The organism is Streptomyces sp. BA2, assembly GCF_009769735.1.
Taxonomy (GTDB): Bacteria; Actinomycetota; Actinomycetes; order Streptomycetales; family Streptomycetaceae; genus Streptomyces.
This window is the reverse complement of the sequence record NZ_WSRO01000002.1, coordinates 8,916,013-8,970,911: the sequence shown is the minus strand read 5'-3', so window position 1 is coordinate 8,970,911 and position 54,899 is coordinate 8,916,013. Positions and strand designations below refer to the sequence as shown.

Sequence of the window (54,899 nt, the reverse complement as noted above, 5' to 3'; positions counted from 1 at the left end):
TACAGGTCGTCCAAGGCGAAGAGCTCGCAGCCGACCGCCATGCACGCGCGTTCCGCGGCCTCGTAGTCGTCACCCAGGTCCTCCCACCGTGACCGTGTCACCCGGTAGAGCACCTTGAGCTCCTCCGGCAGGGGAACACCAAGGCGTGCCTCCGCAGCAGCGATCTCCGCCTCGGTCGCGCCGATGGCGTCGGGCAACCGCTCACGGAGCGTCCGCTCCAGCAACGCCGGATCCGCCGAAGTCGCCGGCACCGCTCCGGGCGACTGATCGGGCACCGGATCGGGAAGACAGCGCCAGGGCTGGGGAACGGCCCCCTCGACCAGGAGGAGCGCCCCCGGGTGCGGCGTCCCGATGCCGGACTCCACAGCAGGGCTGGGCCCGAGCAGACGGAGCGTGGCCTTCCCGTCCTGCGATATCTTCCCCGTGAACGAGACGGTGTCGACACCGGCGTCCGCGAGCGCGCGTTGCACCCGCTCCACCGCCTCCGTCTCGTCCCGCATGTCCTCGCCTCGGACGGCCCGACCGGGCTCCTGCAGCCGTCGCCGCAGGGGCAGACTCCAGCTCTGCCGGCTGATCCGTCCCGACACGCGGATGGACGGCGCAGCCTGCTCCCGCGCCCCGCTGTCCCGCAGAAGCCGCAACACGGGCTCCCAGGTCGCGAAGTCGCACACCGTGGGCACAGAGGGCGCAGAGGGCACAGAGGGCACGGAAGAATTCTGATCAACCATGTGAAGACCGTAAGGGCCGCCACTGACAACGCGGACGGACGTTGCGCTTCAGAGCCCTCTGGTGGGTTCAGCGCTGGCGGACAGGCCGTACGACGATTTCGTTGACGTCGACGTCGGACGGCTGCGCGAGGGCGTACGAAACAGCGCTCGCGATGGCGTCCGGCCCGATCGCGTGAGCCCGGTAGGCCCGCATGGCCTCGGCGGCGCCGGCGTCGGTGATGGTGTCGGCGAGCTCGGAACCGACCACGCCTGGCGAGATGGTCGTGACCCGGATCGAGGGGTCCAACTCCTGGCGCAAGCCTTCGGTGATCGCCCAGGCCGCGTACTTCGTGCCGCAGTAGACGGCGCCTGTGGGCACGACCTCATGGGCGCCGATGCTCGCGACCGTGACGAAGTGTCCCGAGCCCTGCGCGGCGAACACCGGCAGGGCGGCGGCGATCCCGTGCAGCAGGCCGCGGACGTTCACGTCGATCATCCGGTCCCACTCGTCCACGAGCAGGGAGTCCAGCCGGGAGAGGGGCATGACGCCGGCGTTGGCGACGAGGACGTCGACGCGGCCGTGGCGGTCGTGGGCTGCCTGGACGAAGGCGGCGACGTCCGCGCGGTCCGTCACGTCCAGCCGCACAGGCCGCAAGCTGCCGCCGGAGCGGGCGGCGGCCTCGGCCGTGCTCTCCGCCAGTGCGCGCAAGCGATCGGTGCGGCGCGCACCGGCCACCACCAGGTGCCCCTCGGCCACGAGTCGTGCGGCGACGGCCGCTCCGATACCGCTGCTGGCGCCGGTGACGAGGACGACCTTGCGGTCGGAGGGGTGGTCGGCGGGCGCGGCGCATTCCGGCTGTTGTGTGGTCATGTCATCGAGGCTGACCGGACCGGGGCGCCTGCGGGAGAGGCGGTGTCCTCCTGGGTGCAGCGCACCCAGGAAGCTCGGCGGGCCCGGACCTAGCATGTGCGCATGGCACGCTCAGAGCTCGGCGCCTACCTCACCACCCGGCGCGCCCTCGTCACCCCGGCCGAGGCGAACCTCCCCTCCACGGGGCACCGCCGCGTGCCGGGGCTGCGCCGCGAGGAGGTGGCCCTGCTCGCCGGGGTCAGCGCCGACTACTACGTACGCCTTGAGCAGGGCCGGGAGCGCACGCCCTCCGCGCAGGTACTCGACGCCCTGGCCGCTGCCCTGCGGCTCGAAGAGGACGGCCGGCTGCACCTGTTCCGGCTCGCCGGCATCGGGCCACGCGCCAGGGCCGCCGCCGTGGCAGGCCGGGTCGCGCCGAGCCTGCTGGCCCTCATGGACGCCTGGCCGCACAACCCGGCCATCGTCTACAACCGCGCGTACGACGTCCTCGCCTCCAACTCCATCGCCGACGCGCTCTTCCACGGATGGGCGCACTCGCGCAACCTCATGCACGTCGTGTTCACCGACTCCGCCGCGCGCGCCTTCTACCGCGACTGGTACGGCGTCGCGCGCAATTCCGTGGCCGGATTCCGGCTCGGCCACGGCGCGGCGCCCGATGACCCGCGGGTGCGGCAGGTGCTCGGTGAACTCCTGGAGCGGAGCCCGGAGTTCGCCGAGCTGTGGGCCCGTCATGACGCCCGGGGCAAGGCGCTGGAGCGTAAGCGCTTCGAGCATCGCGAGGTCGGTCCGTTGACGCTGACCATGCAGACCTTCGACGTGCGCTCGGACCCGGGCCAGGAACTCGTCGTCTACCACGCGGAGCCGGCCTCCCCCAGCAGCGAAGCGCTCGCACTCCTCGGCTCGCTGGCCGCCACCTCGCGCCGGGAGCCCTGAGCCGGCGTACGAACCAATTCGGAGGGAGTCCACCTCAACAACCCCCCTTCGGGCGGAGATGCGCGCTAGCGTCGCGGCATCGCACTGTCGGCGGGAGGGGCAGGGATGCGGCGCTCTGCTGGGCATTTCGCGCTGCTGCAACGGGTGGCCGACGTACAGCGCACCACCGATGGTTGGGCCACGGCAGGGCCGGGCCTCGATGAGCGCACCACGGGCCCTCTGGTGAAACTCGGGCTGGCTCGGGTGGCACCCCGCGAGGAACAGGCGGAGCTCTCCGCGAAGGCGGGCCGGCCGGTCCTGTGGGCGGTGCAGCTGACGGACGACGGGTGGGATGCGCTCCTCTACGCACAGACACGCGCTGCTCCGCCGACCGTCGAGGCCCCGGTGCCCGGACTTCAGCAAGTGGGCCTGCGCCGTGCCGAGTTGGTCGCCCTGCAACGGTTCATCGAGCTGCGCGGACGACTGCGCCACGGGCCCGCGCCCGGTCTTGAGTCGGCCGTGGAGGCGGCCCGCTTCAACCCCGCGTCCAACAGATGGGTCGTATATGTGAGCGGTGAGCAGATGGAGTCGATAGCGCGCGCGTTCTTCCTCGAGCGGCTGGGCGGATCAGCGGCGCCCGCCAACCGCTTCGCCCGTGTGTACGGGGTGAGTTACCGGGGCAGCGCCGGGCTCAGAGTGGATCGAGGATCATGAGGACCTCGTCGCGGTCGTCGCCCGGGGCGAGCCGGAGGGCTCCTGGCCACCGGCCGACTTCCTTCCAGCCAAGACGCCCGTAGAAGCCCTCCAGGCCGACGTCGCCACGGGCGGCAAGGCGAAGCTGCTCCAGACCCATCTCGTCCCGGGCGACCCTTCGTACTTCCTTCACCAGGGCGAGTCCGATACCGCGCCCGCGTACGGCGGTTCGGGTCTGGACGTGATGGAGGGTGCCCCAGTGCGCGATCAGCTCGAACTGGTCGCGGCGGACGTTGAGCCAGCCCACGAGTTCCCCGTCCGCCGTCGCCGTGAGGAGTCGGCTGGTGTCCGGGCAAAGCAGGTCGATGATGCGATCGAGAGCCGGAGTCACCGTGGCGACATCGACCGGCGGGAAGGGGAAGCCTGCCGCGCCGCCCGCGTTGGTGACCTCGACCCAGCACTCGGCGAGGGCGCGGCGGAGCTGGGGAGCGACGGCACCGGGCGTGGTGAGCTGCTGGACGGTCAAGGAGTCGGCTGAGTCGGGGATCATCCTGAGATCATCTCCCGGCCGGCGCGTAGGCTGGCGTCGGACTCGATGATCACGTGCCTGGGCGCACTCCTGCGATCCGTCGGCTCGGAATCCCGGTGTCGGTGGCCTGAGTTCGCCGGTGACGGCGGCCGGACGGACGACGGACGACGGAAGAAGGAGGCGGCGTCGGATGGGCGGAGATGTTCTGCGCTGGAGCGAATACCGCAGCATGCCGTGGAAGAACGGCGGCGGTACGACACGGGAGGTCGCGTCGGGCGCCGTGCGGGGACCCCTGGGCTCGGTGGAGCCGGCGGACGGCTACGACTGGCGGGTGAGTGTCGCGGACGTCGACGCGGGAGGGCCCTTCTCTTCCTTTCCCGGGATCGACCGCGTGATCACCCTGGTCGAGGGCGAAGGCATGGTGTTGACCGTGGACGGGACCTCGCAACTGGTGGAGCCGTTGCGCCCCTTCGCCTTCTCCGGCGACGCGGAGACGGACTGCCGGCTCGAGGCGGGCGCGGTGCGCGACATGAATGTGATGACCCGCAGAGGCCGGGCGACGGCAGAAGTACGGATCGTCACCGTCGCCGCCGCACAGGGTGTGGAGATGGAGTGCGCCGCGGGCGAGACCCTCCTGGTCATGGCCGCCACCGAGGGGATCGCCGTCGACGGACGACCGGACGGAAGCGGTCCGGACGGACGGGAAACCGCGCTCGGCCGTCTCGACTGCGTACGTCACGAAGGCCCGGGGACGCTGACTCTGCGGGGCGAGGGCACGGTGGCCGAAATCCGGATCACCGCGGCGCACGCAGTCGCCGTGTGACTATCCGTCGACGAGCCGCAGGGTTGTGATGCCGTCCCATCCGCGTGCGGTGAGTCTCTCCTGGATCGCCAGTTCGGGGGCGGCGCGTACGAGGAGGCGCTGGGGCGGCTGGAGATTGTTGGCGAGGGCTACGAGGATCTCCAAGGCACTGTTGGCCAGGTAGTGAACGCCGGTCAGGTCGATGGTGATCTCTTGTGCGGCGTGGCGCTGTGCGTTCAGGGCCATGGCCAGCGCGCCTTTGTGCGCGCCCAGGACCTCTCCGAACACGCACACACCGTCGGTGTCGGACGTCGGCAGGATGAGCAGCAGATCGTCGGCGAAGTAGCCGCGCATGGAAAGTCCCGGATGCCGTGCACCGTCGAGAGGGAGCGGAGCTCAGAAGGCGAAGCGTGGCCTCGGGGGGAGCGGTGGCGTCTCGCGGTGCCGAGTGACGGGCTCAGAGTCCCGCTGATGCAGCCGTTGGCGGTGGGGGCCTCACTCCGGGCCCGAGAGGTCGCCGGTACGCCGCTGCCGCGCTGACGGCGAGCAGTCATCCCACGGACTAGGCCAACAGACTACTCGCGCAGAGGCCTTGGCCGACAGAGTCGGGTCACGTGCCCGCCGACACCGGCGAGTCCGTACGGGAAGCCACCGAGTCCTGCGTCGCGGACTTCGGGATGGGCTGGTCGTGGCGCAGGGCGCTCCACACCTTGTGCGAAGCCTTCTCCAGCGGCAGGACCCGTCCCGAGTCCTGGGAGTCGTAGGTGACCGGCATCGTGACCATGTTGGTGCGGTCGGGGCTGATGCCCTTCAGTTCCTTGGCAAGACCGAGGAGTTTGTCCGCGGACGCCAGTTCGGAGTCCGCGCTGATGGTCTTGGTCGCGGTGTCCGCCAGGTCGTAGGACTTGGCCGGGCTGCCCAGCGGATCGACGGTGTCGGCCCGGTGGATCAGCGCCTTGATGAACGCCTGCTGGAGCTGGATACGGCCCAGGTCGCTCCCGTCACCCACGCCGTGCCGGGTGCGGACGAGCTCCAGTGCCTCCTTGCCCTTGAGCGTGTGCTTGCCCTCGCTCAGGGCGAGGCCGCTGTTGGGGTCGTGTATGGCCTTGTGGGTGGTGATGTCCACTCCGCCGAGCTCGTCGATGAGCTTCTGGAATCCCTTGAAGTCCACTTCGAGGTAGTGGTCCATGCGGACGTCCGACATCTTCTCGACCGTCTTCACGGTGCACGCCGGTCCGCCCACTTGGTAGGACGAGTTGAACATGGCCTGCTGCGCGCCGGCCGCCTTGCCGCCGTGCGGCTTCGCGCACTGGGGCCGCTCGACCATCGTGTCGCGCGGGATGCTGACGACCGATGCCTTCTTGTGGGTCTTGTCGACGTGCAGGACCATCGCCGTGTCGGCGCGGGCTCCGCTGATGCCGCTGCCGTAGTGGCCATGGGTTCCCGCCCGGGAGTCGGACCCGAGCAGGAGGATGTTCATCGAACCGTCCTTCTGCTCGCTCGGCCGGTCCTTCCCGAGGGCCGCGTTCATGTCCGTGCCCTGGATGTTGCCGTTGAGGTGCTGGTAGGCGTAGGCGGCACCGCCTCCGCCGATCAGGACTGCTCCCAGCGCGCCCCACGCGACGTACCGCAGGGTCTTCTTCTTCGGCTTGCGCCGGGAGCCCCGCACCCGCGGGGGCCCGTAGGCGGGCACTGCGGGGCCTTCGGCCATGTGCGCCTGCTGCTCGTTGCTGCTCTCGTGCGGCATGCGCTGCCCCTTCTCGTTGACCGGTAGAGCTCAGTGGGTTGGTCGACCGGTGGCTCAGTAGGCGGAGTCGACGTTGTCGATCGAGCCGTACTTGTCGGCGGCGTAGTTGGCGGCCGCGGTGATGTTGGCGACGGGGTCGGTCAGGTTATTGGGGGTGCCCGACACGTGGTAGGCGTCGAAGGTCGGCTGAATCACCTGGAGGAGCCCCTTGGAAGGGGTGCCGTTCTGCGCGTTCACGTCCCAGCCGTTCTGGGCGTTCGGGTCACCGGCGGACTCGCGCATGATGTTGCGGTGCAGACCCTCGTAGGAGCCGGGGATGCCCTTGGACTTCATGATGTCCAGGGACTCCTTGATCCAGCCGTCGAGGTTGTCAGCGTAGTTCTTGTCGGCCGCGGCGGCCTGGGAGACCTTCTTGCTCGCCGCGGTCGGCTCGGCGGCGTGGGCCTGCGAGGGCACCAGCGTGAGGGCGGCGGCAGCGGCACCAGCGGTGGCGATACCGGCGACGGAGATCTTGCGCAGTCGGGTGGTGCGGCCGGGCTTGGTCTGCGTCTGAGTAATGGCCATGCGGGGGTGACTCTCCAATGCGAAGTGTTTTGGGGGGCTCGGGCCAAGCGGGCGATTTCGCCCGATCGGTCCCGGCTCTCCGGAACTTCAGCAAGGGTTAGCGGTGGCCGGAGCTGGGCGCAATGATGTGACGTACTACCCCGGTACGCAGGACGCCCTGGTCAGACGCCCGCGCAGGAAGCTCACGCCCTTCCATGGGCGCCCCGACGGGTCTACTACCGTCGTTAGCATGTGACGTGGCTCCTATGGGTGGGCTCACAGCCAGAGCGGTGTTCGGCCGCAACGCGGAGCTTGGAAATGGCGTCCCAGGGGTAGACGACCGCGCTCGACACCGCTGCCAGCGCATTCTCGGCGAACGTGCACGTCAGATGGGCTTTGGGGCCCTCGCGGTGAAGCGGGACGGGGGCGTGCCGAAGGCGCGGGTGAATGCGGCGGTGAACGCTGCCGGAGAGGCGTAGCCGATGCGGCCGCTGACCTCGCTCGGGTAGCCCCGACCGCATCCATGCCTGGGCCTATGTCGGGCTGCTCGGCATGGTGACCGTGGCGATGCTGCTCATGGCCTGGCCCTGACCGGCTGCCCCGGGGCCAGGTCAGGTCTGGGCGCGAGTGGGGCGGGTGACAAGCTGTCCGCCGCAGTTGGGGCAGACATCTCGCATGGCCTCGGCGCACGGTTCGCAGAAGGTGCACTCGTAGGAACAGATCTTGGCAGGCCCGTCCCACGGCAGAGCCGCGCTTTCGCAGCGCTCGCAACGTTCACGCATTTCCAGTGCCATGACTTCTCCCCCGTACCTGACTGCCAGATGTCTGCGTGGAAGGGTACGCGGGAGGGCCCTGCGCCCTGCGCCGGGTCTGGGGTTCAGCGAGAAGCGCCGAGCCACTCCTCGTAGCGGGTGGAGGCCACGCGCGCGTCAGGTCGCGCGACAAGGACGTCGCCGTCGACGGCCCCGAACATGCCCGCCTTCTCGTCGGTGACGACGGTGCGGGCGTCCTTCCGGGCCGACAGCGTCAGTCGGCCGAGCTCGTCGAACGCGAAGACATCGGGTCCTGCGACGTCGAGCGTGCCGTTGAGCGGTGTGCCGGTGCCGACGTCGGCGAGGGCCTGGACCACCTCGGCTGCCGCGACGGGCTAGATGGGCGTGGCGGGCAGCCGGACGGTCCGGTCGTCGGCGGTCCAGGACATGGCCGCGTCCATGAACTCGAAGAACTGAGTGGCACGCACGATCGAGTACGCGGTGGGTCCGCGCCGCAGCAGGTCCTCCTGGAGGGCCTTCGCGCGGTAGTAGTCCAGCTGCGGCACCTGGTCGACTCCGACGATGGAGAGGACGACCTGATGGCGGACGCCCGCGCGCTCCCCCGCGTCGAGCAGGTGCCCCATGGTGGTGCGGAAGAAGTCCAGGGAGGCTTCGTCGAACGTGGGCGAGTTCGACACGTTGACGAGCGTGTCCGCGCCCTTGAGCGCCTCGTCGAGGCCCTCGCCGGTGAGCAGGTCGACTCCGGTCGACAGGGACGAGGCGACCACCTCGTGTCCTGCCTCGCGAAGCCGGGAGACGAGCTGGGAGCCGATCAGTCCGGTGCCGCCGATGACCGTGATGTTCATGATCCTGCCCTCCTGTGAGCCGAGCGCCCCTGCCAGACACCGCGGCAACCGAGCCGGTCCCGGCTGCCCGACTGGCGCAGCTGCACGACGCCTCGCCCAGCTATCTGGCCAAGCAGATGCAGGCCCTCTCCCGGGCGGACCTGGTGAAGTCCATCCAGGGCAAGACGGGCGGATACGTCCTGACCAGGGCGCGGTCGGTGGAACAGGACAGCGGACCCCAGGCTCTCCCGGCCATCGGCACGTGGCTCAACGCGGCGAACGGCTCCGGAGGCTGAGGCACGCACGGACCGCGCCGCGTCGAGGACTGCTCCTCGACGCGGCGCGGTCCGGCACGGGGCCTAGAAACGCGGGGCGGGCCTACGGTTGGCCGCGGCCCTGATGCCGGCGATCGTGAGCGCCACGACCAGCAGTGAGGCCAACGCAGCGGCCACCGCCGACAGAGTCGGCAGCGGTGCCGCCACCCCGTCGGGCCGCAACACGTAGGCGAGCGTCGTGGAGTTGACCCGATCGTCCACGAGGTGGCCGACAGTCAGCGCGCCGGCGACCAAGGTGCTCGCCACGGCCACGATCGGCGACCGGCTGAAGCACAGCGCCGCGCCCACCACAGCGCAGACGACGCAGACGCCGAGCGCGGCGAAGAGACCGAGGGTGGGCGCGTCCGACCAGTTCAGCGGGAAATGAGCCGCCGCGCAGAGCAGAAGAAGTACGCCTGCCACGCGACGCAGCCACACCAGGGGTGTCTTGGCCTGTGCCTCCGCGGCCTCTGCCGCCTTTGTGGCTTCAGTGGCCTCAGCAGCCGGCGCCGATGAAGGGTCGGCTGCCTCGGCCGGCGGCGCGAGCGGCATGGGCGGGGCCACGGCATCGGCGTTGTCGGCCTCCCTGTGTTCCCTGAGGCTGCCGATCAACTGCATCAGATCCTCGACGGATCGGGTCGTGCCTGCGGCGTGCACCGCCTCGGCGCCGCTGTGCGGATCGTGCGGAGGGCGGGACAGCAGATGGACGAGACGGCCGACCTCCGGAACGGGCCGTTCCTCGGCGGCGTGCCGAATGGCCTCGTCCATGTGCTCGGCGGGGTGCTCGGGCGGGCCCAACAGTTCCACCAGCCGGGTGACATCGTCGACGGAGCGGGCCACGGCAGCCAGGCGGAGCACTGAGGCGGCTGTTGTCACGCCGTCAGGTGACTGCTCCAGGAGGGTGACGAGGTCAACCACGTCATCCAGGGGCCTGGACACCACGGCGACGCGTATCAGCTCCTCCACCGCGTCCTCGTCCGGGCCTGGCGCCGCCTGCGCCGAGAGTTCTTCGTCGATGTCGGACGCCTCTCGCGGAGGTCCGTCGTCATCGTCGGCGTGCGCGTTCCATTCCGGGGACATGTCGTCGGTGTCGTGGTCGAATGCTTGCGGCCACGGGGCGGGCTGGTGGGCGGGTGGGGCGCCGAGCTGCGCGGTGCCCCAGTGAACCGACGTCGACACCAGAGGTTCGCCGGTCCCGGAAGTGTCCCCCGCGGCAGAGAATGACTCAGCGGCCATTTTCGCTTCTCCATTCCAGCGGGACCTTCGTCCCGCACGTGATCGTGTCTCCCGTTCTATGCACGCTTCTTTCGCCCCGCCACTGGAGGATCCCGGCCCCGTGGGTGCCGGACGTGCCCGAGCCCCTCGTCGGGCTCCCGGATGACCGGCCCAGGCTGCCGTGACCGCACGCAATATTCTCGGCGCCGTGGACGGGTCATCCGGGATAGTGGTCGCCATGGATGAGGTCAACGTCGTCGTCGCCCATTCCGAGCGCGCGACCTTGCGCGTCGGCGACGTGTTCCTGAAGGTGGACGCCGATCAGGCACGCATCGACGTCGAGGTCGAGGCGATGGCCCTGGCGCCGGTCCCGACTCCCGAAATCCTGTGGCGCAAACCGCCCGTGCTCGCGATCGCCGCGGTCCCGGGGACGACGCTCGGCCGCCTCGGCGGGTGCCGCCATCCGGAAGTTGCACGACGCGCCATTGCCGCCCCGGCCCGGCCGTGCGGGCCGGGACCTCGACGAGTTGGCGGCGGACCTCGACGGCGAGTGCGAGTGGCTCGTGACGAACGGCGTCCTGCCCGCCGACCTGGTCACCCGCAACCGCCAGGTCGCCGAGGCCGCGCTCCGGCCGTGGACTCCGATGTTCACGCACGGCGACCTGCAGATCGCCCACGTGTTCCTCGACGGCGACGAGGTCACCGGCATCATCGACTGGTCCGAGGCGGGCCAGGGTGACGCCCTGTTCGACCTCGCCACCTTGACGCTCGGACACGAGGAGCACCTCGACGACGTCGTCGCCGGCTACGGCACCGACGCCGACCTCGACGTGATCCGCGCGTGGTGGTCGTTGCGCAGCCTGCTGGGGGTTCGCTGGCTGGTCGAGCACGGCTTCGACCCGTTCACGCCGGGCTGCGAGGTCGACGTACTGAGATCCCGGATGTGAGGCCGCGCCGGCCCGGCTACCGCGAAGGTTCCCGGCGACGGCTGCGTGCGCCCCGCGCGGGCGAGCTCCCCTCTCCCCCAGCGGGACGCACTCCCTCGACAGGCACCCAGGGGTGCGCGTCCCCTGTTCGGGACGGTGCCCGGAGGGCCCTCGGCACCCTCTCGTGCGGCGTTCCCTGCTCTGGCGGGCTGAACCGCGCCCAGGGGCACTAGTTGTAGCCGCTCTCCAGTTGTAGCCGCTGTCCGTTCCGCCGCTTCGTGGTAACTTCCGTATACAAGGTGTATGCGATCTCTGGGGGTAGTGGTGGCGTCGGGTCGGGAGAAGGCGTACGCGTACCTCAAGGAGACGGTGCTGACGGACCCGGCGATGCAGGGTGAGTTCCTCTCGGAGCAGGACATCGCCGATCGCATCGGTGTCTCGCGCACCCCGATCCGCGAGGCGCTGCTCCTTCTGGCCGCCGAGGACCTGGTCGACTTGGTGCCCAAACGCGGTGCGCGGGTTGCGCCGCTGTCGGGGCGTGAGATCAGCGAGCTGATGCAGCTCCGCGGGATCGTCGAGCGGTACGCGGCGCAGCACGTCATCGGCACGGGCCGGGCTCCGGTGCGGGAGTTGGGCGCATGCCTGGAGAGGCAGCGCGCGCTGAGCGGCCCCGACCAGGCCAAGGAGTTCATCGATGTGGACCACCTCTTCCACGCGTCGCTCGTCTCGGCCGTGGGCAACTCACTGCTGGACCGGCATTACGAAGGGCTGCGCAGCCGCCAGGTGCGGGCGGGTGTCGTGGCCCTCTACAACCAGCAGGGCCGTCAGGAAGCGGTGCTCGACGAGCACCGGGCGATCGTGGACGCCCTCGCGGCCGGTGACGCCCAAGCGGCCTGCGCCGCGATCGACAGCCACCTGGAGTCGACGCTGAAGGTGCTGCTCGCCGGATGAGCGGGCGCAGTTGTGGGGTTCTGGGCGGCCGTAGGGCCGGAGCGCCCCTCCGGCCCTACGGGGAACGGGAGTTGCTGCCCCTGTCGCTCAGCGCGGCTCCCCCAGCCTGCGGTTGGCCAACACCGGGATGTTCTTGCGGACCGCCGCGACCTCCTCGGCGTCCACCTCGACCAGCGTGAGTTCCGGCTCGGCCCCCAGACGGTGGCGTACGGTTCCGTCGGGGCCGACGAGCATGCTGTGCCCCACTCCGGTGGGCGCCGCACCCCCGGCCGCGACTCCCCCGGCGGCCGGGTCCGCCTGGTCGACGGCCGCGACCCACAGCGTGGCGTCCAGCGCGCGGGCCCGCACCAGCAGCTCCCACTGATCGACCTTGCCGGGGCCCGCTCCCCAGGAGGCCGACAGGAGGGTCGCGATGGCCCCCGCGTCGGCATGGGCCCGGAACAGCTCCGGGAAGCGCACGTCGTAACACGTGGCCAGGCCCAGACGTACGCCGTCCACGTCGATGGTGACGATCCGCGATCCGGCGGCCACGGAGTCCGACTCGGCGTAGCCGAACGCGTCGTAGAGATGGATCTTGTCGTACGTCGCTTCGACGCCACGGCCGGTGGCCAGCAGGGTGTTGGCCACCCGGCCGCCGGGAGCCGGGGTGAACATGCCCGCCACAACGGTGATGCCCGCCGCCTCGGCGATGGCGCGGACCTTGGTGGCCCAGGGGCCGTCCAGGGGTTCGGCGAGCGGCGCCAGAGGGGTGCCGAAGCAGGCCATCGATGCCTCGGGGAACACGACGATGTCCGCGCCGGCGTCCGCCGCGCGTGAGGTCCATTCCTCGATGAGGGTGAGATTCTCGCGGGGCTCGGGGCCGGTGGTGAGCTGGCTCAGTGCGATGCGCACGGTGGGTCGCCTTTCGGAGTCGGGAGGGGTAGGGGCGGAGGGGGCGGAAGCGCTGAGGTTACGGAACGCGGGCGGCGGGGGCGGCCTTCGGGGTGGCGGGGGCGGCGAGCAGCTCGTCCTCCTTCTCGGCGTGGGCGGAGTCCCTCCCCAGGCAGAGACCGATGACGGTCACGGCAGCCGCGACGGCGAGGTAGAGCGCCAGCGGGACCCAGCTGCCGTACGAGCTGAGCAGGGCGGTGAACAGCAGCGGAGCGACCGCTCCGCCGATGAGGCCCGCGAGAGTGTAGGCGAGCGATGAGCCCGTGTAGCGCAGGCGGGGCGAGAACTGCTCGGCGACGAAGGCCGCTTGCGGGCCGTACATGAAGGAGTGGATGGCCAGGGCCACCACCACGCCGCACACCAGCGGGATCCAGCTTCCGCCGTCGACCACGAGGAAGAACACGAACGGCCACACCCCCGCGGCGATGGCGGAACAGCCGTACAGCAGACGCCGGTTGACCCGGTCGGAGAGTGCGCCGGCCAGGGGGATGAGGAAGATCTGCAGGAAGGAGCCGACCAGGACGGCCGTCAGGGCGGAGCCACGCGTCATGCCCAGTTCGTCGGTGGCGTAGGTGAGGACGAACACGGTGAACATCGCGTACAGCACGTCGGGGGCGACCCGGCTGAGGATCGCGGCGCACAGGGCGCGGGGCTGGGTGGTGAAGACCTCGCGGATCGGCGCCTGGGGCCGGGATTCCTCGGCTTCCATGGCCTTGAAGACGGGGGTCTCCTCCAGCTTCGCCCTGATCCAGAGGCCGAAGGCGACCAGGGCGCCCGACAGCAGGAAGGCCACGCGCCAGCCCCAGGAGAGGAACTGCTCCTCGGTGAGCAGCACGCCCAGGGCGGCCAGCACGCCGTTGGCCAGGAGGTTTCCGGCGGGCGGCCCGATCTGTGCCGCCGAGGCGTAGAAGCCGCGGCGGCGTGGGTCACCGAACTCGCTGGACAGCAGGACCGCGCCGCCCCACTCGCCGCCGACCCCGACGCCCTGCGCGAACCTCAGGAGGACCAGGGCTATGGGGGCGGTGATGCCCGCGGTGCCGTAGGTGGGCAGGACTCCGATGAGGAACGTGGCCGCGCCGATGAGGACCAGGGTGGCGATGAGGACCTTCTTGCGGCCGATCACGTCGCCGAGGCGGCCGAAGACGAAACCGCCCAGGGGGCGCGAGACGTAGCCGACGGCATAGGTGGAGAACGCCAGGAGGGTGCCGGTGAGGGGGTCCTCCGAGGGGAAGAAGAGGTCACCGAAGACGAGGGCCGCGGCGGCGGAGTAGACCGCGAAGTCGTACCACTCCAGAGCGGTACCGGTGAGGCTGGCGAAGAAGGCCCGGCGGATGCCGGAGCGGCCCGGTGAAACCGCCGGTGAGCCCTGAGGGGTGTGCTGCATGCTTCCCGATCCTTGCGTCGAGGGGACATCGACCTGGACATCGACCTTCCGGCATACTTCTTGTATACAGGCCGTATGCGCAACCCCCGCGCCGGAAGTTGACCGTGTCGATACCCATGCCGAGACCCACGTCCGGCCCCATGTCGAGACCTGCCACCTTTGGAGTGCCCCATGGCCGTGCTGACCTTCGAACTCCCCGACGGCTCCACCCGTGATGTCGACGTCGTGCAGGTGCTCAACGCCGGGTACGCCGGGCGCGAGCAGGCCGATGTCGCCGCGCACGTCGCCGAGCTCGCCCAACTCGGGGTGCCCGCACCGTCGGTGACCCCGGCCCTCTACCCCGTCTCCCCCTACCTGGCCCAGCAGACCGACCGGGTCGCGGCGCCGCACGCCCGCACGTCGGGCGAGGCCGAATGGGCACTGGTCGTCGCGGAAGGCGGCGAGCTGCTCCTGACCGCGGCCTGCGACCACACCGACCGCGAGCTCGAGGTCCACGGTGTGGCCTGGAGCAAGAACGCGGCACCCGATGTCCTTGCCCGGCAGGCCTGGCTCCTGGCCGACGTCGAACCGCGCATCGACGAACTGACCTTGCGCGCCTGGGTCACCTACGCCGACGGCCGGGAGACCGAGATCCAGCACGGCACGCTCGCCGAACTCCTCACCCCCGGCTACTGGACCGGCGTACTGCGCGAGCGCGGCGGCCTGACCCCCGGCACCGTCCTGATCTCGGGCACCATTCCCATGGCCGAGGGCGTGGACCAGTTCGCCGAGGGCTGGCGCGTGGAGCTCGGCGACCCCGCCACCGGCAGCACGATCCGGCTCGCCTACCAGGTGGTGCCGCTGCCCGAGCCCATCGGCTGACCGGTGGCTGGCAGAGTGGGGCCATGACGGTGGGATTCAGCGGGGACGTGGCCGAGTACTACGCGAAGTTCCGGCGGGGGTATCCCCCTCGGCTTCTCGACGCCCTGCAAACGGCGTTCGGTCTTGACGGCGACGACACCGTACTGGATCTCGGCTGCGGCACCGGCCAGCTCGCCCTGCCCCTCTCCACCCGGGTCGGCTCGGTGATCGGCATGGACCCCGAGCCCGACATGCTCCGGCTGGCCCGGGAAGCGGCCACCGCTCAGGGCGTGCGCAACGCGACGTGGTCACTCGGCGCCGACACCGACGTCCCGGCGCTGGGCGCGCTTGTGGGCGAACGGTCCCTTGCGGTGACGGTCATCGGCCAAGCGCTCCACTGGATGCAACACGATTCGCTCTTCCGGGAGTTGGCGCCCCTGCTGCGGCCGGGCGGCGGCATCGCCGTGATCGCCAACGGCACACCGCTGTGGCTGCAGGACAGCGCCTGGTCACGCGCGCTGCGCGCCTGCCTGGAGGAGCACTTCGACACCGAACTGACGGCTTCGTGCGGCACCGGAGCCCACGACAGGGCCCGCTATGCGCGGGCACTTGAGGCAGCGGGCTTCCACGACGTCCAGGAGATCGTGACGGAGGACCGCGAGGAACTGGGCTTCGACCAGCTCATCGGCGGGGTCTTCTCCGCGATCCCCGAGGACTCCCTGCCCCACCCCGACGAGAGACTCGCCTTCGCCGAACGCGTCAGGCTGGCGCTTCCGCCCGCCCCGTTCGTGGAAGAGGTGCGGGTTTCCGCGCTGGTGGGGCACGTCAGGTAGGAGTACGAGCTGCGAGGGGCACTAACGGAACGGCGGCGCCTCAGAACGGATCGAGGACTCCCTCTCGGCGCCCGTCACGCAGACGATGGGCCATGAAGGGCCTGCTGGTGATGAACTCCCGGAATTTCAGGGCGGCTTCGGACAGGTAACTGTCACGGCTCCACACCAGGGTGAGCACCCGCTCGCAGTCGGGCGCGTCCAGGTGGACCCAGACGACCGGGACCCGCGCCTCCGTGCCGACCTGGCGGGAGATGGTCGGGATGAGGCCGATGCCGAGGCCCGCGCTGATCATGTCCTGGCTGGCGCCCGGTTCGTCGCCCTCGCAGGAGAGCAGTGGCGTGAGCCCTTCGGCCGCGAACAGCCGGTCCAGGAGCGTGCGCTGCCAGTGGCCCGGGCGCGTGGTGACGAAGGGCTCGTCGGCGATCTCGGGGATCGTCACGCTCTCCCGCCCGTCGAGCCAGTGCCCGGGCGGCACCGCGAGCAGCACCTCCTCGCGGGCGAGCTCGACCGATTCCAGGTTCGTGCCGGTCAGCGGCTGTGAGGCCACGCAGAAGTCGACCTCCCTGGTGCGCAGCCGGCGGTCCATCTCCTGAGCGGTCGACTGGAAGAGCCGCACGTCGGCGCGGGGGTGATCGGCCCGGAAGCTGCCCAGGATATGAGTGATCGTCAGGAGGGTCTCGGAGGCGACGCTCACGCGACCGAGCCCGGTGTCACGGGCCTCGCGCACGGCCCTGCGGCCGTCGTCGAGCTCGCTCAGGGCGCGCTCCACATGCCGCAGGAACATCGCCCCGTACGGGTTGAGCCGGATGCGGCGCCCCTGCCGGTCGAAGAGCGGGGAGCCGAGCTCGGACTCCAGGCGCGCGATGGTGCGGCTCAACGAGGGCTGGGCGACGCGTAGTTCCTGTGCGGCGCGGCTGATGTGCTCGAAACGGGCGACGGTCTGGAAGTAGCGCAACTGCAGAAGATCCATGATCCACCCACCTTCACTTATGCCTTCCGAGTCATCTTCACATGGCAGAACAAGTCTTGGAATGCATAAGGGATTCTCCCTACGGTCTTCATCAAGGCCACCGAGCAGGCGATCCCCACCAGGGGCGACGCCTCGCAGGTGCGGCCGCCCGTCCCCCAGGAAGGTCCCACCATGAGCGCTGCGGATCTGGCCCGACTCCAGTTCGCGGCCACGACCGGCATCCACTGGCTGTTCGTGATCCTCACCATGGGGCTCGTCCCCCTCGTGGCGATCATGCACACCCGCGCCGCGTACACCCGTGATCCCGCCAAGAAGGCCGTCCGGGAGCGCATGACCCGCTTCTGGGGCCAGCTCTACGTCATCAACTACGCGGTCGGGATCGTCACCGGCCTGGTCATGGAGTTCCAGTTCGGGCTCAGCTGGAGCGGTCTGAGCAAGTTCGCGGGCAATGTCTTCGGCGCCCCACTGGTCCTCGAGACCCTCATCGCCTTCTTCGCCGAGTCCACCTTCCTCGGCATGTGGATCTTCGGCTGGGGCCGCATGCGCAGGGGCGTGCATGTCACGCTCATCTGGCTGGTCGCCCTGACCGCGTACGCGTCCGGTTACTGGATCATGGTCGCCAACGGCTTCATGCAGAACCCGGTCGGTTACGAAGTGCGCGACGACGCGGCCTACTTGACCGACTTCGGGGCGCTGCTGACCAACTCCAGTGCGCTGGTTGCCCTCTTCCACATCGCACTGGCCGCGCTGACGACGGGCGGCGTCTTCATCGCCGGGGTCAGCGCCTACCACTTCCTCCGGCGCACAAAGGAGACGGAGCTGTTCCGCGGTTCCCTGCGGCTGGGGCTCTGGGTGGCCATGGTCGCCTCCTTCTTCGTGGTCGTCGTCGGCGAGATGCAGCGGCCCGTGATCGAGCGCACCCAGCCCATGAAGGACGCGGTCCTGGAGAACAGTGGCGTCGCCGAGGTGCAGGCACAGCTCGTCAAGGAGCACGGGCCCGGCAACTACGTGCCCTGGCAGGACACGATGCGGATCTCGATGGACGTGATGACGATCATCGGCAACACCGTGTCCACCATTACGTTCATCGCGGTCATCCTGCTGTGGAAGAACCGGCTGATGCGCTGGCGCCCCGTTCTGTGGGTGCTGGTCGCGATGGTCCCGTTCCCCTTCATCGCCTCCGTGGGCGGCTGGGTCGTCCGTGAGGTCGGGCGCCAACCATGGCTCGTCTACGGCGAGTTGACGGTCGAGAACGCGCTCTCCCATGTCAGTACGGCCGCACTGGCCGTGTCCTGCACCGTCTTCGTCGCCATCTTCCTCGCCTTGGCGGTGACGAACTGGACGCTGATCACCCGCTTCGCCCTCCGAGGCCCGGACGCCACCCAGCTCGGCACCACCGATCCGCTCCCCGACGACCTGCCCGAGAGGGCCGAGGGGCCCGAGGGGCCCTGGGGCAGCGCCGAGACGACCTCCCTGCATTACTCCCCTGCGGTGACAGAAAGTTGAGCGAGATGAGTCTGGAGACCGCCTGGCTGGCCCTCCTCGGCCTGCTTCTCGCCGGGTACTTCGTGCTCGGCGGCTACGACTACGGCGTACAGATGCTGCACCCCTTCTTCGGCGGCCGAGGTGGCCGGGGCGACCGGGGTGACCGAGTTGACCTAGGCGAGGAGGCGGCACGCACCGGTCGGGACGCCGCCCTCGACGCCATCGCGCCGTTCTTCCTGGGCAACGAGGTCTGGCTGGTCGCCTTCGCCGGCGTCCTGTTCGGTGCCTTCCCGCACCTCGAAGGCACCCTCCTGCCCGGCCTGTACCCGCTGATCGTGGCGATCCTCGTCGGCCTGGTCCTCGGCAACGCTGCCGTCCAACTGCGGCGGCGCGCCCACAGTGTCCGCGGGCGGCGCTGGTGGGACGCCCTGATCGTGTTCGGCGGGGCGCTGCCCGCCGTGTGCTGGGGACTCGTCGTGGGCCTGCTGCTCCACGGTGTGCCCCGCCAGGCCGACGGGAGCTTCCACATCGGGTTCGACGACGTCTTCTCGCCGTTCACGCTGGCCTGCGGCGTCACCACCGCACTGCTCTTCGCGGCACACGGCGCGGCCTTCGTGGCACTGCGCTCGGGACCCGAACTCGTCTCCAGGGCAAGGCGCTTGGGACCTGGTTTGCTCCTTGGGGCCGCAGCCGTGGCTGCCCTCGCGCTGCTCCTCACGCTCTTCGGCGCGGGCGCCTCGATGACGAACCGCACGGCCTCGGCGTTCGTCGCCGCCCTGTTCGCCGCAGCGCTCGCCGGTGCCTGGTGGCACTTCTCCCGCGGGCACAACATCCGTGCGTTCGCGGCCACTTGCTGCGCTACGGCGCTGCCCGTGCTGCTCGTGGGGGCCGGCCACTACCCGTACCTCCTGATCAGCTCGGCGGGTGAGGGGCTGACCATCGCTCACGCCGTCACAGATGAGGCCACGTTGAAGATCCTGAGCGCGTTCGGGGTCCTGGTGGTCCCGACGATCCTCGCGTACCAGACGTGGAGCTGGTGGGCCTTCCGAGGCAGGACGGGCCGCCGTCACCCCAGCTACTTCTGAGTCTCGGAAAGCGACGAGAGGGAAAGGGAAGAGGAACCCCCAGGATGAAACCCGTCGAACGCCGCCTGCTGCGCGAACTCCCTTTGCTGCGGCGCCACATGACGTACTCCTCGGCGCTTGCGCTGCTTGCGAGCGGGCTCGTCGTCGCCCAGGCGGTTCTGCTCGCGGCGGTCCTGACGGACGGTTTCGCCGGGCGCCCGTTCCAGAGTGCGCCGTTGGCCGCCCTGGCCGCCGTCATGGCGCTGCGCGCCCTGCTGACCTGGGCTCGCGGGGTGCTCGCGCAGCGCGCCGCGGCCGATGCCAAGCGCACGCTGCGCGAGAGGATCACCGGCCGGCTGCGGCGCACCAGCCCGCTGCGGCTCACGGCCGGGCGCCACGGCGAGACGGCGACGCTGCTCACCCGCGGCCTCGATGCCCTGGATGCGTACGTCGTCGGCTACTTGCCCACGATGACGGCCACCGCGGTGGTGCCGCTCACGGTCGTCGCCTGGCTGGCGTGGACGGACTGGACCTCCGCGCTGATCGTCATCGTGACGCTGCCGCTGATCCCCGTGTTCGGAGCGCTGGTCGGAGCCCACACCGCCCGGCGCACCGCCAGGCAATGGCAGTTGCTGTCCCGGCTCGGCGGTCACTTCCTGGATGTGGTGGCCGGGCTGCCGACACTGCGGGCCTTCGGGCGCGAGCAGCACCAGGCGCGGGTGGTTCACGAGATGGCCGACGCCCACCGGCGGGCCACCATGCGCACGCTGCGCGTGGCGTTCCTCTCCTCCTTCGTCCTGGAGACGGTCGCGACGCTCTCCGTGGCGCTGGTGGCCGTACCGGTCGGACTGCGGCTGCTCGACGGCGAGTTGGACCTCCGTACGGCCCTGGTCGTCCTGTTCCTGGCCCCCGAGGCCTATCTGCCGCTGCGTGCGGCGGGGGCGGCCTTCCACGACAGCGCCGAGGGGATCGCCGTGGCCGAGCGCGTCTTCACCATCCTCGACGACGATGACGATGACGATGGTGACGACCGTGACGACACCGATGGTTGCGGCACGTCCGCGGCGCGCGCCGCCAGCCGTGCCCCCGTGCCCGACGCCCGCGCGTCACACCTGGCCCTGGAGGCGGTGACGGTCCGCTACCCGGGCCGCGCCGCCCCCGCACTCCGCGATGTCTCCCTCTCCTTGCGCCCCGGCGAGCACATCTCTCTGGTCGGACCGAGCGGCGCGGGCAAGTCCACGCTCCTCGCGCTGCTCCTCGGCTTCACGCAGCCCGCGTCTGGCCGGGTCACGGTCGGCGGCACCGACCTCTCCGACCTCGACGCCGACGCGTGGCGCACCCAGGTGGCGTGGGTGCCCCAGCGCCCGCATCTGTTCGCCGCCACCGTCGCGGACAACATCCGCCTGGCACGCCCCGACGCAAGCGACGCCGAAGTGCGCCGGGCGGCACACGCCGCTTACGCCGACCACTTCATCGAGGAACTGCCCCAGGCGTACGACACGACGCTCGGCGAGCACGGCGCCGGGCTCTCCGCGGGCCAGCGCCAACGGATCGCCCTGGCCCGCGCCTTCCTCAAGGACGCCCCCGTACTGCTCCTGGACGAACCGACCGCCCACCTCGACCCCGAGAGCGAGGCCACCGTCACACGCGCCACCGTCCGCCTGATGCACGGCAAGACCTCCATCGTGGTCGCCCACCGCACGAGCCTGCTGCCCCACGCGGACCGGATCATCACCGTAGAAGCAGGCAGCCTCACTCCAGCCCAAGGCGCTCATCCAGCCCAACTCGCCCTCGCAGAAGGGCCTGTGGCCCCATGACCCTCCACGGCCGCGACGCCGCACTCGCTGCGGCGCGGACCTCCCGCCCCACCCTCCGTCTCCTGCGCCATCTCCTGCCGCACTGGCGCCGGTTGCTGCCCGCCGCGCTCGCCTCAGCCGGCAGCGAGCTTGCGGCCGCCGCGTTGATGGCCACGGCCGCCTGGCTGATCACCCGCGCCGCCGAACAGCCCCCGCTCGCCTCGGTGAGCCTGGCGATCGTCGCCGTCCGTGCCCTGGCTCTGGGGCGCGGAGCGCTGCGCTACATCGACCGGCTTCTGGGCCACGACGGTGTACTGCGGGCCATCGCGGGCTTCCGCGCCCAGGTGTACGAGGCCCTCGTGCCCCTCGCTCCCACCGGCATCCCCGCCTTCCGCAGCGGCGACTTGCTCACCCGCCTCGTCGACGACGTGGACGCCGCGCAGAACCTCCTGCTGCGCGTGTTGATCCCGGCCGCGGCCGCCTGCACGGTCGCCGTCACCGCCACCACCGTGGCCATGGCGCTGCTGCCCCAGGCAGGCGTTCTGCTGGGGCTGCTGCTGGCCGTGGCGGGACTCCTCGTACCCACCACGGTACTCACGCTGTCCCGGCGTACGAGCCGCGCGGGGAAGGCAGCCCGTTCCGAACTCGCCGCACTCACCTTGGACTTGACGCAGGGCGCGGCAGACCTCGCCGCGAACGGGGCCCGGGGCCGCGCCCACGAGCGGACCCGCCGCGCCTCCGCCCGGATCGCCGCGCTGGAGCGCCGGGCCGCCTGGACCACTTCGATCGCCTCCACCACGGTCCTCTTCCTCCAGGCCGCGGCGACGGCCGGCGTGACCTGGCTCGCGCTGCACGCCCAGGCGGCGGGGGAACTGCCCGCCGTACACCTCACCGTCCTCGCGGTCCTCGCGCTGGTGTCCTTCGAGGCCCTGACTCCGTTGCCCACTGCCGCACGTCACCTCGCCGACGTACGGGTCGGCGCAAGCAGGTTGGCCGACCTCTTCGACACTCCACCACCCGTCACGGAGCCGACCTCTCCGGCTCCACTCACCACCACCGCACCGATCGGCGTGGAGATCACCAGCTTGCGCGTACGCCACCTCCCCGACGGCCCTCCATCCCTGGACGGAGTGAGCCTGCGCCTGCGGCCCGGCCGCCTGACCGTGCTCCTGGGCGCCAGCGGCTCCGGCAAGTCGACGCTGATCGCCGCGCTCATGCGGTTCGTGCCCTACGAGGCCGGAAGCATCCGTATCGGGGGACGCGAACTACGCGACTGCGCGGGCACCGACGCCCGCCGCGCGATCACCGGCATGACTCAGGACGCCCACGTCTTCCGCACCACCATCCGCGCCAACCTCCTCCTGGCCCGCCCCGAGGCAACGGAGGCCGACCTGCGCGAAGCAGCCCGCAGAGCCCAACTCCTGGACTGGATCGAGTCCCTCCCGGACCGGTGGGACACGCGCCTCGGCGAGAACGGCTCCGCCATGTCCGGCGGCCAACGCCAGCGCCTTCTCCTGGCCCGAGCCCTGCTCGCCGACCCACCCGTCCTCGTCCTGGACGAACCCACCGAAGGTCTTGACCCCGAGACCGCCAAGGCCGTGCTGACCGACATCCTCCACGCCGCCCAAGGCCGCACGACTCTCCTGATCACCCACAACACCGCGGACCTCACCACCGCCGACCAGATCCTCACTCTCGACCGGGGCCGCGTCCAACCGAGCCCAGCAGCGGCACTAGAGTTGGGCGATCATGCCCGAACTCCTCGGAATCAACCATCTGACGCTGCCCACGACCGACCTCGACCAACTCGTGGAGTACTACACGGGGTTGCTCGGGGCGGCGCTCGCATTCGAGCGCGCCGCGACCCCTTCTGATCCTCGGATCGCAGTCCTCGATGTCGGCGGGGACGACCACCTGATGATCGTCGAGACCGCTACTCCCCCCGCGACGGATCTCGACCCCCTGAGCCAGGCGGGATGGGGCCTGCGCGTCGGAACGCACGCACAACTGTGTGCAGTTCGCGAGGACATCCTGGGTGCCGGGTGGCCGGTCGGGGAGATCGTGACACTGCCCACGCAGTGGACGATGACAGCTCGCGACCCCGACGGACGCCCTGTCGACGTTCGGGCTCACCGCCCCCGCGCCGCGTCGCCGCCCCCTGAGTCAGCAGCGAAGGCCGACGATGCCCCAGTCGCGCCGGTCGGCCTCCACGACCACTTCGCTCCACCCCCTGAGGAACTCGGCGAATGAGTCGAAGTCGCCTATCCAGCCCGTGGGTGCCGCGGCGTGCTGTGCGAACGGCTCCCGCAGAGTGTCCAGGGACGGTGCCGCCTGTTCGAATCGGTCCAAGGCAGTACGCAGGCCCGGATCGGCGAAGTCCCTGACGTGCTCCCAGCGCTCGCCCGCCCAGAAGTGAGGTTTGTACGAGCCGAGGGTGTGGCGGAAGGCGTACCTGCCGTACCAGTCGGCGTCCGCCGCCGCCGGCCAGATCCACCCCTCCTCGTCGAGGTCACCCTCGTCCCCGAACGCGGCCTCGTCCAGCAGTTCACGCCGTCCGCCCGCCGGCGCCGCCTCGACCCGGTCCCAGTCGACGATCAGCACTTCGATTCCGATGCCCATTCCGCAAAGAGTATGGGGCAGAGGGCCGTGAGGGCTGGTCAGGCCGGTCGTCATCGCGTTGACAGGTCTCTGTCGACATGTTGCTATAAGGCGCTGCCCAGCCGGACTCGCGTACGTCGCATGCCGCTCGGGCACCGGATCGAGCGCCACTTGACCGGGGTGGCGCTCCCGAACTCAGAGCGAGGAACCATGCCGCAGCGCGCCGCGACCATCGTCGGCGGCGGGATCGGCGGCCTCGCGGCGGCCATCGCCCTGCACCGCCGGGGCTGGCGCGTCGAAGTGCTCGAACGGGCCCCCGAGTTCACCGAGATCGGCGCCGGTATCTCCCTGTGGCCGAACGCGCTGCGCGCGCTCGACGTGCTCGGCCTGGCCGACACCGTGCGGGAACTCGGCGCCGTCGAAGCCGCCGGCGGCGTACGCGACCGCCGGGGCCGCTGGCTTTCCCGTACGGACAATGGGGAGTTGGCCCGGCGCTTCGGTCATCCCCTGGTGGTCCTGCACCGCGCGGACTTGTTGCGGACGCTCACCGAGGCGCTGCCCGCCGACAGTCTGCGGCCGGACAGCGAGGTGTCCGCGGTCCGCGACGACGACCACGGCCCGGTCGTCGAGCACCCCGGCGGCGAGTCCCGGCCCGACCTCGTGATCGGCGCCGACGGGCTGCGCAGCGTGGTCCGCGGTGCGCTCTGGCCCGATGCGGCCGGCCCCCGGTACGCCGGATACTCCGCCTGGCGCATGGTCACCGACCCCCTGGCCACGCCGCCCTCCGAGGGCGCGGCGACCTGGGGTCGCGGGGAGAGGTTCGGCTACACGGCGTTGCCTGACGGGCGGATGTACTGCTTCGCGACCGCTTCGCTGCCTGCCGGGGCCGGGGTGGCTTCCGGAACCTCGGAACACGACGAACTGCTGCGCCGGTTCGGGGCCTGGCCCGACCCCATCCCCGCCCTCCTGGCCGCCGTCCCCGCGGACGCGGTGCTCCGGCACGACCTGTACGGCCTGCCGCCCCTGCCCTCCTTCGTCCGCGGCCGGGTCGCGCTCCTCGGCGACGCGGCCCATGCCATGACCCCGAACCTGGGCCAAGGCGCGTGCCAGGCCCTGGAGGACGCGGTCACCCTGGCCCACTGCCTCGACGGCACCACGGATGTGGCCGCCGCGCTCCGCTCGTACGACCTGCTGCGCCGCCCGCGGACCCAGGCCATCGCGCGCCGCTCCGCCCGGCTCGGCACACTCGGCCAGCTGGCGTGGCCGCCCGCCGTGCTGCTGCGTGACACGGCGGCTCGCCTGATGCCGACGCGGGCGACACTGCGTTCCATGACGCCGGTTCTCGGCTGGACCGCGCCCGGTGGCCAGGTGACCGCGGCGGAGAACGAGGGCCACTGATGCCGGACTGGACGTATCAGCCACTGCGGGGCGCGGCCGCTGCCGTTCTGGGCCTGCGCCGTTCACAGCGGAGCGCTCTGCGACTGCTGGCCTCGATCGGCTCCCGCCCCAGCGGCGCACGCTTGATCGCTCGGGGGTTCGGCCACCGGCATCCGCCGAAGCGGCTCGCCGGCGAGATCGCCGGTGTGCCCGTGACCGTCCGCCTCGGCATATCCGTCCCGCCCTCCCTCGCCCGCGAAACGGTCCGCGCCATGTCGCCGCTGGGGGCCGGTGTCGTCGAGGTGGCGCCCGTCTCGGCGGCTGACGTGCGGACCGTGCGCGAAGCCGCCGCCGGCCGATCGATCCCGGTGGTCGTCCGTACCTGCGACCCGGAGGTCGAAGCCGCCCTCGAACCTCATGTCGACGGATTCACCAGCAGCGACGACCCGCACGTCATCCACGTGTGCGATCCGTCGGTGTCCTCCGCGGCGAGCGCGCTCGATGAGCCGGGCGCCGTCGTACTCGCCCGCCCCGCCGTGCTCGTGGCCGCCGGACCCGGCTGGTTCGCGCGGGTCACCGAGGCCGCCACGCCCACGGCACCCGCTCCGGTGCTGCGCGACGTCGGCCGCGATCCCCGCCGCTGGCCCGCCTGGTGGTGGGCGCTGCTGGTCGGGCTCGGCATGACGGGCGCCGGACTCGGCGCCGCCGCGATCACGCTCGGACCGGTGCTGCTCTGGTACGACCGCGACTACCTCGGCATGACGCTGCACGAACTGCACGCCGCCAACCACCACCTCGTGCACTTCCTCCAGCACGACCGGATCACCATGGCCGGCACGATGGTGGCCATCGGCGCCCTCTACACCGGGCTCGCCGTGGGCGGGATCAGACGCGGGTGGCCCTGGGCCCGCGAGGTGTATCTGCTCTCGGGGGCGGTCGGCTTCCCCACCTTGTTCTACTTCCTGGCCACCGGCTTCGTGGAACCTCTGCACACGGCCGCGGCCCTCGTGCTGTTCCCGATGTTCGTCACGGCGGTCCGCCGTGCCCCGCACGCGGCACGGTGGCGTCTGGCGCCCGAGGGACCGGAGCCGGAGCGCCGGCGCGCTCTGGTCGGCCAGCTGCTGATGATTCTCACGGGCGCGGGGCTTTTCGTCGGCGGGGCGGTGATCTCGGTGGTCGGTCTGACCGATGTCTTCGTGCCGACCGACCTGACCTTCCTGGGCGCCGACACGCACACGCTGGAAGCGGTGAATCCGCGGCTCGTGCCGTTCCTCGCCCACGACCGCGCGGGGTTCGGCGGCGCCCTGATGTCCGCCGCGGTGGCGATCGTGCTGCTCAGCGCGTGGGGCTGGCGGCGCGGTGAGGCGTGGGTGTTCTGGTCCCTGGCCACGGCTGCGGCCGCCGGCTTCCTGCCTGCCGTGGTGGTGCACGGCACGATCCACTACACGGACTTCATCCACCTCGCGCCGGTCTACTTCGGCATCATCCTGACCGGCACCGCCTTGTTCCTCGCCCGTCCGTACCTCTGTGCCAAGGGCTGAACGGTCCGCCCTGCCCTGCGGGGTGCGGGGAAAACGCGTATCGGTCAGTCCCTCGGGCTTCCGCCGAATCCGATCTCGTTGCCGTCCGGATCACGGAAGGTGGCCTTGCGGACGCCGTTGGCGTAGGTCTCACGCGTGTCGGGTTTCAGGCCCCTCTCGGCGATCCGGGATACGCGGTCGTCGAAGTCCTCGACGAATACGGTGTGCAGGGCGTGCCCGGCATGATCGGGCCGCACCTCGATGAACATGTACCGGTGCTCGGCGAGCTCCCACACCGCCTCGGTCTCATTGGGCAGGAAGGACGGCGGCCCACCGAGCAGTCGCTGGTACCAGGCCACCGCCGTGGCGTAGTCGCGGACAGGAATGCCCGCGAACAGATCTACGGTCATGAGGCCATGCTATGCACGAGGGCGTCCGCGCAGGGTTATCCAAATCGTGCTTGTTCCGAAGATCGTTTCGTTGGAGGCTACGGGCATGCAAAATCAGCCGACATTCGTATTTGTTCATGGCGCCTTCGCGAACTCGTTCTCGTTCGCACCGCTGCAGGCCGAGCTCGGCCTCCTCGGGCACCGCTCGGTCGCGGTCGACCTTCCGGGGCACGGGTTCGAGGCGACCTACGCCGCTCCCTACCAGGCGCCGCAGGATCTCGACGCGCTCGCAGGAATACCGGGCAGCATCAAGGGGGTCACCCTTGCCGACAATGCCGCCCATGTGATCGAGGTCCTCGAGAGAGCGAAACAGAACGGGCCGACGATCCTTGTCGGCCACAGCAGAGGTGGCATCACGATCACCGCGGTCGCCAATGCCCGGCCCGACCTGATCGACCGGATCACCTACGTCTCCGCCTGGTGCCCTGTCGACCTGGATGTCAACGACTACTACGCCGAGCCGGAGATGGCGGGCGTCGACCCGGGTGCCTTCGCTCCGGCGCTCGTCGGGAACCCGGCCGAGCTGGGTCTGCTGCGGGTCAACTTCCGCACCGCCGACCCCGGGACGCTCGCCGCGCTCAAGCAAGCCTTCGCCGCCGACCTCACCGACGACGAGTTCCTGACGTTCCTGAACACCTTCCAGCCCGACGAGAACCTCGATGTCGGCACGTCCGCCGACCGGACCCAGGCCGCGACGTGGGGGCGCATCCCCAAGACCTATGTGCGCCTGACCGACGACACCAGCATCCCCCTCGCCATGCAGGACCGCCTGATCCGCGAGGGCAACACCCTCACCCCCGACAACCCCTTCGATGTCGGCACCCTCGAGGGAAGCCACCTGCGCTGGCTCGTCCACCCGAAGCCCGCCGCCCAACTGCTCGCAGGCCTCGCTACGCGCTGACGGCCCGCTTCTCGTCATCGCTGCACGCGATGCGACCCGGCGCGCGACGGCTGCGCCGGGCCGCATCTCTCCTTGAGTGCCGTGTCAGATCACGACACCGGCCCACAGTGGATCGTGGTCAGAATGCGTGGCGTGGGTGGCATCCGCCCACGTGACGTTCGCGGCGGACGGAACGAAGAGATAGTCGATCTTTCCCTGGCTGTGGGTGGATTCGCCAGAGCGGCAGTAGACGTAGACGGGCGGGAAGGTCCAGATCCAGTAGCCCCGCTTGATCTCGTTGCCACAGGGGCTGTCGACCTCCTTGGACTCGCCGTGCGCGCCTCGCTGGTAGTTGGGGTGGTAGAAGTTGTCGGTCGCTCCGGACAGCGGATCGTCGTTGAGATCGCCACCGAGGACCTTGGTGTATCCGGCGTACGTGTTGGCGAGAATTCCCTTGGCGACGGACGCTTCGTGACGCCGGGCTCGCAGGTGCGGGCCGTCATTGCCCACGGTCAGATGCGTGCTGCAGGCGACGGTCTTGCGTGCCTCTGAGCGCACACACACCATCTCGCGCTGCTCGTAGCCTCCCGGCGACTCCAGCGGGTGCGCCACAGCCGTCGCCGCGTCGAACCCCAAGTCGTTGCGGAAAAGCACCGCGTTGCCGAAGTCCGACGGGTGCTTGCACCGGGCCGTGGTGCCGTCGCCCCCGGTGACCGGGTCGAACACCACGGTGTAGCCGGGGAGTTGGCTCTGCAGCCGTTCGTTCCAGTCCCGGCAGGTCTCTTGCAGGGTCATGAACGCAGGGCTGCGGTCACTGACACTGCGTACGAGCGCGTCGGGTACCTCATCACCTTTGGGGCCGTGCTCTTCGTTGCCGCCCGCCATGTTGAACTGTCCGATGGTGAACTCCGCCGGAGCAGCGGTCGGTGCCGATTCGTCGGCGCGGGCGCTGGGCGCCCACGCAACGCTGCCCGTTCCCAACAGAATCGCGCTCAGTGCGAGCGCCGCGCTTTCACGTATGCGCATGCCTTCTCTGTCCCTCACTTCCTCTGTCCCTCACTTCGTCGCGCCGCTGTGCGGCTGGGGTCGGTCCGGGAACGGTCAGGCGCTGGGCTTGACGGTCGCCTTCAGCATCCAGTGGTCACTGAGCCGGCCCGTGTCGTAACGCCAGGACCCGACGTAGATCGGCCGCCCTTGCTCCAGGTCCCAGCCGTAGTCGCTGAAGAAGAGGTAGTCGAGCTTGGAACCGGCGACGTTGCGGCAGCCCTTGAGGTACCACGGACCGGTGGTCGTGCACTTCTCGTCCGAGTCGCCCTCGAAGTTGCCGTCGTAGAGGGGATCCATACCGTCGTCACCGGGTTCGAGGTTGAGGTCGCCCCCGATGATGGTGCGGTAGCCGCCGTTCTGCCAGTCACGGGCCTGGTCGCGGAAGTCCTGGGCCGACGCCTTGCGCAGGGCCTTGGACGGGTCCGCGTTCTGGTTGGCGAAATGGCTGGTGCACGCCAGGAGTTTGTTGCCTCGGTCCTCGATGCAGGCGGCGCCCTGTGTGTGCTTTCCGCCGGGTTCCGAGGTGCTGCCGAAGGTCATGTCCCAGCCTGGCTCGCCCTGCCCGTCGTAGACGAGGTCGCTGCCCGCGAGCTTCTTCATCGCGATGGCGACACCCGCCTCGGGCTTGCCGCTCCTGGGGCACCGGACCGGGTTGTCCGTCCCGATGGTCTTGGCTGTGCGATGGCGGACGACCCATTCGCCGGAGGTGCCGCGGTTCAGCGCCTCCTCGAGCGGCGCTGAGTGCAGACTGTCGCAGGCTTCCTGGATCATCACGACGGCGATCGAATCGTCGTCCTGGACCCGGTCGACGAGTTCGTTGATCTTCCGGGACGGACGATCGCTGTTCGGACAACTGTTGATGGCTCCGCAGATGTTCCAGGTCAGTACGCCGACCCTGGACGGCACGCTGCTCGGTGCCGCGTCCGCAGCCTTCGCTGCGGGCGGGTTCGAGGGCGCCTGCGCACCGGCCGGCTGCACCTGTACGAGTGCGATGACGGCCGCTGCCAGCGCCCCGCCTAAGACTGCCCTGGTTCGGATTCCTTTCACTGTTCCCCCTCTGCATCGGAGTGCAGCACGGGGGGAAGGCGGATCCGTGGACCCACCGTGTGGCTCGCCCCCCGTTGAGCACATCACCGTGTTCCCGCTCCGTAGTCAGGGAGCGGCACTGCCACTTTCTAGGGGTTCACTCTTGGCATGTACAAGCCCACTTTGGGCCAAGTCGGCTGCCCTTCGACACATCACGGGTGCTGACCAGGCCCTTGCTCATTCTCGGCGAGTCGGCTCGGTGACAGGTCCGTCGGATCCTCGTCCGCTTCCAGCAGTGTGTCGGCCGGACCGATGATGAGCGGGTCCGACTCCCCCACCGCGTCCTTGTCCATCGACGCGTAGTCGACACGCAGCAGCAGGTGCCGGATGGCTTCGAGGCGTCCGCGGCGCTTGTCGTTGAACTTGATCACCGACCACGGCGCGTGGACGGTGTCCGTGGCGCGGAACATGTCCACCTTGGCGCGGGTGTAGGCGTCCCAGAGATCCAGCGACGCGAGATCCGTGGGTGAGAGCTTCCACTGGCGTACGGGATCCACCTGGCGGATGGCAAAGCGTGTGCGTTGCTCCGCTCTGGAGACGGAGAACCAGAACTTGACCAGCACGATGCCGTCATCGGTGATCATCTTCTCGAACAGCGGTGCCTGCTGCAGAAATTCCTCGTGCTGGCGTGGGGTGCAGAAGCCCATGACGGGCTCGACGCCGGCTCGGTTGTACCAGGAGCGGTCGAAGAAGACGATCTCACCCGCGGACGGCAGCTGCGCGACGTAACGCTGGAAGTACCACTGGCCCGCTTCCCGTTCAGTGGGCTTGTCCAGCGCCACGATGCGGGCACCGCGGGGGTTGAGGCGCTCGGTGAAGCGTTTGATCGTGCCGCCCTTGCCCGCCGCGTCGCGTCCCTCGCACACGACCACGATGCGCTGACCCTGTTCCCGTACCGATCTCTGCAGCTTCAACAACTCGATCTGCAGGATCCGCTTCTGGCGCTCGTACTCCCTGCGCTTCAGCCTCTCCGAGTAGGGATAGTTCTCCCGCCAGGTCCGCAGCGGCTCTCCCTCAGCGTCGAGCAGCACCGGGCGCTCCGGCCGGGCCTCATCCACCGACAGCCCGTCCAGCAAACGCTCCCCGTCCTTGTCGTCCGACGCCACACCGTCTCCTCTCATCGACGCGTGCCACCTTTCTACCTGCATCGAGCGCTATTTACCCGGAGCGAACGGTGCCGGCCAGGTTCCCTGTTACGCCTGCTCGCTGATCATCTTGAGCAGGGCCTCAACCGCGCCGTTCTCGGAGTCGGCCCCGTGGGCTTCGGCGTCTCCAAAGGTGACGGCAGCGGCGCTGCGGGGGAACATGGCCTGTTCGTACTCGGTGAGCGCGGTCTCGATGTCGTCGGGGTGAGCGGCGATGGCCTTGCCGAGTTCGGCACCGTCGTACATGGCGAGGTTGGCGCCTTCGCCGTTCGGGGCCGAGAGGTGGGCGGCGTCGCCGAGCAGGGTGACGCCGGGCACGCGGTCCCACCTGTGCTCGGTGGGCAGGGCGTAGAGGGGTCGCAGGACCGGTGGGATGTCTCCGTCGGTGATCAGCGCGGTGAGCTCCGGCGCCCAGCCGGTGAACTCCTCAGCGATTCGAGAGGCGGCCGCGGAGGCGTCGGTGAAGTCAATGGCTGCGAACCAGTCCTGCGGCTCGGACAGCCCCACGTAGGCGTGCAGAGTGTCGCCCCTTTCCCGGTGAGCGAAGATCTCCCTGCCCGGCGTGAACGCGATCATCGACCCGCCACCGACCGTTTTCGCGGCGGCGGGGTGCCGGGTGTCGGCTTCGAACAGGTAGGTCTCGACGACCGACTTGCCGGTGTACTCGGGTGTGGCGGGGGAGAGCAGCTGCCGCACCCGTGACCAGGCGCCGTCCGCGCCGACCAGCAGGCTGCTGACGACGGTGCTGCCGTCGGCGAACGTCACCTCGTGACTGCCTTCGCCGAGGCTACGGGTGCTGCTGACCTTGTGCCCCCACCGGACGGTGCCGGCCGGGAGCGAGTCGAGCAGCACCTGCCGCAGTTCGCCGCGCTGCACCTCGGGGCGTCCGCCCGTGCCGTCGTCGGCCATCTCGTGCAGGACGGTCCCGTCCGGGTCGAGGACCCGCATCGCCTGGCGGCCCTCCAGAATGAGGTCACGGAACTCATCCATCAAGGAGGCTGTTTCGAGGGCGAGTTGTCCGTTGTAGTCGTGGATATCGAGCATGCCGCCCTGCGAACGCGCAGCCGGGGAGGACTCCGCCTCGTAGACCGTGACCGGGATTCCGTGGAGGTGCAGGACGCGGGCCAGCGTGAGTCCGCCGAGTCCGGCCCCGATGATCGTGACGGGGGTACGCATGAGGGCTCCTCGGGGTCGGGGCCGGCCGAGTGATCTCCGGCGGCCGTTCCTCGAAAGGTGCCGGGCCCCGCCGACAGGCCTCCGACAAGCCACCGACAGCGGACTCACGGCTCCCGACAGCTGCCCGACAGCCCCAGGCCCAGGTCACTGAGGTACGTCTCCAGCTCGGCGGCGCCGGTCAGCATGGCTCGCCCGCGAGCGGACAGCCGGCCGCGCCAGTCGCTCAACGTGGCTTCCAGAGGCTCAAGGCCGCCCGCCGCCCGCACCTGGGCGATCAGCGGGGCGATCTGCTCCAACAGGTAGCCTCCGCGCCTGAGTTGGTGCACCATCCGGGCATCCCGTACGTCGGCCTCGTCGTAGACGCGGTAGCCGGTGCGCGGGTCCCGGCGCGGGTGGACAAGGCCGGCCGTCTCCCATTTGCGCAGGGTCGCCGGCTGGATCCCGAGCTTCCCGGCCAACTGGCCGACGAACATGCCCTCAGGCGCGGGCCTGGACCCAGCCTCTGGTCCAGCCCAGGACACCGGCGTGGCCCCCAGGTCTCGGAGCGCCCTCTCCACGGCCTGGAGGGTTCGCCGGTCCTCCAGGAGCTGTACGTGGCTCTCGTCGATGAGGCGGAACGCCTCCTCGGCCGCGCCCCGGTTCACTGCTCGCATGATCGACGTCGCCGTCTGGTGGCCGTGGCCGGGCACCAGGGCAAGAAACGCGCGCAGGGCCCGCGCGTGCAGCGAGGTGTAGGTGCGGTAGCCGTGCGATGTGCGATCAGCGGCCGGGAGGATGCCGGCCTCCTCGTAGTTCCTGATCGCCTGCGTGGACAGACCGTGCCCGCGCGCCAGATCCACCGGCCTGAGCCGATCCCCGCTTTGAAGGTTTCGCCCCATGATCCCACCCGTACCGCAGCAAAGTTTCAACCGAGTGTTCAACGATAGCGTTTAAGGCATGGCTACTGACATCAAGGACACCGTCCATGCCGTCGAGGCGACCACCGTCATGAATCTCCTCGGGGCCCGTCCACAGCTGCTCGCCCTGGGCGAGCCCACCCACGGCGAGGACCCTCTGCTCGACCTGCGCAACGAGCTCTTCCAGCAGCTCGTCGAGCAGGAGGGCTACCGGACGATCGCAATCGAGAGCGACTGCATGATGGGCCTGGTCGTGGACGACTACGTCACATCGGGCGCGGACACAGGCACCCTCGACGAGGTCATGAAGCACGGCTTCAGCCACGGCTGGGGCGGCGCCTCCGCGGCCAACCGCGAACTAGTGCGCTGGGCAAGGGCGTTCAACGACGGCCGGCCCTCGTCCGACCACGTCCGCTTCGCCGGTTTCGACGGCCCCCTGGAGATCACCCACGCCGCGAGCCCCCGCCAGGCCCTCACCGCACTCCACAGCTACCTCTCGGCCGGGGTGGCGGACGCGGACCTGCTTCCCTGCACCGCCGAAGCCCTCGACCACCTGCTCGGCGCCGACGACCCATGGACCAATCCCGCCGCGATGATGGACCCGGCCCAGTCCGTCGGGCAGTCGACCGAGGCGAAGCAACTACGGCTGCTCGCCGACGACCTCGTGGCCCTGCTCGACACGCAGACCCCGTACCTGATCACGGCGACCTCACGGAACGCCTTTGACCGAGCGCGCCTGTACGGGCGCACCGCCACCGGCCTGCTGCGGTACCACCACTGGATGGCCGATGCCTCGCCGAGCCGGATGACCCGCCTTCTGGGGCAGCGGGATCACATGATGGCCCACAACCTCCTCGCCCTCGCCGAACGGGGCCCGACACTCGTCCACGCCCACAACAGCCATCTCCAACGCGACAAGAGCACGATGCGCATGTGGAACCACCCGCTGCTGGAGTGGTGGAGCGCCGGCGCGCTCGTCAGCGCCCGCCTGGGCGAGGAGTATGCCTTCGTGGCCACGGCACTCGGCACGATCCGCCACCAGGGAGTGGACACCCCGCAACCGGACACCCTCGAAGGACTCCTGTACGCGCTCCCGGAGGACCGCTACGTCATCGACGCCGAGCAGCTGGCCACGACCCTCGGCAACACACCGCTCGCGCCCCGCGTATCACCCTGGTTCGGCTACGCCCCGCTCGACCCGGCTCACCTGACGGGGATCGACGGGCTCGTGTTCCTCAAGGACGTCAAGGTACGGAGCCTTCCTTGATCAACGTATAGCGCCCCGGGGGCCTCGCGGGAGGCACGGGTGTGCGCGCCGCCGCCGTGGCAGGAGCCGTCGGACCTCGCCGTGGTGCAGACCGGAGCGTGGGTCCTGAGCGATGAACGGCCGCTCCCCGCCGGGCTGATGGCGTTCCTGGACGCCGGCGAATCACCGGTGTACGTGGGCTTCGGCAGCATGCCCATGGGCGCCCCGGCCGACGTCACCCGGGTGGCCGTCGAGGCGGTGCGCGCGCACGGGCGCCGTTCTCGTCTCCCGCGGCTGGGCCGACCTGGCCCTGATCGGCCGCGTGGCCGAGTTGGGCGTCGGCGCAGCACACGACGGCAGCCGAACTGCTGATCGGCTGCGCACCCGCAGGCGGTGCATCTCGGAGCGCCGTCCAGTGCCGACGCCTTGGCTAATGTGCACGGGTGACCACCGAACTGATCCTGCTGCCGCGTGTCGCCCATCGCGGGCAGGAGGTCACCGCGCCTCGGCTTCGCGGGCTCCTCGCGCTGCTCGCGGGCGACGTGCGCGCGGGCTGCGGCACCGAGCGGCTGGTGGCAGGGCTGTGGCCGGACGCGTTGCCGGAGCGGCCGGGAAGGCGCTTCAGGTCCTCGTGTCCAGGGCGCGGGCGCAGTTGGGTGCCGACGTCATCGCGAGCACACCGACGGGATACCGGCTCAACCTCCCCGAGGATCAGGTCGACAGCTCCGCCGTGCGGCTGCACGCCGCCGCGAGCGCGGAGCGGGCCAGGGCCGGGGGCCACGCGGGTGCGCTGGCCGCAGCCGAGGCCGGGCTCGCGCTCTGGGAAGGCGTCCCTGAGGGGGTGGCCGATATCGACGGCCCCGTCTCCGCGTTGCGTGCCGAGCGTGCCCCCGTCCGCGGCACTCTCGTACGCGCACAGGCGCTGGCACTCGCCCGCCTCGGACGACATGCGGAGGCGGCAGGGCCGCTGGCCGTGGCCGCCGCTGAGCATCCGCGCGACGAGGAAGTACTCGCCGAGCTGCTGCGCGGCGAGGCGGCGACGGCGGGCCCGTCCGCCGCGCTGACGCGGTACGAGGCGTACCGCCGCGAGCTGCGCGGGGCGCTCGGCACGGATCCCGGCGCCGGACTCAAGGCCGTGCAGCAGGAGTTGCTGCGCGGCGAGGCCCCGGTGGTCCGGCACGGTGTGCCGCACGAGCCCAATCCACTCCTCGGCCGGGAGGCGGACATCGCGGCGGTGGAGCGGCTGTTGCGCGGCGCCCGTGCCGTCACCGTCGTCGGGCCCGGCGGCCTCGGCAAGACCCGCCTCGCGCACGCCGTCAGCCGCCGGGCCGAGCAGCGCGTGGTGTACTTCGTGCCACTCGCCGCCGTCACCTCGGACGCGGACGTGGCCACGGAGGTGGCCGCCGCGCTCGGTGCGGGCGAGGGGCGGCACGGCGTCGTGAGCGGCCACGCCGCGGCCGACCCGGTGTCAGGCATCCTCGGCGTGCTCGGCGCCGGGCCCGCTCTGCTGGTGCTCGACAACTGCGAGCAGGTCATCGGGGGCGCCGCCGGCCTCGTGCAGGCCCTGGTCGCGTCCTCGAAGGAGCTGCGGGTGCTCGCCACAAGCCGGGCCCCGCTGGACCTCACGTCGGAGGCGGTGTACGCGCTGCCGGAGCTCGGTCTCGCCACCTCGGTCGAGCTGTTCACGCAGCGGGCCAGGGCCGCGAGGACCGGCGTGGAGCTGCCGCCGCACGCGGTGGCCGACCTCTGCCGCCACCTCGACGGCCTGCCGCTCGCCGTGGAGTTGGCGGCTGCGCGGGTGCGGGTGTTGTCGGTGCCGGAGATCGCCCGCCGGCTCGGCGACCGGTTCGCGCTGCTGCGCGGCGGGGCGCGGGACGCGCCGGAGCGCCACCGCACACTGCACGCGGTCGTGGAGTGGAGCTGGAACCTGCTGGCACAGGACGCGAAGGCGGCGCTCCGCACATTGTCGGTCTTCCCCGGAGGCTTCTCGGGGGAAGCGGCGGAGCACGTGCTCGGCGACGATGCGCTGTCGCTCCTCGATCAGTTGACAGGTCAGTCGCTGCTCACCGTCGCCGACACCCCGGCCGGCGTGCGCTTCCGGATGTTGGAGGCCGTACGGGAGTTCAGCGCGGCCCGCCGTGCGGAGGCCGGGGAGGAAGACGCGGCCGTGGGCCGCTTCCTCGCCTGGGCAAGGGACTTCGGGCTCGCCCACCACGACGTGCTCTTCGGCCCGGAACCTTCCCCGAGCTCTCTGCTTCGCCCGAGCGGTGGCGGCCCCGTCGCCGCCCGGGAGCGGATCAGGGCCGAGCAGGACAACCTCGTACCGGCCCTGCGGCACGCCCTGGCCCGTACGGACGGCCCCACGATCGCCGCGCTCACCGCCGTCCTCGCCGCTCTGTGGTCCACCGACTCCAACTACCCCCGCCTCGCCGCCCTCGCCGCGGACACCGGCCCTCCGCTTTCGCACTACTACCCCGGGCCCGAGTACGTCGAAGTCGCCCGCGCCGCGGCGGTGTTGTGCGCGGCGGGCCTGTTCATGAACTACGGACCGCATGGCGTACGCCAGCTTGTCACCCTCCGTCGGCTGCCCGCGGCTCCGCCGGACACGCTGCCGCGCGCCACCGCGGCAGTTCTGAGCGCGCTCCCCGAGATGCGCCCTCCCGACTACGCCGTGCTGCACGCGCTCTGCGGCAGCGAACAGCCTCTGGTCGCCGGTATCGCCGAGTGCGTGGCCACCTACGTAGGGGAGTACGAGCACGACATCGACAGGGCGCTCGCATCGGCTCGCCGGATGATCACCGCGCTGGCCCCCGTCGACAATCCCTCCCTGCACCTCATGGGCCATTCCCGGCTGAGTGAACTGTCCTTGCGGGTGGGGCAGGGCGAGACCGCCTACGAGCACCTCAACGCGGCGCTGAAGGCGCTGCCGCGTATCGGTGACGAACTCGACTACATCGGCATCCGCTCGGCCCTCGTCCTCGCCTGCCTGCAGCGCGGCGACCCCGACGAGGCCGAGTACTGGCTGCGGCAGACCGAGGGGGCCAACACCCCGCAGGACAACGCCTTCTACAGCCCCGACCTCGGCAGCCGCGCGGAGATCGCCCTCGCCCGCGGTCTTACGGAGGCCGGGCTATGCCTCTGGCGCGGCGCCGTGGAGCGGATGCCCGAGGCGGGCTCGCTGCACAGCGGCGACCCGTGGCTCGACCCGTGGGCGCTTCAGATCCAGTCCGCCGCGGTGACGGCGCACGCGCACGCCGACCGTCTCGACCTGGTCCCGGTACAGGTCGACCGACTGCGGCGGCGGCTGCGGACGCTGCTCGCAGGACCGCCCCGCTCGCCCATGGAGCTGCCGGTGTTCGGGACGGTGGTGCACGCGCTCGGCATGGCCGGGCTCGCGTCCGGCGACGCCTCCGCCGTACGGATGATCGCGCTGGCCGAACGGCTGCGTGTGCTGCGCGAGTTCCAGCCGACGATGTCGCAGGACCGCGCCCGGCAGGCGGCCGAGAACGCCGACCGGGCGGCGTACGCCGACGCGGTGTCGCAGTACGCCGCCCTGAAGCGGGATCAGCTGTGGGAGGCGGTTCGCGCGCTTACTTGACGCGGTTCGCGTGCTTACTTCGGGTCGCGGTTGAACAGCGACGTGGACCAGCGATAGCCGAGCACGGCCAGACCCAGGCACCAGATGATCGTGACCCACCCGTTGTCGCCGATCTCGCTGCCGAGCAGGAGCCCGCGCAGGGTCTCGATGGCGGGAGTGAAGGGCTGGTGCTCGGCGATCGGCTGGAACCAGCCCGGCATCGCGTCGACCGGGACGAAGGCGCTCGAGATGAGCGGCAGGATCATCAGCGGCAGCGCGTTGTTGCTGGCCGCCTCGGCATTCGGGCTGGCCATCCCTATCCCGACCGCGATCCAGGTGAACGCGAGCGCGACGAGCGCGAGCAGCCCGAACGCCGCAAGCCACTCCAAGAACGTGGCGCCGGTCGACCTGAACCCGATGGCCACGGCGACAGCGCCCACGAGCAGCACGCTGAGGATGGCCTGCAGCACGCTGCCGACGACGTGCCCGATGAGCACGGAACCTCGGTGGATCGCCATCGTGCGGAAGCGGGCGATGATGCCCTCGGTCATGTCCATGGAGACGGAGATCGCGGTCCCCGTCGGTGTGGCGCCGATGGTCATCAGCAGGATGCCAGGGACGAGATAGGCGATGTAGTCCGAGCGGTCCGCGCCACCGCCGCCGATGCCCGCGCTCATCACATCACCGAAGACGTAGACGAAGAGCAGCAGCAGGACGATCGGCATCAGCAGGATGTTCAGGGTGAGGGACGGATAGCGCCGGGCGTGCAGGAGGTTCCGGCGCAGCATCGTGGACGAGTCGCGCACGGTGAGGGAGAGGGAGAGGGAGCTCATCGGACCGACTCCATGGGCTGGTTGGGGAGTTTGGTGTTGCTGGTGAGGGCGAAGAAGACGTCGTCGAGGTCGGGGGTGTGCACGGTCAGTTCGTCCGCCTCGATGTCGGCGGAGTCGAGCCAGTCGAGGATCGAGCGGAGCTCGCGCTGGGTGCCGTCGCTGGGGATCTGGAGTGACAGGGCTTCGTCGTCGCGGGTGACTTCGTGCAGTGCCGCGGCGGCCGACTGGTAGGCGGTCGGGTCGGTGAAGCGGAGGCGTACGTGGCCTCCGGGGATGGCCCGCTTGAGTTCTTCGGCGGTGCCTTCGGCGGCGATTTTGCCGTCGTTCAACACCGCGATGCGGTCGGCGAGTTCGTCGGCTTCTTCCAGGTACTGGGTGGTGAGGAAGACGGTGACGCCGTCGGAGACGAGCTCGCGGATGATGCCCCACATGTTGTGGCGGCTGCGGGGGTCGAGGCCGGTGGTGGGTTCGTCGAGGAAGATGATCCGCGGGTTGCCGACCAAGGTCATGGCGATGTCCAGGCGGCGCTTCATGCCGCCGGAGTAGGTGGAGGCGGGCTTCTTCGCCGCCTCGGTGAGGTCGAAGCGTTCAAGGAGTTCGGCGGCGACCCGTCGGCCTTCGCGTCGTGAGATGTGGTGCAGGTCGGCCATGAGGAGCATGTTCTCCTCGCCGGTGATCAGTCCGTCGACGGCGGAGAACTGGCCGGTGACACCGATCGCGGCCCGTACGGCCTGCGGGTCGGCGGCCAGGTCGTGGCCGCCGACGTGCAGGTCCCCGCCGTCGGCGGTGATGAGGGTGGAGAGGATCTTCACGGCGGTGGTCTTGCCTGCGCCGTTCGGCCCGAGCAGGGAGAAGACGGTGCCGGCCGGAACCGCCAGGCCGATGCCGTCGAGCACGGTCTTGTCCCCATAGGCCTTGCGCAGCCCCGTGGCCGCGATGGCGAGTGAGGACGATGTCGTCGTTGTCGTCATGCCGCAGAGGTTGCGGCAGGGCGCCTTCAGCGCGGTTTCACGAGGGTTTCAGCGCGGTGCCTCAGCTCGTTCTTTATCTACTGTCCGGTGCCACCGAACTTTGAACGCGTGCCATCGGACCTTGGCGGACGCGAGTTTGTGTCATCGAAGATTGATCCCCCTGGTCTGCTAGCCTTCCGGAGGCCGTGCGAGAGAATGAGGAGGTGGTACCCGTGAACGTATCGACGTGGGTGCTCTCCTCCAGGGTCACGGTCGGGCGATAGGTCGTCGTCCGGGAGCGCCGTTCTGCGCACTCCCGAAAGGCACGACCATGCATTTCACTTCCGAACAGCGTCTCGACGACGGTGTCATCGAGCGCGAATTCACCCTCGGCGAGATCCCCGGCATCCTGTGGACGCCCGAATCCGCATCCGCGTCCGCACCGGTGCCGCTGATCCTGCTCGGCCACCCCCCGCTCGGACTGCGCAAGATGTACCCCCGGCTGGCGGGGCGGGCCCGGCACGCCGCGGCGGACGGCTTCGCCGCGGCCACCATCGAGCTCCCCGGGAGCGGTGAACGGCCCCGTTGGGCCGCCGCCGAGCAGGCCCGCGCCGACCTGCGCCGGGCCATGGAGGCCGGCGAGCCGGTCGGCGACGAGATCGTCGACGCCCTCATCCTCCCGCTCGTCGAAAAGTCGGTCCCGGAATGGCAGGCCGCCCTGGACGCTCTCCTGTCGCTGCCCGAGATCGGCGGCCCGGTCGGGTACTCGGGAGGAGTGATCTCCATCGGCGTTCGCCTTGCGGTGGTCGAGCCGCGCATCGTGGCCGCCGGTTTCTTCGCCGGGAGTTTCGTGCCTCGCGCCATGTTCGAGGAGGCCCGCCAGGTCACCATTCCGCTGCATGTCCTGCTGCAGTGGGACGACGAAGGGAACGACCGGCAGGCGGCCCTGGACCTGTTTGACGCCTTCGGCTCCAAGGAGAAGTCCCTGCACGCCAACATGGGCGGGCACACCGGCGTCCCACAGTCCGCGGGGGACGCCGCGGCCGGGTTCTTCGCCCGGCATCTGCGCTAGCCGAGGGCACAACCGCCCCGATCGCGGCGGTACCGGCCATCAGCGGTACCGGCCGGTCGGGGCGGCGCTCGGCCACCAGCGGTACGGCGCCGCACCGACGCGCTCGTGACCAGGGCTGTTACCGATCAAACTTCCCTACGTTGTTCTGCGGGTCCGGGCGAGCCGGAGCTGGGCGTAGGCGACGATCAGGATCCAGGTCCAGCGGTCCGCGGCTTCGGGGATACGGAGTTTCGGGGTGGTCCAGCCGAGGGTCTGCTTCGCGAAGCGGAAGGTGTGCTCCAGATCGAAGCGGCGGAGAAACGCCTGCCAGAAACGGTCCACATCGTCCGGGGTGGCGCCGGTCTTCGAGGACCACAACCACACCGGCGGAGCGTCCCGGTTCTTCGATAGGTGCTCGACCTTCAGTCGGATCAACGTGCCCTCCACCAAGGGCAGTTCACCGTCGTGGCCGAGCCAGGAGGAGCGGTGGGTGAGCCGGGGGTGGACCCGGTCCCATGCCTGGGTTTCGGCTTTTCCGTAGTTGGTGGTGTCGGTGACCGTGGTGATGGCGGGCTCGGGCCAGGTCTCCGGCTTGGTGAAGCGGAACTCCGGTCCGTGCTTGGGCGGTCGGCCGTTGACGCCGTGCATCCTCGGTGGTTTCGGGAGCCGCATGACGCAGTCGGAGCGGACCCGGCCGACCAGCTCCACGGGCAGGTCTCGCAGGACCCAGGCCAGGCGTATGACGTCGTAGCCGGCATCGCTGACGATCACGATGTCCGGGTCCCCGGCCTGCCACTGCCCCGCGGCGATGAGCCGTCCGACGACTCCTCGGAGCTGGTCGGCGGTGACCGCGGTCGCGTCATCCACCGGTCCGAGCCGGACCGCGTCCAGAATCGCGGTCCAGGACGTGGCGCCCCGCTCCAGCACGGCGACAAGCTCACTGCCATACCCGGAGTCCTCGGGCTCACCGATCCTACGAATGACCGGCGTGGGCCCGAGCCAAAACGGTAAGACAAGCTCAGCGCGGTGCATCAGCCCGCCGGCATCTCCTCGATCCGTTCGCGGTTGAGCAGATACATGGGCAGGTAGGGCTGCGGCAGGGCGACGGGGAAGCCGTAGTCGTACGCCAGGCTCGCCATCGCCAGCGGTCCCAGCGCCACCTGGGCGCGCGGCGCCGCCGAGTCGCCCCAGTACGTGCCGTGGTGCGCGACAGCTTCTGCCAGGGCCTTGGTGAAGGCGTCGTGGTCGCGGGCGATCAGACGGTGGAAGAGAGCGACGGGCTGGTAGTCGATCAGGTCCGAGAAGTCCTTCGGCGTGTGGGTCAGGGACTCGGGCTGGGACGTTTCCATGGTGGCGAGCAGCTTTGCCACGACGTCGTCCATGGGGCGCTCGGACCAGTAGGTCTGCAGGGTGTCGATCCAGTGCAGTACGTACGCGTCGACGGAGTCGTCCTGCCGCAGTACCTCCAGCGGCACCTGACACAGCCGGTCGGCCCTGTCCTTCTGGCGGCACGCGACCGCGATGTAGAAGGCATCGAGCCAGGCGCGGGCGTCCGCGGGTGGCGCGGCCGGGGTCGCGGGCAACTGCCGCACGATGTCCTCACCCAGGCGGCACTCCTGGGCCTGCGCACCGGCGAACAGTGCCGAGCCGAGCTGCACGGCGATGGCCCAGGCGTCCCAGGTGTCGACGTAAGCCCCCTTGGGGTCGGCGGCACAGCGGGCGTGGGCGAGCGTGAGAGCCGAGGCGAAGGCATCGGCGAGACCGGCAGGGCTCTCGGCGAGAGCGGCGCTCTCTGCGAGACCGGTTATCGCCTCGGCCGTGGTGTGGGTGAGGGCAGCCACGTCGGGCGTCTTGGCGGCGGCGGCAGTGTCAAGCCGTCCGGCACGATCGAGGCGGACCAGGCCCTTCATGCGGGCCAGCAGTTCCGGCGGCGGCTGCAGGGAGAAGGAGCGGGTGTCGTGGTCGATGACCGTGATCGACGTCAGGCGGCCCTGGTGCCACCAGTAGACCCGCGGTGACAGCTCGCCCGGCCCGTCCTCGTGGGCCCCGAGACCGTACGAGGCAAGGCCGTTGACCGCGTCGACCACCGAACCGTCGGCGATCGGGTGGTAAGCGAGCAGGTGCCGGGTGGGCACGACGAAGAGGGCTCCGGCATCCGGGAGCAGCTCGCCGGTGACCTGCCGGACCGCCTCGGACAGGAACAGTGCCTTGCTCGCGATGAAGGGCGATTCGCCGTACAAGGAGTGCAGCAACGCACCCCCCTCCAGGGGTACTTCATCGTGTTCGACGGGTACGCGCATCAAGTTCGCGTACGCCGCCTGCCCCAACTCCTCGATCCCGGCGCGCTCCACGTCGGAGTCGGTGAGGATCCGCACGCTGGCGGGCATGTCGAGGGCGTAGGCGAAGACGAGCCCTTCGGCCACCACGCGCGCGTAGCTCATGGCACCGGCGATCTCCGGCGTGAGCGAATCCGTGGGCAGCAGCCGCGCATGCACTCCGCGAAGAAGCTCCGCGGGGCTCTCGCCGCCTTTGCTCCCCTCCTCCAAGCGGGCGAAGTGGGCCTCGACCAGCTCGGGCCAGCGCTCCTCCGGCGCCTGACGGCACATCTGCGCCAGGTTGTGAAGGGAGTAGTTGCGCCCTTCCCGCGCGTACGGGACGGCGAGTGCGCGCAGACGGGCGGCCTGGGCGGTGGTCAGCATCGGCAGGTCGCGGTCGGGAGCGTCCGGCGTGCCAAAAGTGTTGTCTTCGTTCACCGTTGCGACTCTACGAGTTGTGTGCGTGCGGTTCTGACGCCGGGTCGGGCGGGCGGGCCGGCCAGCAGCCTGCTCAGGGGCTCAGGGGCTCAGGGAGTGTCACCGGACCAGTCCCAGCGGCGCCTCTTGTCGCCGGGGCGCGGGTCGTACATCGCCCGGCCGCCTGCACCGAAGTGCCCGAGCTCCGTGGGCAGGGCGACACCGGTGTCTATCTCGCCCTTGGTCCAGCCCGTGATGTCGAGCAGCAGGCCGTCCAGCGGCCCGCCTACCAGCTCGGCGTAGTCCCGCCCCGGCTGCGGGCCCTGCCGGGGGTCGTCATGGTCCTGGCCGTAGATCCGGCCGCGCAGCAACTCCTCATCCCTGTCCATGCCTCCCACCCTCCCAGCCACCACTGACAATCAAGTCCTGCCACGGCCTGCCCAGGAAGCGTGATCGGCCGGTTGCCGACTGTTCACGGGTGGGTGAACGCCAATAGCCTGTGCGACCTTCGCGCTCTGGGGGGTCTCGTGAACGGTCTCCGTGCAGTCGTTGTCTACCTTGTGCTCGCCTGTGCCGCGGTGGCGTCGCCAGCCGCCGTGGTGTCCCCGGCCGCGGCTGCGACGCCGAGCGCGACGCCGGATTGGTCGGCGCTGCCGGTGCCGGCGGCGGCTCCCCCGGTGACGGTGTCCGACCTCGCCGCCCGGGGGCGGGGAGAGGCGTGGGCGACCGGGTACGAGCACGCCGCCGACGGACTGCGGCCGATGTTGTACCGGTGGGACGGCACGGCGTGGAGCCGGGACACCACCTTCCCCGGCGCCGCTGAGCCTGGCTGGCTCGGCAAGGTGCAGTTCGTCGGCGAGGAGGCGTGGATCTTCCACAACCGCGCGGGCGAGGGACAGATCCTGCGCCGGTCGGCGGGAGGGTGGAGTGCCGTACCGCTGCCGCAGACCCTGTCGATCTACCAGGACTTCGCCGCGGCACCGGGTGGAGCGTGGGTGGTCGGTGAGGACGACACCGGGGTGAAGGTGTTGCACTACGACGGTTCCCGCTGGACCACACAGTCCACTCCGGACGGCGTGCTGTACGTGATGGGGATCACCGCGCGTACGGCCACCGACGCCTGGGCCTGGGCGGACACCAGCACCGGCACCACCATCCTGCGCTGGGACGGCACGGCGTGGCGGGACGCGAAGGTGTCGCTGCCGTCGAACAGCAACGTGCACACGATCCTGCTCGAACCGTCCGGCCGGGTCACGATCGGCGGCAGCCAGTACACCGACGGCGTATCCCGCACCTACCTGATGACCTTCAACGGGCAGGCCTGGCACACCACTTACCCGCCGCTGGGCGACACCTACACCGAGGCCATGGTGCGCGGCCCGGACGGCGCGCTGTGGCTGCCGGTGCGCAGTGACCGCGCGTTCCAGTCGAAGTACGCGCGGGTCGACGGCAAGCGCACCACCTTCTCCTACGGCCCGCAGCGTACGAACGCGATCGACGTCAAACCGCGTGCGCTGGCGAGGGCCGGGTCCGCACTGCTGTCCTTCGGCACCGTCGAGATCTACGGCTCGAAACCGAACCTCATGAGCGAGCGGCTGGGAGGCTGACCATGGTACGCAGACTGCTCGTCGCGGCCCTCGCCGTCGCCATGACCATCATCACCGTCATGAGCTCGGCCGCGGCGGAAACCCAGTCCTGGCAGCACGTTCCGGTCCCGGTAGAGGTACGCCCCCAGGCCGGTCTCAACGAGGCGGTGGCGTTCGGTCCTGACCGGGCGTGGGCGGTGGGCACCGACGCCGTCGGTCGCGAGGCGCCGGGCTACCCGCTGATGCTGCGCTGGGACGGAACCGCGTGGCAGCGCCAGAGCCTGTCCGGGATCCGCTGGCAGGGAGAGCTGCTGTCCGTCGCCGCGACCTCGCCGAGCGCGGTGTGGGCGGTCGGCCGCGACTCGGCGGGCGGCGCCCGCCTGCTCCGCCACGACGGCGGCTCCTGGTCCGAGAGCCGGCCGCCGCGCGGTGTCGTGCTGACCAAGGTCGTCGCCGGCGGCGGTGAGACCTGGCTGATCGGTTCGCGGGACGGCGCGCAGGTGTTGCTGCGCCGGGACGGGCGCGGCTGGCAGGACGTGCCGGCGCCGCCGGGAGCCGTGTACGGCCTGCACATCCTGTCGGCCGACGACGTGTGGGCCGCGGGTGAGACCCACTCGGGTGCGGCCGTGTCGCACTGGGACGGCGATGCGTGGCAGCAGACGATCGTGCACGGATTCCCGCGGTCGGCCGTGGGCAGTGTGCTGGCGGTCTCGCCGACGGAGGTGTGGGCGGGTGGCACGGACGGGTTCGTGGGCGGCCCGGTCGGCAAGCCGATTCCGCCCCTGCTGGTCCGCTTCGACGGGCAGAAGTGGAGCCGGGTGACCATGCCCACCGACTTCGGTTCGGTGACCTCGCTGACGCCCGGCCCGTCCGGCGGTCTTGGCTGGGTCTCGGTGGCCCGCTCGCAGAAGTACGGCCCGCCGGGCAGTTGGCCGCCGTTCGTCCCCGGGCCGGATTTCCTCGCCTGGAACGGACAGTCGTTCACCGAGTACAGCGAACCTGCGGTGGCAGGGGAGGGTGACTCCTTGAGGCTGCAGCTGGCGCCGGTGCCGGGCACGGAGAAGGTGTGGTCGGTCGGCCGCGCCACCGGCCCTGAGAACACCTTCGCCCCGCGCATCCTGCGTTACGGATGAAATCTCACGGCTGAGATCTCGACGACCCACCTACAACCGCACCAGTCTCTGTTCGCTTCAGGTCACTTGGGATCACTTGGGGTCACTTGGGGTTACTTCGGGCAGTACTCCGCTTCGATGACGGCCTGGCTGTTCCCCGCCCAGTCGCCGTTGAAGTTGAGGGCGAGCGAGTGCTTGCCGTCCGGAGTGGTCACGGCCTGGGACGCCGAGCCCTGGATATTGCCGCCGTGTCCCCAGACCGAAAGGCCGCAGGACGGCTCGAACTTCATCAGCCCGAGCCCGTAGCCCGTGATCAGACCGGCCCCGCCGACCGGAACGGTGCTCTTCATTTCCTTGAGCTGCGCCGCGGGCAACAACTTGCCGCCCAGCAGGGCCGAGTAGAAGCGGTTCAGGTCACCGGAACCGGAGACCATCGCGCCCGCCGAGCCCGCGGCCGACGGATTGAGCTCGGTTACGTCGTGCGTCGGGTCCGTCGGCTTCGGCGCCAGGGAGAGCTTGGAGTAGGCACGGGAACTCGGCTTCGGCATCGACGACGCGGTGCGGGGGACGGAAGTGGCGTACAGGCCGAGCGGCTTGATGATGCGCCGCTCGATCTCGCCCTCGTACGGGTGGCCCGAGACCTTCTCGATGATCATTCCGGCCAGTGTGTAGTTGGTGTTGGAATAGCTCCAGCCCGCGCCCGGCTCGAAGAGCGGTTCGTGGCGCATGGCGATGCCCACCAACTGGGCGGGCGTGTAGGTGTCGTAGCGATGTTCCAGGAACTTCTCGGTGAAGCCCCGCTCCAGGAACTCCGGGTCGGCGGTGTAGCCGAAGATCCCGCTGGTGTGGTTGAGCAGCTGCCGGACGGATATCCGACGGCCGTCGTGGCCGTTGCCCTGAACCACACCGGGCAGCCACTTGTCGACCTTTTCGTCGAGGTCGAGTCTGCCCTCCGCCTCCAACTGGAGCAGCACGGTGGCGACGAAGGTCTTGGTCGCGCTGCCGATCCGGTAGCGGTCGACCGCTGAGCGCGGCGCGCCCGTCCTGAGGTCCCCGACGCCCGACGTGCCCGTCCAGATCGAGTACCGGTCGTCGACCTGCCCGGTCGCCCCGGGCACCCCGGCCTCGACCGCGGCGTCCAACGCTTCCTGGGTCTGCGCGTGTCCCACGCCGACGCCGGCGTCGGCTGCAGCGGGTGAGGTGAACGAAGCGGCGGTCAAGGCCGCCGCTGCCGCCAGACCCACTGCGCTCATCCTTGCTGTGCGCCCTGTCATCTGCTGCCCCTTTCGGTTGCTGCGATGACCGGAAGCTAGGGCAGACGGCCCGACCGCGGCTTCGTCGTGCTCGACAACGTGGGGCGGGGCACTCATCGTGGGTTACGAAGAGCAGTCGGCCCCTGGCTCACTCCCCACCCGGCAGCGGCAGCTCCGGATGGTGCCGCAGCGCCTCCAGTACGGCGCTCACCGCCGCGCGAGGCGGTGAGCCGCGGCGGATCGCCGCCGTGATGGTGCGCGTCACGGGAGAGGCGAGTTCCCTGGTGGCGACGCGATAGCGGCGGTCGACCGCCAGGCCGGGCAGCAGCGCGATCGACAGCCCCGCCTCGACGTGTTGCAGGGTCATCATGTAGTTGCTGAACCGGCACACCACCCGGGGCTCGAAGCTCGACTGACGGCACAGGCGCAGCGCGAGATTGGCCATGTACGACTGCGGGACGTCGAACGCCCACGACTCGTCCGCGTACGCCGCGAGGTCCACGGCACCGCGGCCGGCCGCGGGATGGTCGGGCGGGACCACCAGCAGGATCGGGTCCGTGGCCAGCGGCACGATGTCGAGGTCCGGTCCGAGCGGCAGCTCGTCGAAGTCCGTGGTCGTGATGATGATGTCCGCGTCGCCGCCCCGCAGCGCGGGCATGCTCGCGTGCGGCTCCAGCTCGAGGAGCTCGACGTCGAGGTGCGGATGCTTGCGCGCCAGGCGGCTCACCGCAGGCACGGCCATCGTGTGGATCGCGCTCTGGAACGCCCCGAGCCGCACAAGCCCGGCCGGTTCCTCGCCGAAGCCGCGCAGCTCCGCCTCCACGCTGTTCATGTGGTCGAGGATCGCCCGCGCCCTGCGGGCGAGGATCAGCCCGGCCGGGGTCAGCCGCACCCGGCGCCCCGTCCGTTCGAGCAGCTGCGTACGCGTCTCGGTCTCGAGCACGGCGAGCTGCTGGGACACGCTCGACGGGCTCAGGTTGGCGGCCTGGGCGACCGCCCTGACGGTGCCCAGCGTGTCGAGCTGGCTCAGGAGCCGCAGCCTCCAGGGGTTCATCACGCCCCTCATTGTTGTGCGGTTTTCCCGAACAGGAAAGCCGGAATCGTGAGATGGACGTGTCGCTCAACTGCCGCCTACCGTCGGCGACATGACCGCTCCGACCACGACCGCTTCGACCACCGCCCCGCTGTCCACCGGCGCCTTCTGGGAGGACGCCGAGAGGCATCTCGTGCGCTACGGCGGCGAGTTCACCCGCGAGATCATCGAACGTGCCGCCGGAAGCTTCCTGTTCACCGCGGACGGCCGGAAGATCCTCGACTTCACCTCCGGCCAGATGAGCGCGATCCTCGGCCACTCGCATCCCGAGATCGTCGCGACCGTCCGGCGGCAGATCGCGTCCCTCGACCACCTCTTCAGCGGCATGCTCAGCCGCCCGGTGGTCGACCTCGCCCGGCGCCTCGCCGACACGTTGCCCGCGCCGCTGGAGAAGGCGCTGCTCCTGACGACCGGCGCCGAATCCAACGAGGCCGCCATCCGCATGGCCAAGCTCGTCACCGGCAGGCACGAGATCGTCTCCTTCGCGCGGTCCTGGCACGGCATGACGCAGGCCGCCGCGTCCGCCACCTACAGCGCGGGACGCAAGGGCTACGGTCCGGGGGCGCCCGGCAACTTCGCCATCCCCGTGCCGAACGCGTACCGGCCCGACTTCACGACGGACGACGGCTCCCTGGACTGGCGGCGCCAACTGGACTTCGCCTTCGACCTGATCGACGCCCAGTCGACCGGCAGCCTGGCCTCGTGCCTCGTCGAGCCGATCCTCAGCTCGGGCGGCATCATCGAGCCACCGCCCGGGTACTTCGCGGCCCTGCGCGCCAAATGCCGTGAACGCGGCATGCTGTTGATCCTCGACGAGGCCCAGACCGGCCTGTGCCGCACAGGGACCTGGTACGCGTTCGAGCGCGACGGCGTCGTGCCCGACATCCTCACGCTGTCCAAGACGCTGGGTGCGGGGCTGCCTCTCGCGGCCGTGGTGACCAGCGCCGAGATCGAGCAGGAGGCGCACGAGCGCGGATTCCTGTTCTTCACCACGCACGTCGCCGACCCGCTGGTGGCCGCGGTCGGCAACACCGTCCTCGACGTCCTGGTCGGCGACAAGCTCGACGAGCGGGCGCGGGCGCTCGGCACGTTCCTCCACCGAGGCCTGACGGACATCGCCTCGCGGCACGCCGTCGTCGGCGACATCCGCGGCCGTGGCCTGCTGGCCGGGCTCGAACTCGTCGTCGACCGCGAGACCAAGCAGCACTCGAACGAGCTGGGCGCGCTGGTCACTCGGCGCTGCCTCGAACTCGGGCTGCACATGAACATCGTCCAACTCCCCGGTATGGGCGGGGTGTTGAGGATGGCCCCGCCGCTGACCGCCACCGAGGACGAGCTGTCGCTCGGCCTGACGATGCTGGACCAGGCGATCGGCGAGGCCGGCGCTTCTGTCTGAGGTTCAACGCCTCTCTCTGAGGTTCAACGCCTAAGGCTGCCTGCCTTGGTCGCGCGTTGCGCGAAGACGTCCTCGCGGCGCTCTTCCATCTGCCGCAAGGCGTCCTTGCGGTCCCGCTTGGACAGCCGGTCGAGATACGTGTGGCCGACGAGGTGATCGGCCTCGTGCTGCAGGCACCGCGCGAAGTAGCCGGTGCCCTCGATGGCGAGAGGGCTGCCGTCCTTGTCCAGACCGCGGACGACGGCACGGTCGGTGCGCGGGACCGCCATGGCCGCGCCGGGCACGGACAGGCAGCCCTCGAATTCGTCGACGAGTCGGCGGCTGCCCGGATCGGGCAGCTCCAGAACGGGGTTGATGATGTGGCCGACGTGCCGGATCCCGTCGTCGTCCGGGCAGTCGTAGACGAACAGCCGCAGGTCGACGTCCACTTGGTTGGCGGCGAGCCCGGCACCGTCGGCCACGTACATCGTCAGGAACATGTCGTCGATGAGCGCCGACAGTTCCGCGGTTCCGAACTCGGTCACCTCCCGGCAAGGACGGCTGAGGATCTCCTCACCCACCACCGTGACCCGGCGCACCGAACCCCGTTCCGCCTCGGGTGGCAGTGCGGCGTACGTGTCGACGGGCCGACCTTGCACACGGACGCGCCGGTCCACCAGGTGGGACCGGTCGTGACGATCGGACATCGCTGTCTCCCCATTCTTTCTGCGACTTCTCTCTGCGGCTTGCCAAGGCCTTTGCAAAGTAGCAGACTTTGCAAAGTGACCGAAGACGACCTCACCCCCTCCCCCGACGCCGCCGACCCCGCTGCCGACCCCGCCGACGCACTGCGCGAGCACGAGGTCCGTACGGCCCTGATGGCTCTGCTGGCCGAAGTCGGCACCGTGACGGCGACCGAAGCCGCCGCCCGGCTGGGCTACAGCTCGGGCCTCTGCTCGTTCCACCTTCGGCAGCTCGCACGTCACGGGCACATCGAGGAGGCCCCGCACCACGGGGGGCGCGCACGCCCCTGGCGCCTGAGGCAGGACGACCCCACCGCCGGTGGGCCCTCGGACGAGGAGTTCGGCGACCTGGCCCGCGGCCTTGAGGACGAGAGCTGGCAGCGATGGCTCGCCCAGCGCGACCGGGCACCGGCCGAATGGCGCCGCGACGAAGCGTTCAGCGCCATCGCCTATCTGACCCCCGAGGAGATGAGCCGGGTCGCGGACACCGTCCGCCGGGCACTCGCCCCCTACCAGGACCGCGAGCAACGCCCCCTGGCCCGGCCCGCCGGAGCCCGCCCGGTGGCCCTCATCACCCGCCTGTTCCCCTTGCTGGCGCAGCCCGATTCCGGTGCGGACGGGGGAGGCACTCCCCCGGCAGGTACCTAGTTGGTACCTTGGACGTATGCCGTCTCTGAACGTGACCTTCACCGACGAGGAGCTCAAGGGTGTCCGCGCGGCCGCGGCGGCCGAGGGCAAGAGCCTCAAGCAGTACCTTCACGACCTCGGAGTCCGTGAAATGGAGCGCCAGAAGTTCGTCGCGGGCGCCTCCGCCTGGGCCGACAAGCTGCGGGCCGAGTTCGACGCGGCCAACCCCGAGGAGATTCCGCCCTCCAAGCGTCACGAGGGGACCGCGGCCGCCTGATGGTTCTGTACGTAGACGTCTCCTGGCTCCTTGACGTCCAGGAGTTCGCGGTCGCCCCCGAGGACATGACGGTGTCGGACTACTCCGCGCTCGTCGCCGCGGTCGCACGCCACAAGACGAAGCTGCCGACCCTGGAGTCCGCCGACCCGGATGCCGCCTGGCGCGCCGCCGCTCTGCTGCACACCATCGTGCGCCTGGAGCCACTGCCCTACCGCAACAGCCTGTACGCGGCGTTAGTCGCGGCCCAGTACATGGACCAGTCGGGCGAGGGCATCGATCCGCCCTACGGAGCGCTGTCCGACCTCATCCGGAAGATGCGCGACAGCCGGATAAGCGTCTACACCGTCGCCGACCGGATCAGGTCCTGGAAGGTCTGATCACAGAGACCCTGCCCCGCCCTGCCCCGCCCTCTCACTGACCTGCGAACGCGCTGCTCTTCAGCGACGACAGCAGGTGGGCGGTGTCCTCGTACACCTCCGCCGCTCCGGCCCGGGAGAGGTCGTCCCGGGGGATGCCACCGCTGAGCACGGCCAGGGGCGTGACGCCCGCGCGTCGTGCGGACTTCATGTCCCAGACCGAGTCGCCGACGAACACGCTGTCCCGTGCCTTCGCACCGGCCAGGTCGAGCGCGTGGGTGACGGGCTCCGCCGCGGGTTTGCCCGCGTCGACGTCATCGGCGCTGGCCGTCGCGGTGATGACGTCGTCCGCGTCGACGGCGGCACGCAGCGCGTCGAGTTCGGCGCCGCCCGCAGAGGTGGCGAGGACGATGGTCCATCCCTCCCCCGCGAGGGAGCGCAGCAGTTGTCCGGCGTCCTCGAAGGCTTCGAGCCGGTCGAAGTGGGTGCCGTAGAGCGTCTTGTGCGCGGCGCTGATGGCGTCGTCCTGTTCCGGATCGCGGTCGTCGCCGAGGACGTGTTCGATCAGGTCGGTGCCGCCCAGGCCGATCGCGTGGTGCACCGCGCGCATCGGCACTCGGTGCCCCGCCTGCCGGAACGCCTCCCACCAGGCGGTGACGTGCAGGTAGTTGGTGTCGACGAGCGTTCCGTCGACGTCGAACAGGGCGGCACGCTTCACGAGGGCTCCATTCACGATCTCTGTTCACGGTCCGTTCACGGTCTTTCGTGGGATTTCACCGTAATCGCCGCACCGGCGGCACGCATGGCGCAAAAGTGGCGGCCTGCCATTCCGCTTCGCGGGTACTCGGCGCCTCGCTCTCCCGCTCGTACCGTTTGTCCGCCCAGGCACCGAGGAGGCCCGGATGACGTTCCATCCCCGTGAGCAGCAACGTGTTCCGCTGGAGTGGCACAGGGGGACGGACCGGTGACGCGGCGGTCCCTGCTCTCCGGTGCGCTGGTCGGCGTCGGAGTTGCGGCGTTCGTCGACGAGATGGTGTTCCATCAGCTGCTGCACTGGCACCACTTCTACGACAAGGCTTCGAGCGAGGCCGGTCTGGTCTCCGACGGGATCTTCCACGCCTTCGGCTGGCTGGCGATGGTCGCGGGCCTCTTCCTGTACGCGGACCTGTGGCGCCGGAACGCCCGGCACCTCACCGCCTGGTGGTCGGGCCTGTGTCTGGGGCTCGGCGGCTTCCAGCTGTACGACGGCACGTTCCAGCACAAGGCGCTGGAGCTGCACCAGATCCGCTACGGCGTGGACCTTGCGCCGTACGACTGGACCTGGAACGTGATCGCCGTACTGTTCCTGGTCGCCGGAGCGCTGCTGTTGGTCCGGGCCCGCCGATGACGGCAGTGGTGCTGCTCGTGGCCGTGGGCTGTCTCGGCTATGTGGCGGCGGCCCGGCAGCTGCGTCGGCGCGGCGACCGCTGGCCGCTTCCCCGTGACGCGGCGGTCTGCGCGGGCGGCGCTGCGCTCATCGTCTCGGTCGCCGCTCCGTGGGACCAATGGCCGCCGTTCACCGGGCACATGGCCGCCCATCTGGGCACCGGCATGATCGCGCCGCTGCTGTTCGTCCTTGGGCGGCCCGTGACGTTGGCACTGCGGGCCCTGCCGGTGGGGCCCCGGCGGCGGCTTCTTTCCTGCGTACGTTCCCGGCCGGCGGCCCTGCTCGTGTGGCCGCCGCTGGCCGCGCTCATGCACATCACCGGACTGTGGGCGGTGTACCGCACGCCGGTCATGGCCGCCGCGCACCACCGGCCGTGGCTGGACACGCTCGTCAGCGTGCATCTCCTGGCCTCCGGCGTCCTGTTCGCCTTCGCCGTCCTGGCCCTGGACCCGCTGCGCCATCGCGCCGGTTTCGCGCTGCGGGGCGGAGCCCTGCTTGCCGCGTCGGCCGCGCACGGCATCCTGGCCAAGTCGCTCTACGCCGCCGGCCCGCCCGGCACCTCCTTCACCACGGCCGACCTGCACCTGGCGTCGTACGTCATGTACTACGGCGGGGACGTGGTCGGTGTCGCGCTGGCCGTGCTCCTGTGCCACCAGTGGTACGCGGCCGAAGGCCGGGCCCTTGTCCGGGCTTCCCGGTCGCGCCCCGCATCGTCGTAAATGCGTCCGCCCTGTACCGCTGCCGCGTACCGGAGGCCCCGCGGGGTACCCGGCGTGCACCCCGTCCCCGTAATCCGGAGGTCACATGCTGTCCGAGACCGTCACCGTGCCCAACGGCGAGGGGGCACTCATCGGCGAACTGACCGTGCCGGACACGGTGTTCGGCGTCGCGATCCTCGCCCGCGTCGGCGGCGGCTCCCGGCACAACCCCCGCAGCCGGGCCGTGGCAGGCACACTCCACAACTCCGCACTCGGAACGCTGCTCATCGACCTGCTCACTGCCGACGAAGCGGCCACTGTCAGGGCAACTGGCCGACAGCACAACGACGTTGGCCAGTTGACGCATCGCCTGACCGCGTCCGTCGACTGGCTCGCACCCCGCGTCTCCGATCTGCCGGTCGGCCTGTTCGGCGCGAGCACCGGAGCGGCGGCCGCGCTCGGGGCCGCCGCCGCGAGGCCCGGCCTGGTGGACACGGTGGTCTGCCCCGCCGGTCGCCCCGACCTGGCCGGCGACGATGTGCTCGGCCATGTGCACGCCCCGGTCCTGCTCCTCGTCGGGGGACGCGACACCGAGGTTCTACGGCGCAACCGGGAAACAGCCAACCGGCTTCGTGTCCTCAGCCGCCTGCGGGTGATCCCCGATGCCACGCATCTTTTCGA

General features: G+C 70.3%; 51 protein-coding genes and 7 pseudogenes (2 of these 58 only partly in view). 29 read left to right on the top strand and 29 right to left on the bottom strand.

Features of this window, described 5'->3' with window-relative positions; all coding sequences use genetic code 11:
- Together E5671_RS42975 and E5671_RS42970 are read right to left on the bottom strand one after the other, a co-directional pair.
- A protein-coding gene (locus E5671_RS42975; protein WP_160510794.1) for an SMI1/KNR4 family protein crosses the window boundary here: on the bottom strand, positions 1 to 680 show its start. 760 nt of this gene lie to the left of the window's left edge; 680 of the gene's 1,440 nt are visible here — the first part of the coding sequence; it begins with the start codon at positions 678 to 680; its stop codon lies beyond the left edge, outside the window.
- A 115-nt stretch (positions 681 to 795) separates the two neighbouring features.
- Positions 796 to 1,578, bottom strand: a complete 783-nt coding sequence (locus E5671_RS42970) for an SDR family oxidoreductase (RefSeq protein WP_160509616.1) — start codon at positions 1,576 to 1,578, stop codon at positions 796 to 798.
- Positions 1,579 to 1,680: 102 nt separating this feature from the next.
- On the opposite strand from E5671_RS42970, the gene E5671_RS42965 reads away from it, so the two are divergent.
- Together E5671_RS42965 and E5671_RS42960 are read left to right on the top strand one after the other, a co-directional pair.
- Entirely contained in the window at positions 1,681 to 2,511 is an 831-nt protein-coding gene (locus E5671_RS42965; protein ID WP_160509615.1) for a helix-turn-helix domain-containing protein, read from the top strand.
- A 105-nt stretch (positions 2,512 to 2,616) separates the two neighbouring features.
- Complete coding sequence (locus E5671_RS42960) at positions 2,617 to 3,204, top strand: DUF6417 family protein (RefSeq protein WP_160509614.1); 588 nt, start codon at positions 2,617 to 2,619, stop codon at positions 3,202 to 3,204.
- On the opposite strand, the gene E5671_RS42955 is transcribed toward E5671_RS42960, so the two are convergent.
- Positions 3,182 to 3,733 (bottom strand): GNAT family N-acetyltransferase, encoded by a 552-nt coding sequence (locus E5671_RS42955; RefSeq protein WP_160509613.1) that lies wholly within the window; start codon positions 3,731 to 3,733, stop codon positions 3,182 to 3,184. The two genes, E5671_RS42960 and E5671_RS42955, sit on opposite strands and share 23 nt — an antisense overlap.
- Positions 3,734 to 3,902: 169 nt before the next feature.
- Between E5671_RS42955 and E5671_RS42950 the strand changes: the two genes are divergently transcribed.
- Positions 3,903 to 4,535 (top strand): HutD/Ves family protein, encoded by a 633-nt coding sequence (locus E5671_RS42950; protein WP_202121479.1) that lies wholly within the window; start codon positions 3,903 to 3,905, stop codon positions 4,533 to 4,535.
- Here the strand turns inward: E5671_RS42950 and E5671_RS42945 are convergent, their stop codons facing one another.
- From E5671_RS42945 to E5671_RS42920, 6 genes and pseudogenes are all read right to left on the bottom strand, one after another.
- Positions 4,536 to 4,868 carry a hypothetical protein gene (locus tag E5671_RS42945; RefSeq protein ID WP_160509612.1) on the bottom strand — a complete coding sequence of 111 codons (333 nt, stop codon included), beginning with the start codon at positions 4,866 to 4,868 and terminating at the stop codon, positions 4,536 to 4,538.
- 256 nt (positions 4,869 to 5,124) lie between these two features.
- Positions 5,125 to 6,261, bottom strand: a complete 1,137-nt coding sequence (locus tag E5671_RS42940) for an LCP family protein (RefSeq protein ID WP_160509611.1) — start codon at positions 6,259 to 6,261, stop codon at positions 5,125 to 5,127.
- A 54-nt stretch (positions 6,262 to 6,315) separates the two neighbouring features.
- The gene (locus E5671_RS42935) at positions 6,316 to 6,825 is read right to left on the bottom strand and encodes a transglycosylase SLT domain-containing protein (RefSeq protein ID WP_160509610.1); all 510 of its coding nucleotides are present in this window, start codon (positions 6,823 to 6,825) and stop codon (positions 6,316 to 6,318) included.
- Positions 6,826 to 7,189: 364 nt separating this feature from the next.
- Positions 7,190 to 7,306 (bottom strand): annotated as a pseudogene (locus tag E5671_RS46660) (AraC family transcriptional regulator); the annotation flags it as partial.
- A 109-nt stretch (positions 7,307 to 7,415) separates the two neighbouring features.
- A complete protein-coding gene (locus tag E5671_RS42925) occupies positions 7,416 to 7,598 on the bottom strand; it encodes a DUF1272 domain-containing protein (RefSeq protein WP_160509609.1) in 183 nt (60 codons plus the stop codon).
- A gap of 83 nt (positions 7,599 to 7,681) precedes the next feature.
- Positions 7,682 to 8,422, bottom strand: a pseudogene (locus E5671_RS42920) (SDR family oxidoreductase).
- A gap of 14 nt (positions 8,423 to 8,436) precedes the next feature.
- Here E5671_RS42920 and E5671_RS42915 point away from each other — a divergent pair.
- Positions 8,437 to 8,610 (top strand): annotated as a pseudogene (locus tag E5671_RS42915) (Rrf2 family transcriptional regulator); the annotation flags it as partial.
- A 150-nt stretch (positions 8,611 to 8,760) separates the two neighbouring features.
- On the opposite strand, the gene E5671_RS42910 reads toward E5671_RS42915, so the two are convergent.
- Positions 8,761 to 9,951: a hypothetical protein gene (locus tag E5671_RS42910; RefSeq protein ID WP_160509607.1), complete on the bottom strand. Its 1,191-nt coding sequence runs from the start codon at positions 9,949 to 9,951 to the stop codon at positions 8,761 to 8,763.
- Positions 9,952 to 10,168: 217 nt separating this feature from the next.
- Here E5671_RS42910 and E5671_RS42905 point away from each other — a divergent pair.
- Positions 10,169 to 10,877 (top strand): annotated as a pseudogene (locus E5671_RS42905) (phosphotransferase family protein).
- A gap of 303 nt (positions 10,878 to 11,180) precedes the next feature.
- Positions 11,181 to 11,807 (top strand): FCD domain-containing protein, encoded by a 627-nt coding sequence (locus E5671_RS42900; RefSeq protein ID WP_160510792.1) that lies wholly within the window; start codon positions 11,181 to 11,183, stop codon positions 11,805 to 11,807.
- An 87-nt stretch (positions 11,808 to 11,894) separates the two neighbouring features.
- On the opposite strand, the gene E5671_RS42895 is transcribed toward E5671_RS42900, so the two are convergent.
- Both E5671_RS42895 and E5671_RS42890 read right to left on the bottom strand, forming a co-directional pair.
- Positions 11,895 to 12,698, bottom strand: coding sequence for a nitrilase-related carbon-nitrogen hydrolase (locus tag E5671_RS42895; RefSeq protein ID WP_160509606.1), 804 nt, complete (start codon positions 12,696 to 12,698; stop codon positions 11,895 to 11,897).
- Positions 12,699 to 12,756: 58 nt separating this feature from the next.
- Complete coding sequence (locus E5671_RS42890) at positions 12,757 to 14,121, bottom strand: MFS transporter (protein WP_160509605.1); 1,365 nt, start codon at positions 14,119 to 14,121, stop codon at positions 12,757 to 12,759.
- 171 nt (positions 14,122 to 14,292) lie between these two features.
- Between E5671_RS42890 and E5671_RS42885 the strand changes: the two genes are divergently transcribed.
- Positions 14,293 to 14,982 carry a DUF2848 domain-containing protein gene (locus E5671_RS42885; protein ID WP_160509604.1) on the top strand — a complete coding sequence of 230 codons (690 nt, stop codon included), beginning with the start codon at positions 14,293 to 14,295 and terminating at the stop codon, positions 14,980 to 14,982.
- A gap of 23 nt (positions 14,983 to 15,005) precedes the next feature.
- On the top strand, positions 15,006 to 15,794 hold the full coding sequence (locus E5671_RS42880) for a class I SAM-dependent methyltransferase (RefSeq protein ID WP_160509603.1): 789 nt from the start codon (positions 15,006 to 15,008) through the stop codon (positions 15,792 to 15,794).
- A gap of 40 nt (positions 15,795 to 15,834) precedes the next feature.
- Here E5671_RS42880 and E5671_RS42875 read toward each other — a convergent pair whose 3' ends face one another.
- Positions 15,835 to 16,764 carry a LysR family transcriptional regulator gene (locus tag E5671_RS42875; protein WP_160509602.1) on the bottom strand — a complete coding sequence of 310 codons (930 nt, stop codon included), beginning with the start codon at positions 16,762 to 16,764 and terminating at the stop codon, positions 15,835 to 15,837.
- A gap of 171 nt (positions 16,765 to 16,935) precedes the next feature.
- On the opposite strand from E5671_RS42875, the gene E5671_RS42870 reads away from it, so the two are divergent.
- From E5671_RS42870 to E5671_RS42850, 5 genes are read left to right on the top strand one after another with little or no spacing between them, the layout of a single operon-like run.
- A complete protein-coding gene (locus tag E5671_RS42870; RefSeq protein ID WP_160509601.1) occupies positions 16,936 to 18,270 on the top strand; it encodes a cytochrome ubiquinol oxidase subunit I in 1,335 nt (444 codons plus the stop codon).
- A gap of 5 nt (positions 18,271 to 18,275) precedes the next feature.
- On the top strand, positions 18,276 to 19,334 hold the full coding sequence (locus E5671_RS42865; RefSeq protein ID WP_160509600.1) for a cytochrome d ubiquinol oxidase subunit II: 1,059 nt from the start codon (positions 18,276 to 18,278) through the stop codon (positions 19,332 to 19,334).
- 44 nt (positions 19,335 to 19,378) lie between these two features.
- Complete coding sequence (gene cydD, locus E5671_RS42860) at positions 19,379 to 21,130, top strand: thiol reductant ABC exporter subunit CydD (RefSeq protein WP_160509599.1); 1,752 nt, start codon at positions 19,379 to 19,381, stop codon at positions 21,128 to 21,130.
- Positions 21,127 to 22,983, top strand: a complete 1,857-nt coding sequence (cydC, locus tag E5671_RS42855; protein ID WP_160509598.1) for a thiol reductant ABC exporter subunit CydC — start codon at positions 21,127 to 21,129, stop codon at positions 22,981 to 22,983. Before cydD ends, cydC begins: the two co-directional genes overlap by 4 nt.
- Entirely contained in the window at positions 22,919 to 23,359 is a 441-nt protein-coding gene (locus E5671_RS42850; protein WP_336606088.1) for a VOC family protein, read from the top strand. The genes cydC and E5671_RS42850 overlap by 65 nt, the downstream gene beginning before the upstream one ends.
- On the opposite strand, the gene E5671_RS42845 is transcribed toward E5671_RS42850, so the two are convergent.
- The gene (locus E5671_RS42845; RefSeq protein WP_160509596.1) at positions 23,273 to 23,728 is read right to left on the bottom strand and encodes a hypothetical protein; all 456 of its coding nucleotides are present in this window, start codon (positions 23,726 to 23,728) and stop codon (positions 23,273 to 23,275) included. The two genes, E5671_RS42850 and E5671_RS42845, sit on opposite strands and share 87 nt — an antisense overlap.
- 189 nt (positions 23,729 to 23,917) lie before the next feature.
- On the opposite strand from E5671_RS42845, the gene E5671_RS42840 reads away from it, so the two are divergent.
- Positions 23,918 to 25,105, top strand: coding sequence for an FAD-dependent monooxygenase (locus tag E5671_RS42840; RefSeq protein WP_160509595.1), 1,188 nt, complete (start codon positions 23,918 to 23,920; stop codon positions 25,103 to 25,105).
- Positions 25,105 to 26,625 carry a hypothetical protein gene (locus tag E5671_RS42835; protein ID WP_160509594.1) on the top strand — a complete coding sequence of 507 codons (1,521 nt, stop codon included), beginning with the start codon at positions 25,105 to 25,107 and terminating at the stop codon, positions 26,623 to 26,625. The genes E5671_RS42840 and E5671_RS42835 overlap by 1 nt, the downstream gene beginning before the upstream one ends.
- Positions 26,626 to 26,669: 44 nt before the next feature.
- On the opposite strand, the gene E5671_RS42830 is transcribed toward E5671_RS42835, so the two are convergent.
- Positions 26,670 to 27,014, bottom strand: coding sequence for a VOC family protein (locus E5671_RS42830; protein ID WP_160509593.1), 345 nt, complete (start codon positions 27,012 to 27,014; stop codon positions 26,670 to 26,672).
- Positions 27,015 to 27,099: 85 nt separating this feature from the next.
- Here E5671_RS42830 and E5671_RS42825 point away from each other — a divergent pair, with 85 nt between their 5' ends.
- Positions 27,100 to 27,954, top strand: coding sequence for an alpha/beta fold hydrolase (locus E5671_RS42825; RefSeq protein WP_160509592.1), 855 nt, complete (start codon positions 27,100 to 27,102; stop codon positions 27,952 to 27,954).
- A gap of 84 nt (positions 27,955 to 28,038) precedes the next feature.
- On the opposite strand, the gene E5671_RS42820 is transcribed toward E5671_RS42825, so the two are convergent.
- The 5 genes from E5671_RS42820 to E5671_RS42800 form a co-directional block, all read right to left on the bottom strand.
- Positions 28,039 to 28,959: an endonuclease/exonuclease/phosphatase family protein gene (locus tag E5671_RS42820; RefSeq protein WP_160509591.1), complete on the bottom strand. Its 921-nt coding sequence runs from the start codon at positions 28,957 to 28,959 to the stop codon at positions 28,039 to 28,041.
- A gap of 75 nt (positions 28,960 to 29,034) precedes the next feature.
- The gene (locus E5671_RS42815) at positions 29,035 to 30,027 is read right to left on the bottom strand and encodes an endonuclease/exonuclease/phosphatase family protein (RefSeq protein ID WP_160509590.1); all 993 of its coding nucleotides are present in this window, start codon (positions 30,025 to 30,027) and stop codon (positions 29,035 to 29,037) included.
- A gap of 191 nt (positions 30,028 to 30,218) precedes the next feature.
- Positions 30,219 to 31,187, bottom strand: a complete 969-nt coding sequence (gene ppk2 / locus E5671_RS42810) for a polyphosphate kinase 2 (protein ID WP_160509589.1) — start codon at positions 31,185 to 31,187, stop codon at positions 30,219 to 30,221.
- Positions 31,188 to 31,259: 72 nt separating this feature from the next.
- A complete protein-coding gene (locus tag E5671_RS42805; protein ID WP_160509588.1) occupies positions 31,260 to 32,387 on the bottom strand; it encodes an FAD-dependent oxidoreductase in 1,128 nt (375 codons plus the stop codon).
- Positions 32,388 to 32,491: 104 nt separating this feature from the next.
- Positions 32,492 to 33,265: a TioE family transcriptional regulator gene (locus tag E5671_RS42800; RefSeq protein WP_160509587.1), complete on the bottom strand. Its 774-nt coding sequence runs from the start codon at positions 33,263 to 33,265 to the stop codon at positions 32,492 to 32,494.
- 58 nt (positions 33,266 to 33,323) lie between these two features.
- Between E5671_RS42800 and E5671_RS42795 the strand changes: the two genes are divergently transcribed.
- The 3 genes and pseudogenes from E5671_RS42795 to E5671_RS42790 all read left to right on the top strand — a co-directional run bounded on the left by E5671_RS42795 (position 33,324) and on the right by E5671_RS42790 (position 38,127).
- A complete protein-coding gene (locus tag E5671_RS42795) occupies positions 33,324 to 34,550 on the top strand; it encodes an erythromycin esterase family protein (protein WP_160509586.1) in 1,227 nt (408 codons plus the stop codon).
- A 54-nt stretch (positions 34,551 to 34,604) separates the two neighbouring features.
- A pseudogene (locus E5671_RS46655) lies at positions 34,605 to 34,845 on the top strand (glycosyltransferase); the annotation flags it as partial.
- A gap of 127 nt (positions 34,846 to 34,972) precedes the next feature.
- Positions 34,973 to 38,127, top strand: a pseudogene (locus E5671_RS42790) (AfsR/SARP family transcriptional regulator).
- A 14-nt stretch (positions 38,128 to 38,141) separates the two neighbouring features.
- On the opposite strand, the gene E5671_RS42785 reads toward E5671_RS42790, so the two are convergent.
- Both E5671_RS42785 and E5671_RS42780 read right to left on the bottom strand, forming a co-directional pair.
- Positions 38,142 to 38,939 (bottom strand): ABC transporter permease, encoded by a 798-nt coding sequence (locus E5671_RS42785; protein ID WP_160509585.1) that lies wholly within the window; start codon positions 38,937 to 38,939, stop codon positions 38,142 to 38,144.
- On the bottom strand, positions 38,936 to 39,910 hold the full coding sequence (locus E5671_RS42780) for an ATP-binding cassette domain-containing protein (RefSeq protein WP_160509584.1): 975 nt from the start codon (positions 39,908 to 39,910) through the stop codon (positions 38,936 to 38,938). The genes E5671_RS42785 and E5671_RS42780 overlap by 4 nt, the downstream gene beginning before the upstream one ends.
- A gap of 310 nt (positions 39,911 to 40,220) precedes the next feature.
- Here E5671_RS42780 and E5671_RS42775 point away from each other — a divergent pair, with 310 nt between their 5' ends.
- Positions 40,221 to 40,961 (top strand): alpha/beta hydrolase, encoded by a 741-nt coding sequence (locus E5671_RS42775; protein ID WP_160509583.1) that lies wholly within the window; start codon positions 40,221 to 40,223, stop codon positions 40,959 to 40,961.
- A gap of 153 nt (positions 40,962 to 41,114) precedes the next feature.
- Here E5671_RS42775 and E5671_RS42770 read toward each other — a convergent pair.
- The 3 genes and pseudogenes from E5671_RS42770 to E5671_RS42760 form a co-directional block, all read right to left on the bottom strand.
- A pseudogene (locus E5671_RS42770) lies at positions 41,115 to 41,876 on the bottom strand (transposase); the annotation flags it as partial.
- 95 nt (positions 41,877 to 41,971) lie between these two features.
- Positions 41,972 to 43,693 carry an immunity 49 family protein gene (locus tag E5671_RS42765; RefSeq protein ID WP_336606007.1) on the bottom strand — a complete coding sequence of 574 codons (1,722 nt, stop codon included), beginning with the start codon at positions 43,691 to 43,693 and terminating at the stop codon, positions 41,972 to 41,974.
- Between the two features lie 89 nt (positions 43,694 to 43,782).
- Positions 43,783 to 44,061 (bottom strand): hypothetical protein, encoded by a 279-nt coding sequence (locus tag E5671_RS42760; RefSeq protein WP_160509582.1) that lies wholly within the window; start codon positions 44,059 to 44,061, stop codon positions 43,783 to 43,785.
- Positions 44,062 to 44,199: 138 nt separating this feature from the next.
- Between E5671_RS42760 and E5671_RS42755 the strand changes: the two genes are divergently transcribed.
- Both E5671_RS42755 and E5671_RS42750 read left to right on the top strand, forming a co-directional pair.
- Positions 44,200 to 45,279, top strand: coding sequence for a hypothetical protein (locus tag E5671_RS42755; protein ID WP_160509581.1), 1,080 nt, complete (start codon positions 44,200 to 44,202; stop codon positions 45,277 to 45,279).
- Positions 45,280 to 45,281: 2 nt separating this feature from the next.
- A complete protein-coding gene (locus tag E5671_RS42750; RefSeq protein ID WP_160509580.1) occupies positions 45,282 to 46,391 on the top strand; it encodes a WD40/YVTN/BNR-like repeat-containing protein in 1,110 nt (369 codons plus the stop codon).
- Positions 46,392 to 46,483: 92 nt separating this feature from the next.
- Here the strand turns inward: E5671_RS42750 and E5671_RS42745 are convergent, their stop codons facing one another.
- Together E5671_RS42745 and E5671_RS42740 are read right to left on the bottom strand one after the other, a co-directional pair.
- The gene (locus E5671_RS42745; protein WP_160509579.1) at positions 46,484 to 47,623 is read right to left on the bottom strand and encodes a serine hydrolase domain-containing protein; all 1,140 of its coding nucleotides are present in this window, start codon (positions 47,621 to 47,623) and stop codon (positions 46,484 to 46,486) included.
- A 148-nt stretch (positions 47,624 to 47,771) separates the two neighbouring features.
- Positions 47,772 to 48,677: a LysR family transcriptional regulator gene (locus tag E5671_RS42740; RefSeq protein ID WP_202121477.1), complete on the bottom strand. Its 906-nt coding sequence runs from the start codon at positions 48,675 to 48,677 to the stop codon at positions 47,772 to 47,774.
- 91 nt (positions 48,678 to 48,768) lie between these two features.
- On the opposite strand from E5671_RS42740, the gene E5671_RS42735 reads away from it, so the two are divergent.
- Entirely contained in the window at positions 48,769 to 50,112 is a 1,344-nt protein-coding gene (locus tag E5671_RS42735; protein ID WP_160509577.1) for an aspartate aminotransferase family protein, read from the top strand.
- A 23-nt stretch (positions 50,113 to 50,135) separates the two neighbouring features.
- Here the strand turns inward: E5671_RS42735 and def are convergent, their stop codons facing one another.
- Complete coding sequence (gene def / locus E5671_RS42730) at positions 50,136 to 50,798, bottom strand: peptide deformylase (protein WP_160509576.1); 663 nt, start codon at positions 50,796 to 50,798, stop codon at positions 50,136 to 50,138.
- Between the two features lie 75 nt (positions 50,799 to 50,873).
- Here def and E5671_RS42725 point away from each other — a divergent pair, with 75 nt between their 5' ends.
- From E5671_RS42725 to E5671_RS42715, 3 genes are read left to right on the top strand one after another with little or no spacing between them, the layout of a single operon-like run.
- Positions 50,874 to 51,482 (top strand): ArsR family transcriptional regulator, encoded by a 609-nt coding sequence (locus E5671_RS42725; protein WP_160509575.1) that lies wholly within the window; start codon positions 50,874 to 50,876, stop codon positions 51,480 to 51,482.
- A gap of 16 nt (positions 51,483 to 51,498) precedes the next feature.
- Positions 51,499 to 51,738, top strand: a complete 240-nt coding sequence (locus E5671_RS42720; protein ID WP_160509574.1) for a hypothetical protein — start codon at positions 51,499 to 51,501, stop codon at positions 51,736 to 51,738.
- Positions 51,738 to 52,115 (top strand): toxin Doc, encoded by a 378-nt coding sequence (locus E5671_RS42715; protein WP_160509573.1) that lies wholly within the window; start codon positions 51,738 to 51,740, stop codon positions 52,113 to 52,115. Before E5671_RS42720 ends, E5671_RS42715 begins: the two co-directional genes overlap by 1 nt.
- A 34-nt stretch (positions 52,116 to 52,149) precedes the next feature.
- Here E5671_RS42715 and E5671_RS42710 read toward each other — a convergent pair whose 3' ends face one another.
- A complete protein-coding gene (locus E5671_RS42710) occupies positions 52,150 to 52,812 on the bottom strand; it encodes an HAD hydrolase-like protein (RefSeq protein ID WP_160509572.1) in 663 nt (220 codons plus the stop codon).
- A 246-nt stretch (positions 52,813 to 53,058) separates the two neighbouring features.
- Here E5671_RS42710 and E5671_RS42705 point away from each other — a divergent pair, with 246 nt between their 5' ends.
- The 3 genes from E5671_RS42705 to E5671_RS42695 form a co-directional block, all read left to right on the top strand.
- Positions 53,059 to 53,481, top strand: a complete 423-nt coding sequence (locus E5671_RS42705; protein WP_336606006.1) for a DUF2243 domain-containing protein — start codon at positions 53,059 to 53,061, stop codon at positions 53,479 to 53,481.
- Positions 53,478 to 54,239, top strand: coding sequence for a cytochrome c oxidase assembly protein (locus E5671_RS42700; RefSeq protein WP_160509571.1), 762 nt, complete (start codon positions 53,478 to 53,480; stop codon positions 54,237 to 54,239). The genes E5671_RS42705 and E5671_RS42700 overlap by 4 nt, the downstream gene beginning before the upstream one ends.
- Before the next feature lie 85 nt (positions 54,240 to 54,324).
- Positions 54,325 to 54,899: the 5' portion of a dienelactone hydrolase family protein gene (locus E5671_RS42695; RefSeq protein ID WP_160509570.1), read on the top strand. Its footprint extends 76 nt past the window's final position; 575 of the gene's 651 nt are visible here — the first part of the coding sequence; its start codon is at positions 54,325 to 54,327; its stop codon lies off the right edge, out of view.

Excerpts from the sequence above, each read along its gene's own strand:
- E5671_RS42970 (WP_160509616.1), bottom strand. The coding sequence starts at position 1,578 with ATGACCACACAACAGCCGGAATGCGCCGCGCCCGCCGACCACCCCTCC.
- E5671_RS42965 (WP_160509615.1), top strand. The coding sequence starts at position 1,681 with ATGGCACGCTCAGAGCTCGGCGCCTACCTCACCACCCGGCGCGCCCTC.
- E5671_RS42960 (WP_160509614.1), top strand. The coding sequence starts at position 2,617 with ATGCGGCGCTCTGCTGGGCATTTCGCGCTGCTGCAACGGGTGGCCGAC.
- E5671_RS42955 (WP_160509613.1), bottom strand. The coding sequence starts at position 3,733 with ATGATCCCCGACTCAGCCGACTCCTTGACCGTCCAGCAGCTCACCACG.
- E5671_RS42950 (WP_202121479.1), top strand. The coding sequence starts at position 3,903 with ATGGGCGGAGATGTTCTGCGCTGGAGCGAATACCGCAGCATGCCGTGG.
- E5671_RS42945 (WP_160509612.1), bottom strand. The coding sequence starts at position 4,868 with ATGCGCGGCTACTTCGCCGACGATCTGCTGCTCATCCTGCCGACGTCC.
- E5671_RS42940 (WP_160509611.1), bottom strand. The coding sequence starts at position 6,261 with ATGCCGCACGAGAGCAGCAACGAGCAGCAGGCGCACATGGCCGAAGGC.
- E5671_RS42935 (WP_160509610.1), bottom strand. The coding sequence starts at position 6,825 with ATGGCCATTACTCAGACGCAGACCAAGCCCGGCCGCACCACCCGACTG.
- E5671_RS42925 (WP_160509609.1), bottom strand. The coding sequence starts at position 7,598 with ATGGCACTGGAAATGCGTGAACGTTGCGAGCGCTGCGAAAGCGCGGCT.
- E5671_RS42910 (WP_160509607.1), bottom strand. The coding sequence starts at position 9,951 with ATGGCCGCTGAGTCATTCTCTGCCGCGGGGGACACTTCCGGGACCGGC.
- E5671_RS42890 (WP_160509605.1), bottom strand. The coding sequence starts at position 14,121 with ATGCAGCACACCCCTCAGGGCTCACCGGCGGTTTCACCGGGCCGCTCC.
- E5671_RS42885 (WP_160509604.1), top strand. The coding sequence starts at position 14,293 with ATGGCCGTGCTGACCTTCGAACTCCCCGACGGCTCCACCCGTGATGTC.
- E5671_RS42880 (WP_160509603.1), top strand. The coding sequence starts at position 15,006 with ATGACGGTGGGATTCAGCGGGGACGTGGCCGAGTACTACGCGAAGTTC.
- E5671_RS42875 (WP_160509602.1), bottom strand. The coding sequence starts at position 16,764 with ATGGATCTTCTGCAGTTGCGCTACTTCCAGACCGTCGCCCGTTTCGAG.
- E5671_RS42870 (WP_160509601.1), top strand. The coding sequence starts at position 16,936 with ATGAGCGCTGCGGATCTGGCCCGACTCCAGTTCGCGGCCACGACCGGC.
- E5671_RS42865 (WP_160509600.1), top strand. The coding sequence starts at position 18,276 with ATGAGTCTGGAGACCGCCTGGCTGGCCCTCCTCGGCCTGCTTCTCGCC.
- cydD (WP_160509599.1), top strand. The coding sequence starts at position 19,379 with ATGAAACCCGTCGAACGCCGCCTGCTGCGCGAACTCCCTTTGCTGCGG.
- cydC (WP_160509598.1), top strand. The coding sequence starts at position 21,127 with ATGACCCTCCACGGCCGCGACGCCGCACTCGCTGCGGCGCGGACCTCC.
- E5671_RS42845 (WP_160509596.1), bottom strand. The coding sequence starts at position 23,728 with ATGGGCATCGGAATCGAAGTGCTGATCGTCGACTGGGACCGGGTCGAG.
- E5671_RS42840 (WP_160509595.1), top strand. The coding sequence starts at position 23,918 with ATGCCGCAGCGCGCCGCGACCATCGTCGGCGGCGGGATCGGCGGCCTC.
- E5671_RS42835 (WP_160509594.1), top strand. The coding sequence starts at position 25,105 with ATGCCGGACTGGACGTATCAGCCACTGCGGGGCGCGGCCGCTGCCGTT.
- E5671_RS42830 (WP_160509593.1), bottom strand. The coding sequence starts at position 27,014 with ATGACCGTAGATCTGTTCGCGGGCATTCCTGTCCGCGACTACGCCACG.
- E5671_RS42825 (WP_160509592.1), top strand. The coding sequence starts at position 27,100 with ATGCAAAATCAGCCGACATTCGTATTTGTTCATGGCGCCTTCGCGAAC.
- E5671_RS42820 (WP_160509591.1), bottom strand. The coding sequence starts at position 28,959 with ATGCGCATACGTGAAAGCGCGGCGCTCGCACTGAGCGCGATTCTGTTG.
- ppk2 (WP_160509589.1), bottom strand. The coding sequence starts at position 31,187 with ATGAGAGGAGACGGTGTGGCGTCGGACGACAAGGACGGGGAGCGTTTG.
- E5671_RS42805 (WP_160509588.1), bottom strand. The coding sequence starts at position 32,387 with ATGCGTACCCCCGTCACGATCATCGGGGCCGGACTCGGCGGACTCACG.
- E5671_RS42800 (WP_160509587.1), bottom strand. The coding sequence starts at position 33,265 with ATGGGGCGAAACCTTCAAAGCGGGGATCGGCTCAGGCCGGTGGATCTG.
- E5671_RS42795 (WP_160509586.1), top strand. The coding sequence starts at position 33,324 with ATGGCTACTGACATCAAGGACACCGTCCATGCCGTCGAGGCGACCACC.
- E5671_RS42785 (WP_160509585.1), bottom strand. The coding sequence starts at position 38,939 with ATGAGCTCCCTCTCCCTCTCCCTCACCGTGCGCGACTCGTCCACGATG.
- E5671_RS42780 (WP_160509584.1), bottom strand. The coding sequence starts at position 39,910 with ATGACGACAACGACGACATCGTCCTCACTCGCCATCGCGGCCACGGGG.
- E5671_RS42775 (WP_160509583.1), top strand. The coding sequence starts at position 40,221 with ATGCATTTCACTTCCGAACAGCGTCTCGACGACGGTGTCATCGAGCGC.
- E5671_RS42760 (WP_160509582.1), bottom strand. The coding sequence starts at position 44,061 with ATGGACAGGGATGAGGAGTTGCTGCGCGGCCGGATCTACGGCCAGGAC.
- E5671_RS42750 (WP_160509580.1), top strand. The coding sequence starts at position 45,282 with ATGGTACGCAGACTGCTCGTCGCGGCCCTCGCCGTCGCCATGACCATC.
- E5671_RS42745 (WP_160509579.1), bottom strand. The coding sequence starts at position 47,623 with ATGAGCGCAGTGGGTCTGGCGGCAGCGGCGGCCTTGACCGCCGCTTCG.
- E5671_RS42740 (WP_202121477.1), bottom strand. The coding sequence starts at position 48,677 with ATGAACCCCTGGAGGCTGCGGCTCCTGAGCCAGCTCGACACGCTGGGC.
- E5671_RS42735 (WP_160509577.1), top strand. The coding sequence starts at position 48,769 with ATGACCGCTCCGACCACGACCGCTTCGACCACCGCCCCGCTGTCCACC.
- def (WP_160509576.1), bottom strand. The coding sequence starts at position 50,798 with ATGTCCGATCGTCACGACCGGTCCCACCTGGTGGACCGGCGCGTCCGT.
- E5671_RS42720 (WP_160509574.1), top strand. The coding sequence starts at position 51,499 with ATGCCGTCTCTGAACGTGACCTTCACCGACGAGGAGCTCAAGGGTGTC.
- E5671_RS42715 (WP_160509573.1), top strand. The coding sequence starts at position 51,738 with ATGGTTCTGTACGTAGACGTCTCCTGGCTCCTTGACGTCCAGGAGTTC.
- E5671_RS42700 (WP_160509571.1), top strand. The coding sequence starts at position 53,478 with ATGACGGCAGTGGTGCTGCTCGTGGCCGTGGGCTGTCTCGGCTATGTG.